The following is a 46,996-nucleotide window of genomic DNA, read 5'->3' on the forward strand; positions in this document are numbered from 1 at the left end:
TGGACGCCGTCGCCGACGAACTCAACGACCGGCCCCGGCAGACTCTCGGCTGGCTCAAACCCACCGAAGTCCTCAACAAACTGCTGCTAGAAGCTGGTGGTGCACCCACTACTTGACACCGCCCATCCACCACGGCTGCCACCGACGCCCCACCTGCAAGTTCCCCTGCGCCGCTCAAGCCCCACTCCAACCGCACGCAATAGCCGTCCTGCGCATATGGACTCGCGATCATCCAGCGATCCTGTCCTACCCCCGGCAGCAACCAACTCGCGGCTCCCTTCGCCGACGGACACGCCGCCCCGGGCGGTTTCCTTGTACTTGTCCTTCACGACGGTTCTGTAGGCCGCCGCAGCTCACATAACAGGAACGGCGCCGTGCACAAGACCAACAGACCGAACGCGATCAGCCGCTGAACCCCAGCGGCATCCGCCAGCCTGACGCCGCCAACGGTGGCCCGCATGCCACTGGTGAAGCTCGTATGCGCGGAACGTCGTCCGGCGATGCCGTGACGCCGCTTCGAGGCATCGCGCAGGATCGTAGCCGTGGACACCGCGTGACTCACTTGATTAATTGGCCCGCGGGGGCGGCCCATCGTCGGGATCGTTGCCGTCGCCCTGGTCCTCGCGCTTGGCGCGCTTTCTGGTGCTTGTCGGCCAGTGCGCTCAGCCGGTCTGCGATGCGTTGATCCGCCGCGCAGGTGCTCATTCAAGTCGCGCGGCGCAATCGGCCCGACTTGACCGGGAACCGCGAGTGGAGATCAGCGGCGGTGGACGGCGAAGAAGAAGCAGCCGAACTCGACGGCCCGGACGTGCACCATGGCGACCTCCGGGTCGGCGAACAGGTCGGCGAGCACCGATTCGACGGCGTCGTCATCCGGCACCAGCCGGCCACCGAGAATCCGCCCGTCTCGGCTGTACGCCCGGAACACCCGGTGCGAGCTGCGCAGCTCGTACGGGTAGCCGCTGCCCCGCGGTCCGTCGCACGGCTGCGGGTGGATGAACACCGGCCCCACCTCGTTATACGGTCCCGGGTCCGCACCGGTCCGCTCGGCCCAGCGGCGCAGCGGCGCGTAGGACACCAGCGCCACCCGCTCGCCCGGACGGACCGGGCGCAGGCAGCACCGGAGCGGGCTGCCGCCGTCCTCGTGGACCAGTAGCCGCGGCGGGTTGCCGGCGTCATCACGCTCCCAAAGCTGGCGGAGCGCCTCCGGCTCGATGGCCCTGACCTCGTATGCCACGTCAACGGTTGTCATGGTGCCCATCCTGGGCGGCGGGTCGCCGACCCTCCGGCGGGAAACCGACGCCTACGTCACCGCCCGGGCGTATTCCGCGGTGAGCCAGGTGCCGAGGCCGTCGATGAGGTCCAGGACCACAGCGGGGTCGTCGCTGGGTGCCCGCGCGAGCTGGGTTGCCCGCTCCATGTCCGCCGCGCGGTCGGGGTAGTAGTGGGCGAACGCCTCGACCATCGCTGCCAGGTCGCTGGTCCAGCCCCGCCAGCGCGGCATGACCAGGGTGAACCCGGTGCGGACCAGCTTGCGCGCGACGCGGCGGCAGAGCGCGGCGGTGTCATCCGCGCCGACCCGTGCGCGGCACCGGGCGAGGACGGCACCGATGTCGCCGTTGGCGCCCCGGGCCAGTTCGACGGTCGGGCGGTACCGAGGCAGCCGGCGCGAGATGTCCTCGCCGAGCAGCAGCGTGCACAGGCACGCCAGCATGAAGCCGAGGTTGTACCGCTCGGCTGGGTCCAGCACCGTGGCCACCGACCACAGCAGCAGTCCGGCGCCGTCCACGACGTCGTGCCGCGCGTCGAGATCGCGGTTCAGCCGTCGGACCGTCGCCTGGTCGGCGTCGCCGGGCGTGTCGCGCAGCAGGATCACCGCGTCCAGGTCGGATCGGCCGGGCACGGCGGTGCCGCGCGGGATGCTGCCGTACAGGTAGACGCTGTGCAGGCGAGGCCCGAAGGCGGCGCTGACGGATTCCCGCAGGTCGGCGACGACCGGCGCGAACGGCGCGGGCACGCGGTCCAGCGAGCCCTCGCGACGCAGGTAGCCGTCGGCGTCGAGACCGTGGTCGGTCATGGCGCCCAGTCTGGCCGGTCGGTCACGGTGTGCCGTCCGGGATGACGTCGAGGGCGCGGCGATCAAGGTGCCGGGTCGAGGTACCGGTCACCGGGCCAGCACGGTACGCAGGGCTTTCTCCACCGCGGCCGGGTCGCCGGGGCCGCGGGACCGCCATGCGACGAAGCCGTCCGGCCGGACCAGGCTGGCGCCGCCAGGGCCGACGCCGTACGCGGCGCACCAGCCGGCGGCGTCGGCGGCGGCGATCCGGTGCGTGGCCACGTCGATGCCGAGCCGCCGCCCCGCCTCGGCGGCCGCGTCCGCCCACGCGGCGCCGGACGGGCCGGCGAGCAGCACGAAACCGCGCCCGAAGAGGTCGATCGTGGAGCCGGTGGCGAGCCCGACGTGCGGGGCGCGGGAGCCGGGCCGGCCGGTCGGGGCGGCCGGGTCCTCGAACGGCGCGCCGTCGTCGTCCGGTTCGCGGACCACCGCGCCGTGCGGGTAGCGGTAGCCGAACAGCGCGAACTCCGGGGGCAGTTCCTCGGCCACGTCGCCGTCCCGCGGGTGCGGCGCCACCCGCTCCACCATGCGCGCGTACTGCTGCTCGACCACCCAGTCCGCGTAGGGCCGGCGCTCCGCGTCGTGGCTGTCCAGCAGCGCGGGCCCGGCCTGGCCGCGCACCACCATGGCCAGCTTCCAGCCGAGCTGGTAGCCGTCCAGCACGGCGAGGTTGCCGCCGGCTCCGCCGGTGGGCGGCATGACGTGGGCGGCGTCGCCGGCCAGCAGCACCCGGCCGGCGCGGAACTGGTCGGCCACCAGCGCGGCGGTCTGCGTGGTACCCACGTCCAGCACCCGCACCGCCAGCCCCGGCATGCCGGCGGCGACGCGGACGAGGTCGACGATGTGCCGCTCCGAGAAGGCGGTTTCGGCGTCGCCGGGGCGGTAGCCGACGGCGAACGCGTACCGGCCGGGATGGTCGGTGCTGACCAGGGTGGCGGAGCCGGTGGGCAGTTCGGGGTTGTGAACGTGGATCAGGGCCAGCTCGGCGGGCAGCGCCGCGGCCAGGTCGGCCTCGACGAGTGCGCTCACCGCGTCGCCGAGGACTCCCCGGCCGTGCCGGCCGATGCCCAGCGCCGCACGAACCGGGCTGCGGTGGCCGTCCGCGGCGACCAGGTAGCCGGCCCGCACGGTTCGTTCCGTGCCGCCGGCGAGATCGCGGAGCACGGCGGTGACCCCGCCGGCGTCCTGGGTGAACGACACCAGCTCGGTACGGAAGGCGATCTCCGCGCCCAGCTCCACGGCCCGCTCGGCGAGCACTGTCTCGGCGCGTTCCTGGCTGGTGTTGCCCCAGCCGGCCGGGGTGAACGCGCTGAGGTCCGGCCCCTTCTCCGCCATGATCGTCTTGATGACCGGTCCGGTCAGGCTGCGCACGATGGAGATGGCGAAGTCCGCGTCGGGCGCGGGGCCGGCCTTGCGGACCCGCTCGGCCACGCCGGCCACGCGCAGTGCCTCCATGGTGTTCGGGAACTGGCCACGCGCCTTGGGCTGGGTGGATGTGCCGGGATGCCGCTCCACGACCAGGGACGGCACCCCGTGCAGACCGAGGAACATCGCGGTGGACAGGCCGGCGAGGCCGGCTCCCACGACGACAACGGGCGGACTGGACTCGGACATGGCTCACTCCCCCAGGTGGCGACTAGCCTCATACCAAGAACCGGAAGTTTCGACGCATCGAATCTCTCGACGTATCGAATTATTTGCCCGGCGGGAAGGCGATGTCAAGGACGAGCAAGCGGCGCGGCGAGTTGGTGGACGTTCTGGAGGGCCTGCTGCGGGACATGGCCGCCCGCGGCGTACTGGTGCACCAGGCGATCGCCGACCGGTTCGGGCTGAACTCCACCGACCTCAAGGCGCTGGACCTGGCCCGTGGCGAGCCGAACCTCACCGCCGGACGGCTGGCCGAGATCACCGGGCTGAGCACGTCCGCGGTCACCGCCCTGCTGGACCGGCTGGAGCGGGCCGGATTCGTGGAGCGGCGCCGTGATCCGGCCGATCGCCGCCGGGTGTTCGTCGTCTCCACCGGCCGGCACGAGGAGGAACTGACCCGGATCTTCGGCCTGATGTCGGAGCGGATGCGGGACGTGCTGCGCCGCTACGACGACGAACGGCTGGCGGTGGCGGTGGACTTCCTGGGCGCGGTGAACGACGCGGCCCGCGACGTGATGCCCGAGATCACCGGCCGCGAGCCGGCGGAGTGACCACGGCACCGACTACGCCACAAACCCGTCGCGGCGCGACGCGCGGCGGGTAAGACTGCCCGTGTGGACGTGGTTTCGCCGGCCTTCGTGGCCACCTGCGTGCTCGTGGTGATGAGCCCGGGGCCGTCGCTGGCGGTAATCATCGACCAGACCCTGCGCGCCGGACGGCCGGCCGGGCTGGTCGCGGTGACCGGGAACACGTCCGGCCTGGTGTTCTGGGCGTTCGCCTCGGTGCTCGGGCTGACCGCGCTGGTACGCACGTCCGAGTTGGCGTTCCTGGCGCTCAAGATCGCCGGCGCCGGCTACCTGTGCTGGCTGGGCGTGCAGTCGCTGCGGCGCTCCCGGCGGCACGGCACCGAGCGGGCCCGGCCGCACGCCGCGGACCAGACCCGGCGGCACGGCACCGCGCAGGTGTGGGCGCGGGAACGGGAACCGGAGCGCGGCCCGCGCCGAATTCTCGGTGCCTACCGCGCCGGGCTGCTGACCAACCTGTCCAACCCCAAGGCCGCGGTGCTCTACCTCGCGCTGTTCCCGCAGTTCCTGCCGGCGCACGGCGGCACGGTCGGTCAGACCGCGGCGCTGGCCGTGGTGCAGATGGCGATCAGCGCGACCTGGTACACGCTGGTGGTGCTCGCTGTTGGCGTGGTGCGCCGACTGCTGGCCCGGCCGGCGGTGCGGGCCCGGCTGGACCAGGTCACCGGCCTGGTGCTGGTCGGCCTCGGCATCCGGCTGGCCACGCTCACCCGCGCGGCCGTCTGATCGTTGCCCCGGCGGAAGGTCGCTGCACCGCGGCGGCCGTGGAACACGCTGCACGGCGTCACGTCGGACACACCGCCCGGCTTCTCCTTGCCCGAGGTTACTGGCAGGTAATACGCTGCATGTTACCGGCCAGTAGGGGGACGCATGCCCCGCCGGGTACCCGCGCACACACGGGAGCTAACGAGATGGGCCACTACAAGAGCAACGTCCGGGATCTGGAGTTCAACCTCTTCGAGGTCTTCAAGATCCAGGAACACCTCGGCAAGGGGCCGTTCGAGCAGGCCGACGAGGAAACCGCGCGCGGCGTGCTGAGCGAGCTGAACAGCCTCGCGGTGGGGCCGCTGGCGGAGTCCTTCGCTGACGCCGACCGCAACCCGCCGGTGTTCGACCCGAAGACACACTCGGCGACCCTGCCCGAGTCGATCAAGAAGTCCTACCAGGCGGTGTGGGACGGCGAGTGGTGGCGGCTCGGGCTGCCCAACGAGCTGGGCGGCTTCGGCATCCCGCCGACCGTGCAGTGGGCCGCCGCGGAGCTGATCCTCGGCGCCAACCCCGCGATCTTCATGTACATGGCCGGCCCCAGCTTCGCCTCGGTGGTGCACGCGAACGGCACCGAGGAGCAGCGGAAGTGGGCCCAGTTCATGATCGACCGCGGCTGGGGCGCCACCATGGTGCTCACCGAGCCGGACGCCGGCTCCGACGTGGGCGCCGGCCGCACCAAGGCGGTGCTGCAGGAGGACGGATCCTGGCACCTGGACGGCGTGAAGCGGTTCATCACATCCGGTGACCAGGACATCACCGAGAACATCATGCACCTGGTGCTGGCCCGGCCGGAGGGTCCGGGCATCGAGGCCAAGCCGGGCACCAAGGGCCTGAGCCTGTTCCTGGTGCCGAAGTTCCTGTTCGACCCGGAGACCGGCGAGCCGCGCGAGCGCAACGGCGCGTTCGTCACCAACGTCGAGCACAAGATGGGCCTGAAGGTCTCCACCACCTGCGAGCTGACCTTCGGCCAGCACGGCGTTCCGGCCAAGGGTTGGCTGCTCGGCGAGGTGCACGACGGCATCGCGCAGATGTTCCAGGTCATCGAGTACGCCCGGATGATGGTCGGCACCAAGGCCATCGCCACGCTCTCCACCGGCTACCTCAACGCGCTGGAGTACGCCAAGGAGCGCGTGCAGAGCGCCGACCTGACCCAGATGACCGACAAGACGGCGCCGCGGGTGACCATCACCCACCACCCGGATGTCCGCCGGCTGCTGATGACGCAGAAGGCGTACGCCGAGGGTCTGCGCGCGGTGTACCTGTACACGGCGACGTTCCAGGACCAGATCCGCAGCGGCGAGGGCGACGTCGACCTGGCCGAGCGGGTCAACGACCTGCTGCTGCCGATCGTCAAGGGTGTCGGCTCGGAGCGGGCGTACGAGCAGTTGGCCCAGGCGCTTCAGGTGCTCGGCGGCTCCGGCTTCCTGCAGGACTACCCGATCGAGCAGTACATCCGCGACTCGAAGATCGACTCGCTGTACGAGGGCACCACGGCCATCCAGTCGCTGGACTTCTTCTTCCGGAAGATCATCCGGGACAAGGGCAAGGCCGTCGGCTACCTCGCCGGAGAGATCGGCAAGTTCATCGAGGCGGAGAGCGGCAACGGCCGGCTCAAGGAGGAGCGCGCGCTGCTCAAGCAGGCCTCGGACGACGTGCAGGGCATGCTCGGCACGATGATCGAGTTCCTGACCTCGGCGCAGGAGGACGTGCACAACCTCTACAAGGTCGGCCAGAACACCGTGCGGCTGCTGATGAGCACCGGTGACCTGCTGATCGGCTGGCTGCTGCTGCGCCAGGCGGAGGTCGCGCTGGCCGCGCTGGACGGCGAGCCGTCCGAGCGGGACAAGGCCTTCTACACCGGCAAGGTGGCGGTGGCCTCGTACTTCGCCAAGACCGTGCTGCCGGAGCTGTCCGCCCGCCGCAAGGTCGTCGAGACCACCGACAACGCGCTGATGGAGGTGGACGAGGCGGCGTTCTGACGCCCACCGCACGAAAACGGCGGCGACCCCTGGCTCCGGGGTCGCCGCCGTTTTCGTGCCGGGCCGGGTCAGGGCCGGCCGCGCGGCGGTGGCGGCGCGCAGACGATCTTCGGCTGCGGGTCGTACTTCACCGTGTGCGTCTGCCGGCGCACCTCGCGGCCGCTGAGGTCGCGGATCACGCGGGTGTCGTCCGTGGTGAATCCTGGCGCCCCGTTGCCCTCGTGGCAGTTCGGGCCGGCCGGCTGGGTCACCGTGTTCGGCGGGGTGAAGTCCCGCCGCTGTCCCGGGATGGATTCGACGCTGTACCGCTTGGTGCCCCACAGCCGCACAGTGATCGACTGCGGCGTCCAGATGGTCTGGATGGCCACCCCGGTCGGGTCGTCGTTGCGGAACTTCAGGTCGATCACGCTGCTGCCGTCCGGGTTCTGGAACACGGTCGCCTCCCGGGCCGGCGGGTAGCGGCTGATGTAGTAGCTGTGTTCCTTGTGCCCGGCGTCGGTCATCGCGGCGAAGTAGGCGGCGTTGTACAGCGTGGTGGCGAACTGCGAGATGCCGCCGCCGATTTCCCGGGCGGGTGCGCCGTGCTCGATCACGCCGGCCTCGACGTAGCCCTGCGCGGCGGTGCGTGGGCCGGTGTAGCCGTTCAGGCTGAACGTCTCGCCCGGCTTGACGATCGCGCCATTGACCTGGTCGGCGACCCGGTGGATGTTCATGCCCGAGTCCTGGGCGAAACCACCGGTGGTGAACTCTCCGATCACGTCGGTGATGCCGAGCTTGTTCGCCGCGTCGGTGGTGAGCTTGGCCGGCTGGTCGACGTACTGCGCCGTGATGGCCCGGTTGTCGGTGCGCTTGACCACGTCGAGCAGCCCGGCGAGGCTCTTGCCCCAGTCCACGCCGTGCCCGTCCACCGAGGGCAGCACGGTCGGCCGGCCGGTGTCGAAGACGATCCTGGCGTCTTGGCCCGGCCGCTCGGTGGGCGCGAGCTGCGGTTTCAACGCGGCGATCAGCTTCTGCTGGTCGAGCTTGGCGGTGAGCCAACCACCGCTGGCCGCCGGCTCGAAGCTGAGCGCGCCGGCGATGGCGGTCGGGTCGATCACCGCGTCCCGGCCCTCGCCGTGCACCACCACCGGGCCGGACACCGCGGGGCGGGCCACCGAGTCCAGCGCCTGCCGCACGGCCTCCGGGCTGGTGCGGACCGGGGTGGTGCCGACCGGCACCTGCACCGGTTCGCCGTCGGCCCAGTGCGAGCGCAACGCGCTGGTGGCGCCGTCCACGTCGAGTTGCTGGCCGGCCTTCGGCTCCACCGGCACCGGCTCGGTGCCCTCGAAGCGGACCGTGCCCTCCACCGGGGCGCGGTCCACCTTGCCGCGCAGGCCCTGCACCGCGGCGGCCAGCTTGGCGCCGTCCACCCGGGGCACCACGTCCACCCGGCGTGCGGTGAACAGCGAGGTCAGCCGGGTCCACGGGTTGAGCGGCTGCTCGCCCGCGGCGGCCAGGGTGGCCGGCCAGTCCACGCCGAGCCCGGCGGCCACCGGGTCCACCGTGGTGTTCACGTCTCCGGCGCGCACCGGCACCGGCCTGGCCAGCCGGGGGTCGACGCGCTCGTGCAGCCGCTGCTCGGCGGTGGTGCGGTCCATGCCGCCCACGTCCACGCCGGCGACCACCACGCCGCGCGGCACGTCTCCCTGCGAGGTGACCAGGTCGAGCCCGTAGAGCAGCGCGAACGCCCCGACCACGCAGGCGGCCACCAGGCCGGGGCGCCGCCAGCGTCTCCAGCGCGTCGCGGGCGCGCCGACCGGGGCCGCCGGCATGGTCGGTGCGGTCGGCGCCCCGGGATTCGGTGCGCCAGCCGTCAGCCACCCGGCCCATGGCCAGGGTCCGCCGCCCCAGCCGGTGCCGACGACGGTGGGTGCCTCGGTGGTCAGCGGCCGGTCGCTGATCCGGTCGGTGCGCTCGCTGTCACCCTCCGGCGGCACCGGCGGGAGCACATCGGTCCGCTCCGCCTCGTTGTCCGAACGCTCGTGGTCGGCGGCCACGCTCTCTCCTCCTGGTCGTCGCGGAGCCTGGGTCGTCGAGCAACGGAGTCATCGCAGTGTGGACAAGCGCCGGGTCGGGGACAAGCGGCAGGTGCTCGGCCCGTGGCGGGTACCTCGCCCGGAGGCCCGCCGCGGGCTCGTCGTGTCGGGTCCGTCCGGTTCGGGGCGAACCGCACGGGCGGCGCTCACAGGTACAGGCCGGTACCGTGCTCGGTCCGCTCGGTGGCCACCGCGTGCAGGTCCCGCTCCCGCATCACCAGGTACGCCTGACCCTGCACCTCGACTTCGAGCGGGTCCTCGGGGTTGAACAGCACTCGGTCGCCGACCTTGACGTGCCGCACGCTGGTGCCGGCGCCGACCACGTCTCCCCATGCCAGCCGCCGGGCCACCTGGGCCGTGGCCGGAATGACGATCCCGCCGCTGCTGCGCCGCTCCCCCTCCTCGGGCGAGACCCTGAGCATGACGCGGTCATGCAGCATCTGGATCTCTAGCTTGACATCGGGCACTGGCCGAGTCTACGGCCCCGGTCACCGGGTTCAGTGACACGGGTGGGACAAACCGGACGTCACTCCGGCACGCCGTCGATACCGCCCATGACCAGCGGCAACCGTCGTACCCCTCGCTCGGTGACGCGCACCGGGACACCCCAGTCCTTGCGGACCACCCGGCACACCGGGTGCGCCACCGAGGGGTCGTCGTCGCAGCTCACGGCCTGGGCGACGACATGAAGCACGCCGCCCAGCACGGCGCCGGCGAGCACCCGGCCACGTCGCAGGGGCTGGTCAGGTCCACCTCCAGCGCCGTCCCGCCACTGCCGGTACCGGTCACGGTCCGCACCCGACCGTCCGCCAGCCGCACCCCGCGTAGCAGGTGGTTCGCCGTGTCCGCGACCACCGCGTCGTAGCCGACCGCGGCGGCCACCTCGGGCGGCAGCAGGGCCAGCCCACCGGGTTCGGCGAAGCTGGCCGACGCCGGCCCGCCGTCGGAGCGGCCGCGCTCACCGCTGACGATCCGGCGCAGCACGGTCTCCGCGTCGGCGGCCCGCTCGACCAGCGAGTGGTGCGCCGAGTCGGCGACCGGCCCGCGCACCCGGACGCGCCGCGTCGACATGGTCATACGCGGAAGCCAACACCATTCCACCCGCACGTGTTCCACATCCCCGCGTCACCGGGGGCGAACGGCCCGGAGTACCGCCGGACGGACCTCAGGACTACGCCGCGTGCAGGTCATTTGTGTCACGTGTGGCGGGGCTCACGGAAGCGCCGGGATCCATGCCAGGATGGCTTTGAGTGACTCGATGAACCGTCAGCGCCGACGGTCGACCGTCCGTCCCCAACCGGGGCGGCGGGGGACTGGCGGTGCTGCCGTGCTCGGCCGTCACAAGCGGCCGACCGGCGTTGACACAAGGAGAAGGCCCATGTCGTCCCCGGAGCAATGGACGCCTGAAAGGCCGGCCGGCACCCCAGCCGCGACCGCCGCCTCACCTACCGCGGAGCAGGTGATCGCTGGATTGCGCGCCACGAGCGAAGGCGGTGCCGACCTGGTACAGCTACTGACCCCCGAAGGCGAGCGGGTATCCCACCCCGACTTCGACATCGAGATCACCGCGGAGGAGCTGCGCGGGCTGTACCGGGACATGGTCCTGGTGCGCCGGGCGGACCGCGAGGGAAACGCGTTGCAGCGGCAGGGGCAGCTCGGCATCTGGGTGCCGCTGCTCGGCCAGGAGGCCGCGCAGATCGGCGCCGGACGGGCGATGCGGCCGCAGGACATGGCGTTCCCCAGCTACCGCGAGCACGGTGTGGCGTGGTGCAAGGGTGTGCAGCCAACCGAACTGCTCGGCATCTTCCGCGGCACCGACCACGGCAGCTGGGACCCACTGGAGAAACGGTTCCACCTCTACACCATCGTCATCGGCAACCAGTGCCTGAACGCGGCCGGCTACGCGATGGGGCAGAAGTTCGACGGCAAGGTCGGTGACGACGACGGCGAGGCCACCATCGTCTTCTTCGGCGACGGCGCGACCAGCCAGGGCGACGTGCACGAGTCGATGGTGTGGTCCGCGGTGTACGACGCGCCGCTGGTGCTGTTCTGCCAGAACAACCAGTGGGCCATCTCCGAGCCGACCGAGCGGCAGAGCCGGCTTCCGCTGTACCACCGGGCCCGCGGCTACGGCTTCCCCGGCATCCGGGTGGACGGCAACGACGTGCTGGCCTGCCTGGCGGTCACCCGCTGGGCGCTGGACGAGTGCCGGCACGGCAACGGTCCGGTGCTGATCGAGGCGTTCACGTACCGGATGGACGCGCACACCACCTCCGACGACCCGACCCGGTACCGGCTCTCCGACGAGCTGGAGGCGTGGAAGCTCAAGGACCCGATCGAGCGGGTGCGGGTGCACCTGGTCCGGCAGCAGTGGGCGGATACCGCCTTCTTCGACGAGGTGCAGGCCGAGGCCGACCAGCTTGCCGCCGAGCTGCGGGACTTCTGCCTGAACATGCCGGATCCACCGGCGAAGCGGATCTTCTCCGAGGTGTACGCGGAACCCAGCCCGGTGCTGGACGCCCAGCGGGACGAGTTCCTCGAGTACCTCAGCGGGTTCGAGACCACGGTGGGGGGTGGGCACTGATGGCCGCCCCGACCATGCACCGGCCGACCACGGCGACGTCGTCCACCCAGACGATCACGCTGGCCAAGGGCCTGAACATGGGCCTGCGCGCGGCGATGGAACGCGACCCGCGGGTCATCGTGATGGGGGAGGACGTCGGCCGGCTCGGCGGCGTCTTCCGGATCACCGACGGGCTGCAGAAGGACTTCGGCGAGCAGCGGGTGCTGGACACCCCGCTGGCCGAGTCCGGGATCATCGGCACCGCGATCGGCCTGGCCATCCGCGGGTACCGCCCGGTGTGCGAGATCCAGTTCGACGGGTTCGTCTTCCCCGGCTTCGACCAGCTGGTCAGCCAGCTCGCCAAGCTGCACTACCGCAGCCAGGGCAAGGTGAAGGTGCCGGTGGTGGTGCGCATCCCGTTCGGAGGCGGGATCGGCGCGGTGGAGCACCACTCGGAGTCGCCCGAGTCCTACTTCGCGCACACCGCCGGGTTGAAGGTGGTGGCCTGCTCGAACCCGGTGGACGCGTACTGGATGATCCAGCAGGCCATCGCCACCGACGACCCGGTGATCTTCTTCGAGCCCAAGCGGCGGTACTGGGAGAAGGCGGAGCTGGACCCGACCGCCAGGCCGGAACCCCTGCACACCTCCCGGGTACTGCGGCGGGGCAGCGCGGCGACGGTGGCCTGCTACGGGCCGATGGTGCGGACCTGCCTGGACGCGGCGGCGGCGGGCGCCGAGGATGGGATCGACCTGGAGGTCATCGACCTGCGCACGCTGTCCCCGCTGGACCTGGGGCCGGTGTTCGAGTCGGTGCGGCACACCGGCCGGCTGGTCATGGTGAGTGAGGCGCCGAGCGAGTCCTCGATCGCCGCCGAGGTGGCCGCCCGGGTGCAGCAGGAGTGCTTCTACTCGCTAGAGGCCCCGGTGCTCCGGGTCACCGGCTTCGACACCCCCTACCCGCCGTCGAAGCTGGAGGAGGAGTTCCTCCCCGACCTCGACCGGGTGCTGCACGCCGTCGACCGCGCGCTGGCCTGGTGAGGGGGAGGTCCGAGGATGCCGCAGTTCAAGCACTTCCCCCTGCCCGACGTCGGTGAGGGGCTGACCGAGGCCGAGGTGCTGGCCTGGCACGTCAAGCCGGGCGACACGGTCAGCGTGAACCAGGTGATCATCGAGATCGAGACCGCCAAGGCCGCGGTGGAGCTGCCCTGCCCGTACGCGGGTGTGGTCAGCGAACTGCTGGTCGAGCCGGGGCAGACGGTGGAGGTCGGTACGCCGATCATCAGCATCGACGTCGACCCCGGCGGTGCCGCACCGGCCACACCGGACACGTCGGGCGCGGCGGCGGAACCGGCGCGGAACAACGGCACGGCCGGCAAGATCGGCGAGGAGACCGAGGGCGGCCGGATCGCCACCCTGGTCGGCTACGGGCCGCGCTCCGGCGCGGCGAAGCGTCGCCCGCGCAAGCCGGCCGCGGTGGCGACCGCCCCGGCCGGGCAGGCACCCGCCGAGCCGCCGCAACCCAGGCAGCCCGCGGCTGCCGAGCCGAGGGCGCTGGTGCCGCTGGCCAAGCCCCCGGTGCGCAAGCTGGCCCGGGATCTCGGCGTGGACCTGCGCGCGCTGCACGGGTCCGGGCCGCACGGCGTGATCACCCGCGAGGACGTCAGCCAGGCGGCCAGCCAACCCGCGGTCGCCGAGCCGGCCGGCGACGACACGGCCAGCCGGGAGCGGCGGGTGCCGATCCGCGGGGTGCGCCGGGCCACCGCGCAGGCCATGGTGGACAGCGCCTTCACCGCGCCGCACGTCACCGAGTTCCTCACCGTGGACGTGACCCCGATGATGGAGCTGCGGGAGCGGCTGAAGGTCAGGTCCGAGTTCGCCGGCGTCAAGCTGACCCCGCTGGCGTTCGCGGCCAAGGCGGTGTGCCTGGCCGTCCGGCGCACCCCGGACGTCAACGCCACCTGGGACGAGGACGCGGGCGAGATCGTCTACAAGGATTACGTGCACCTGGGCATCGCGGCCGCCACGCCACGCGGGTTGGTGGTACCCAAGGTCCGGGACGCCGACCGCATGTCGCTGCGGGAGCTGGCCGTGGCGCTGGACGAGCTGACCACGACGGCCCGGGACGGCAAGACGCCGCCCGCGGACATGGTCGGCGGCACGTTCACCATCACCAACGTCGGGGTGTTCGGCGTGGACACCGGCACGCCGATCATCAATCCCGGCGAGTCGGCGATCCTGGCGCTCGGCGCGATCCGGGACATGCCGTGGGTGGTGGACGGCCAGATCGTGCCGCGCAAGGTCTGCCAGCTCGCGCTGAGCTTCGACCACCGGGTGGTGGACGGGCAGCAGGGCTCGCAGTTCCTCGCCGACGTCGGTGCGCTGCTCGCCGACCCGGCGGTGGCGCTGACCTACTGAGTCGGACGGCCGCCCGGGGCCTCGGCGCCCCGGGCGGCCGAATCCACCAGCAGCCCGGAGACCAGGGTCTGCACCGACCGCTCGGCCGCGGCCCTGGCCGCCTGCCGGTCCTCCGCCGCGGCGATCAGCAGGGCGGCCTCGATCAGCGCGCCGAGCACGATCTGCGCGAGCACCGGGACCGGCTGCGGCGCGATCACCCCCTCGTTGATCGCGCGCTCCAGCAGCGCGATGATCAGCCCGAGGCCGTGCTCCGCCTCGATCTCCCGCCAGGTCTGCCAGCCGAGCACGGCCGGCGCGTCGGTGAGCCCTATGCGCACCACCTCGGGGCGCTCGCAGGCGTCCAGGAACGCGGCCAGCCCGCGCAGCATGACCTGCCAGAGGTCGTCCTCGCCGACGATCGCCTCGGCGACCTGCTCGGTGACCTCCCGCTCGATCTCCTCGAAGACCGCGCGGAACAGCCCCTGCTTGTCCCCGTAGTGGTGGTACAGCGCGCCCCGGGTGACGCCGGCGGCGGCGACCACCTCATCCGCGGGGACGGCCGCGTAGCCGCGCTCGGCGAACAGCCGGCGGGCGTGGCCGACCAGCGCGGCCCGGGTGGCCTGGGAGCGTTCTTCCTGTCGACGTCGCATCGCGGGATCAGTGTCCCGCGCGCGTTCCCTCCCGGGCGAAGTCCACCACCAATTCGGCCAGCCGCTCGGGCTGGTCCTCGGGGACGAAGGTGCGAGAGCCCGGCACCAGCGCGGTGCGCGCGGCGGGCAGCCGCTCGGCCAGCCGGTGCGCCAGCGACACCGGGAACAGCCGGTCCTCGGTGGCCCAGGCGAGCAGCACCGGCCGGCGGAAGGCCGGCAGCGCCTCCGCGGCGGCCAGCGTGTACCTCCGGTGCACCGCGCGCACGAAGCGGCGCAGGTCGTCCCGCACGGCGGCGGAACGGCGGCTCGGCAGGACGAACGAGTCCAGGATCTCCGGCGGGAGGGGCCGCATGGTCAGCCAGCCGTAGGCGATCGGCAGGCGCTGGACCCACCGGCTGCGCAGCGCCTGGACCAGCAGCCACGCCGAGCCGGGTAGCGCGGCCAGCGGCGGCAGGTAGCGCAGCACCGGCGGCGGGAAGAAGTACTCGAAGCTGTCGCAGGACGTGAGCACCACCCGGGCCAGCCGCTCCGGCCGCCGGGCCAGCACGATCTGGGTGAGCGCGCCGCCGGTGTCGTTGGCCACCAGGGTGACCCCGCGCAGGTCCAGCGCGTTGAGCAGGTCGGCGATCAGGTCGGCCACGCCGGGCGGGGACAGGTCCGCGCCCGGCACCGGCAGCTCGTGCGCGCCGAGCGGCCAGTCCGGGGCGATGCACCGGTACCCGGCCTCGGCGACCCGGGGGACGACGTTGCGCCACAGGTCGGCGTTGGCCATCAGGCCGTGCACGAACACCACCGGGGGACCCTCGCCCCGGTCCCGGTACCGCAGCCGACCCCGCGGGAGGTCGATCTCCTGCTGGGCACCCAACGATTCGCTGATGGCCATGGCGACCTCCTCGGTCGGAGACCACCTCACAGAAACATACATGCGGTACGTATGTCAATGCCGAAGTCCTTACCGGGGAGTAGGTTGGGGAAGCCGGGCACGGACCGCCCGGGCTCTCCTTCTCGCCAGGGGGTGACATGCACGCTGAGGAGCCGCCGAGAGCGGCACGGGCCAAGCGGCTGCCGCGCGCGGTGCGCGAGCGGCAGATCCTGGACGCGGCGGTCGCGGTGTTCGCTCGGCACGGCTTCCACACCGCCTCGATGGACGAGATCTCCGAGGTGGCCGGCATCTCCAAGCCGATGCTCTACGCGTACCTGGGGTCCAAGGAGGACCTGTACGTGGCGTGCCTGCGGCGCGAGGGCGAGCGGCTGATGGCCGCGATCGAGGCCGGGGCCGATCCGGCGGCCCCGCCGGACGTTCAGCTCTGGCGCGGCCTGCGGGCGTTCTTCGGCTTCGTCGCCGAGCACGCGGACGGCTGGCGGGTGCTGCACCAGCCGGCCAGCGCGGCGGGTGGCCAGTTCGCCGGCGAGTTGGCCGCGCTGCGTGGCCGGATGATCGGCCTGGTCGGTAGGTTGCTGGTGCGCGCGGTGAGCAACGGGAACGTGGCGGCGGGCATCGGCGCGGCGACCCGCCGCGACACGGACGGCTTGGCCGCGGCACTGGTGGGCGCCGGGGAGTCGATGGCCGACTGGTGGCTGGCGCACCCCGACGAGCCGGTGGGCGTGGTGGCCAGCCGGCTGATGAACCTGGCCTGGATGGGCTTCGGCGACCTGGTGGAGGGCCGCATGTGGGTGCCGCCGCACAAGCGCTGAGCCGCACGCCTCGTCGAGGTTTTCTCGCGCCGTCTAGCCGATGATCTAGACCGGCGAATAAACCCGCATCCGTGGTCCGCACCAGCCGGTGCCCCGTCCGGAGTAGTGATCCGCGACACGCCATCGCGCCTTCTCGCTCAATATCGGGTTCACGCTAGAGAGCCGGATACGGTGCGATCGTGGACCCGGTGCGCAACCCGTTCGCCCCCGGTGCCGGCCAGCGACCACCCGAGCTGGCCGGTCGGGACCGCGAGGTGGCCGCCTTCGAGGTGGTGCTGGAGCGGGTCGCGCGCGGGCGCCCGGAACGCAGCCTGGTGCTCACCGGACTGCGCGGGGTCGGCAAGACGGTGCTGCTCGGCGAGCTACGGGCGATGGCGGTGCGCCGGGGCTGGGGCGCGGGCAAGGTGGAGGCGCGTCCGGACGCCGGGCTGCGCCGGCCGCTGGCCGCGGCACTGCACCGGGCCATCCGCGACCTCGCGGTGCGGCACCGCGCCCCGGACCGGGTCGAGTCGGTGCTCGGTGTGCTCAAGGCGTTCGCACTGCGGGCCAACCCGGCGGGCGCCAAGCTGCGCGACCGGTGGCAGCCCGGCATCGACGTGCCCGCCGCGACCGGAAGGGCCGACTCGGGCGACATCGAGATCGACCTGGTGGAGCTGTTCACCGACGTCGCCGAACTGGCGCAGGACGTGGGCACCGGCGTGGCGCTGCTCATCGACGAGATGCAGGACGTGCAGCCGGACGACGTGTCGGCGCTGTGCGCGGCCTGCCACGAGCTGTCCCAGTCCGGCGCCCCGCTGGTGGTGGTCGGTGCCGGGCTGCCGCACGTCCCGACCGTGCTGTCGGCCAGCAAGTCCTACTCCGAGCGGCTGTTCCGGTACGTCCGGATCGACCGGCTGGAACGGGCGGACGCCGAGCGGGCGATGCTCGCGCCGATCAAGCGGGAGGACGCCAGCATCACGGAGGACGCGCTGGAGGCGCTGTACGAGACCTCCGGCGGCTACCCGTACTTCGTGCAGGCGTACGGCAAGGCGGCCTGGGACGCGGCGCCCGGCGATCCGATCACGGTGGAGGACGTCCGGGTCGCCGCGCCCGAGGCGGAGGCGGAACTCGCCGTCGGCTTCTTCGGCTCCCGTTACGAGCGCGCCACCCCGGCCGAACGCGAGTACCTGCGCGCCATGGCGGACCTGAGCGAAGGGCGGGACGAGGCGGTGCCGACCGCCGCGGTCGCCGACCGGCTGGGGCGCAAGCCGTCCTCGCTCTCCCCGGCCAGGGACAGCCTGATCAAGAAGGGCCTGGTCTACTCCGCGGAACGCGGTCGGATCGCGTTCACCGTGCCGCACTTCGGCCGCTTCCTGCTTGGCCGCGACGACTGACCTCTCGGGTTTTCTATCCGTCTCTAGGCCTGGCCGTAGACGTCGGCAGACAGTCCGATGGTGCCCCGCCGGACCGAACAATGACTCCTTAAACGGCTGATTCGCCGATGATTCATCGACATATGGCGCTTATCACCGGAACATCGGGTGCGATCGCGCTGTCAGGCGGCGCATAATGGAGTCACCGACCAAGGGCAGCAACGAGGGGAAGCGACAGCGATGAACATCGCCGCGAAGATCCGTGCTCGCCGTGACCAGGCCCGCACCCGCAGGGCCGTGATGCGCGCGATCGACGCCGCGGCCACGCCCGCGCTGCGGCACGAACTGATCGTGATCGCCCAGGCCCGGTCCAACGGCCTCCGCTGACCGCGGAGGTCCGTTCTGGACCACACCGCGCCCCGGCACCCCTCCCGCGTGCCGGGGCGCGCTTCTTTGGGCACGGCCGCCGACCGCCTCGTCCCAGTGAAGCCCCCGCCTACTAGGTCGGACGGGTGACCGTTCCACCGATCGAGGAGCCCGCCAATCACCCTCGGCCACGCCTTAAACGTGACACACGTCACACTGATGGGGGTGTTGTAACGCAGTGGTCCTGACGAGCGATGTCCCGGGTGACCCCGCGGTGCTGGCGGACCCCCGACCTGGCAGCACCGCGGGGTTTCCCAATGCCGCCCGTTCCCCACTGCGTGGGTCGCCCGGCTGAGGTAGACCGGAAGCGTGACGACCAACGCGCGACAGGACGCAGGCAAGGCAACCGTAGCGGTGCTCGGCACCGGGATCATGGGCTTTCCCATGGCGCGGAACATCGCCCGCGGCGGCTTCCCGGTCCGGGCGTGGAACCGCACGCGCAGCAAGGCGGAGCCGCTCGCCGAGGACGGCGCCACGGTGGTGAACACTCCGGCCGAGGCGGTGGACGGCGCCGACGTGCTGGTCACCATGCTCAGTGACGGTGCCGCGGTGGCCGACGCGATCACCGCCGCCGCGCCCGGCCTGGGCGAGACCACGCTGTGGCTGCAGACCAGCACCGTCGGCCTCGCGGGGCTCGGGTCCCTGGTGAAGGTGGCCGGGCAGCACAACCTGAACATGGTGGACGCTCCCGTGCTGGGCACCAGGGCGCCGGCCGAGCAGGGCAAGCTCGTGGTGCTCGCGGCCGGGCCGGAGGACGCCAGGGACCGCGCCCAGCCGGTGTTCGACGCGATCGCCCAGCGCACCATGTGGGTCGGCGACTCGGCGGAGGCCGGCGCCGCCAGCCGGCTGAAGCTGGCGCTGAACAGTTGGGTGCTGGCGATCACGAACGCGGTCGGCGAGGCGGTCGGCCTCGCCGAGGCCCTCGGCGTCGACCCCGGCCTGATCACCGAGGCGCTCGGTGGCGGCACCCTCGACACCCCGTACCTGCACATGAAGGCCGGCGCGATCATCAAGGGCGACTACACGCCGAGCTTCACCGTGCGCAACGCGGAGAAGGACGCCCGGCTGATCGAGGAGGCCGCGCGGCATGCCGGGGTGCGGCTGGACGTGTCCGAGGCTGCGGCGGCCCGGTTGCGCAGGGCCATCGACCTCGGGCACGGGGACGATGACATGGCCGCCGCCTACTTCGCCAACTGGGAGGGCGGCAGGCGCTGACAGCCTCTTCCGCCTCGCGCCCCGGCGAGGCGATCGCTGCGCGCGTTCGGCAGAACGGGCGCTGAGGGGACTGGCACCGGGAGATCGGTGTGACGTACGTCCGGTAGCCCGGACGGGTGATCATGCGCTGTTATGATCTTGTCAAACCAGCGCGCCGATCCTCTTGCCGGGCGCGCGCATCGACCAGGCGGGCAGCCGGCTCGACCGTCCCCCGCCTCCCCGGATGTGCCCTGGAGGGTCCCGATGCCCGTGGCTATTCCCTTCGTTCGACCGCTCCTCCGGCGTGACTACCCCTTCCTGCGGCGTGACTTCCCCACCACGACAATCAGCAAAGTGACCGACTGCGCCTGCGAGAGCGGTGAGCACACGTTCACCACGGTGTCGGTGGACGACGAGAAACAGATGACCCTGGAACGCCGCAAGTGCGTGTGCACCGGATGCTTCGACTGCGAGGCACGCGAGGTGCGGATCATTCCGCACGAGGCCACCGAGGGGCACCACCACGCCGACCCGCTGGCCACCGGCTGACCGCCACACGCCGGCGACCTGCCCCGCCGCCGCACCCGTGCGGCATTTCCCGCGGTGGCCCGCGGCCGTGACAGGATCGGCGCCGTGGACCGAGCAACGCTGACCCGTACCGTCCGCGAGCGCTGGGACGACTCCGTGCTGCCGAGCCTGTCCGAACTCGTCGCCATCCCCGCCGTCTCCTCCGGGTTCGACCCGGACTGGCAGGCGGCGGGCCACCTGACCGCCGCCGTGGAGCACGTGCAGAAGTGGCTGGGCGGCCGCGCGATCCCCGGGGCGAAGACCGAGGTGGTGCAGCTACCCGGCCGGACCCCGGTGCTGCTGGTCGACGTGCCGGCCACCGAGGGCGCCGAGCGGGCCGGCACCGTGCTGCTCTACGGCCACCTGGACAAGCAGCCGCCGGTGGGCGGCTGGTCCGAGGGGCTGGGACCGTGGACGCCGGTGATCCGGGGCGGCCGGCTGTACGGCCGGGGTTCGGCCGACGACGGCTACGCCGGCTACGCGGCCACCACGGCGATCGAGGCGGTGCGCGCCGCCGGCGGCCGGCACGCCCGGTGCGTGATCCTGCTGGAGACCGGCGAGGAGTCCGGCAGCCCCGACCTGCCCGCCTACCTGGACCACCTGCGCGACCGGCTGGGCGAGGTGTCCCTGGTGGTCTGCCTGGACTCCGGCGGCAACGACTACCGCAGCCTGTGGCTGACCACCTCGCTGCGCGGCCTGGTCCAGGTGGACGTGACCGTCCGGGTGCTCGAATCCGGGTACCACTCCGGCCTGGCCAGCGGCATCGTGCCCAGCTCGTTCCGGGTGCTGCGGCGGTTGCTGGACCGGCTGGAGGACTCGGCCACCGGGGAGATCCGGCTGCCCGAGTTGACCGTGGACATCCCCGAGGACCGGCTCGCCGAGGTGCGCGACGCGGTCGCCGCCGCGCCCGGCGCGCTGGACGGCACCTTCCCGACCCTGCCCGGAACCCGGCTGGTCACCGACGACGAGGTGGAACTCACGCTGAACGCCACCTGGCGGCCGACGCTGTCGGTGACCGGCGCGGACGGCCTGCCCGCGCCGTCCGAGGCGGGCAACGTGCTGCGCCCGTTCACCACGCTGTGCCTGAGCTTCCGGCTGCCGCCCACCGTGGACTCCGCCCGCGCGCTGCACGCGGTGCGGGCGGCGCTGACCACCGACGTGCCGTACGGGGCCCACGTCGAACTGGGCCGCATCGAGGCGGCGGACGGGTGGAACGCGCCCGCGCTGGCGCCGTGGCTGCGCGGCGCGCTGGACGAGGCCAGCGAGCGGGTCTTCGGCGCGCCGTGGCGGGCGCTGGGCCTGGGCGGCTCGATCCCGTTCATGGGGCTGCTGCAGCGGGCCTACCCGGCGGCGCAGTTCCTGGTCACCGGCGCGCTCGGGCCCGGAAGCAACGCCCACGTTCCGGACGAGTCGCTGGACCTCGGCTACGCCACCAAGGTCACCGAGGCGGTGGCCGTGGTACTCGACGCGCACGCGCGAGCCTGAAAAAGCCTCCGCGATACTCATCACACCGCCGATGACCTGCGTGGACATCGGCGCCGCCCAGCGTTCGCGCGGACCGGCAACGGAGATGCCGCAGACTGGTCGGCTGTGAGCGGAGCGGAGCACGCCAGGCTGGCCGCGTCGGAGGACCCCGGCGCGGCATGGCGGCTGTGGGGCCCGTACCTGTCGGCCCGGCAGTGGGGCACGGTGCGCGAGGACTACTCGGCCGGTGGCGACGCGTGGACCTCGTTCCCGTTCGACCACGCCCGCGCCCGCGCCTACCGGTGGGGCGAGGACGGCATCGCCGGGGTGTGCGACCGGTTCGGCTTCCTCAACCTCGCGCTGGCGCTGTGGAACGGCCGCGACCCGATCCTCAAGGAGCGCTACTTCGGCCTGGCCAACCACGAGGGCAACCACGGCGAGGACGTCAAGGAGCACTGGTGGGTGCTCGACGGCACGCCCACCCACTCCTGGATGCGGGTGCTCTACCGCTACCCGCAGGCCGAGTTCCCGTACGCCCGGCTGCGCGAGTTGGCCGCCGCGGCCGGCCGGGACGGCCGGGAGCCGAAGCTGGCCGACACCGGTGTGCTCGACGGCGACCGGTTCTTCGACGTGGTGGTGAGTTACGCCAAGGCGGCCCCGGACGACCTGTGCGTGGAGATCACCGCGACCAACCACGGGTCGGAGCCGGCGCCGCTGCACCTGCTGCCCCAGTTGTGGTTCCGCAACACCTGGTCCTGGGGCCGGGACCCGCGCAGGCCGTCGCTGGTGGCGTCCACCGTGGACGGTCGCAGCCGGGTGGTGACCGAGCACGCCGCGCTGGGCCGGTACGTGCTACACGCGGACGGCGAGCCAACGCTGCTGGTCACCGACAACGAGACCAACGAGGTCGAACTGTTCGGCGCCGCGGCCAACCCGAGCCGCTACACCAAGGACGGCATCGACGCGCATGTGGTGCGCGGCCGGGCGCACGCCTGCCAGGTGGTCGCGCCGGGAGCGGCGTCGCTGCCGGGCAGCAAGGCCGCCGCCTGGTACCGCTTCGACACGGTACCGCCCGGCGAGTCGGTCACCGTGCGGCTGCGACTGTCCGCGAGCGACGGTCACGGCGACCCGTTCGGCCCGACCTTCGAATCCACAATGGACGATCGCCGGCGGGAGGCGGACGAGTTCCACGCCGGCATCGCCCCGCATGCCAGCCCCGCCGAACGGCACGTGCTGCGTCGCGCGCTGGCCGGTCTGCTGTGGACGAAGCAGCACTACCGGCTCCGGGTGCGGGACTGGCTGGACGGCGACCCGGCACAGCCACCCGCCCCGCACACCCGCCGGGCGCCGGGCGCGCGCAACGCGCACTGGCAGCACCTCGACGTGGCCGACGTGATCTCCATGCCGGACGAGTGGGAGTACCCCTGGTTCGCCGCGTGGGACCTGGCCTTCCACACCGTGCCACTGGCCCTGGTCGACCCGGCGTTCGCCAAGGAGCAACTGCTGCTGCTCTGCCGCGAGTGGCTGATGCACCCCAACGGCCAGCTGCCGGCGTACGAGTGGGAGTTCGGCGACGCCAACCCGCCGGTGCACGCCTGGGCGGCGCTGCAGGTGTACCGGACGGAGATCGCGAACGGCGGCAAGGGTGACCGGAAGTTCCTCGCCCGGATCTTCCACAAGTTGCTGCTCAACTTCTCGTGGTGGGTCAACCGCAAGGACGCCGACGGCAACTACCTGTTCGAGGGCGGCTTCCTCGGTATGGACAACATCGGCCCGGTGAACCGGTCCGAACCGCTGGCCGGCGAGTGGCGGCTGGAGCAGTCCGACGCCACGTCCTGGATGGCCACCTACTCGCTGCACCTGCTGCGGATCGCGTTGGAACTGGCCCGGCACGACGACGCCTACGAGGACGTGGCCACCAAGTTCGTCGAGCACTTCCTCGGCATCGCGCAGACGTCGACCACGTTCGGCTCGGCCCGTCGCGGCATCTGGGACGACGAGGACGGCTTCTGCTACGACTTGGTGTCCCGCACGCTGCCGGACGGCACCGTGGAGTCGCATCCGGTGCGGGTGCGTTCCATGGTCGGGTTGATCCCGCTGCTGGCCGCCGCCGTGCTGCCGCCGTGGGTGTTCACCGAGTTGCCGCACTTCACCGCCCGGCTGCAGTACCTGCTGGACCGGCGGCCCGAGCTGCGCAGGTTCGTCACCTGGCGGAGCACCGGGGACGGTGAGCGGCGGGCCCTGCTGTGCCTGCTGGACGAACCCAAGCTGCGCCGGGTGCTGGACCGGATGCTCGACGAGCGCGAGTTCCTTTCCGGCCACGGTGTCCGCTCGCTGTCCGCGGCGCACCGGGACGGGTTGGCCGTGGAGATCGCCGGGCAGCGGCACCGGATCGGCTACGAGCCCGGCGCGTCGCGCACGCCGATGTTCGGCGGCAACTCGAACTGGCGTGGCCCGGTGTGGTTCCCGACCAACGCGCTGCTGGTCGAGGCGCTGCGCACGATCGGAACCTTCCACGGCGAGGACTTCACCGTCGCGTTGCCCAGCGGCTCCGGGCGGGCGGTGGACGCGACCGAGGCCGCCGACGAGTTGGCCCGCCGCCTGGTCCGGCTGTTCCTGCCCGGCGAGGGCGGGCGGCGACCCGCGGACGGCCGACGGATCGAGGCGACCGGCTCACCGCTGTGGCGGGAGCAGGTGACCTTCCACGAGTACTTCGACGGGGACACCGGGGAGGGGCTGGGCGCGGCGCACCAGACCGGCTGGACCGCGCTGGTCGCCTGCCTCATCGCCCGCTGAGCCGGCCGCCGCCGGGCGTCGCGGGGGACCGGCGAGCCGCTGGGCGCGGCGCACCGTCGCCCGGGAAAACTGGCAAACACCACGTTTCGAATCGGAAACTCCGACGGCATGGCACGGAGCTTTCGGTATCGATTCGTGCAGGTGGGTTAACATTCTGAGGCTCAAGGACTCGTCTGGCGCATGGTTCCTGCTTTTGCTGCCGGTCGTGACGGCGCTGTGCTGTGCACCCAGCGGAGTGAATGGCAGGATGCGCGCACCAGCTAACCCCATAGGAGGCTCCCTCATGCGCCGGTCCAGCCGAGACACCCAGCGCGGGCACAGCGCGCGTCCGGGCTGTCGGGCCCCGCGATCGGGGCGGCAGGGCACCGCGCTGGGGAATGCGACCCGAGTGTCCCAGGAGCGCCCTGGCGGCACGATCGCGGTCGCGCGCACACTTGCGGAAAGGAAGGCCGCCGTGACCCGGTTTCGCGTCAGGACGCTCGTTCTTCTCCCCGCGCTCGCCGCGACCTCGCTGCTCGCGGTCGGCTGCGGCGCGACAACGGAGAAGCCCAACGCCGGTGGGCAGCCCTGTACCCCCGGTACGGCCACCGAACTGCCCGACCCCAAGCCGTTGACCGTCAACGAGCCCGTCGCCCAGGCGGCCGCGGCCAAGCTGCCGGACGCCGTCAAAGCCAAGGGCAAGCTGACCATCGCGGCCGACGCCTCGTACGCGCCGAACGAGTTCACCACCGAGGGCTCGAACCAGATCATCGGCATGGACGTCGACCTGGGCAACGCGATCGGCAAGGCGCTCGGCATCCAGGTCGAGTTCGTCAACGCCAGCTTCGACGGCATCCTGGCCGGCATCCAGGCCGGTCGCTACGACGCCGGCATGTCCTCGTTCACCGACACCAAGGAGCGGGAGCAGAGCGTCGACTTCGTCACCTACTTCAAGGCCGGCACGTCCACCATGGTCCGCAAGTGCAACCCCAAGGGCATCAAGACCGACCTGGACCTGTGCGGCAAGAACGTCGGTGCGGAGAACGGCACCATCCAGCTCGACCAGATCACCAAGGAGGACGCGGACGGTTCGCTGATCAAGAAGTGCAAGGACGCCGGGAAGAACCCGCCGAACGGGCAGGGCTTCCCCAAGCAGACCGACGTGAACGCGGCGCTGCAGGCCGACCGGATCGACGCCTACCTGGCGGACAGCCCGGTGGTGGACTACGCACTGAAGAAGACCGGTGACGCGTTCGAGAAGGTGGGCGAGGCGCAGGGCGTCGCGCCGTACGGCATCGCCGTCGGCAAGAACAGCGGCACCCTCAAGGACGCCCTGCAGGCGGCGGTGCAGCAGCTGATGGCCGACGGGACCTACCAGAAGGTGCTGGACAACTGGGGCGTCAAGGACGGCGCGATCAACCAGTCCACCATCAACGGCGCCCAGTGAATGAGCACACGGCTGAATCGAGTATGACGAACCAAGCTGACACGTCCACCGTGGACGATCGGGGCGGCGCGCCCGCCCCACCGGAGAAGATCTCCGCTGTTCCGGTGCGCCACCCGGGGCGCTGGGTGGCCGCCGCGGTGCTGCTGGTGCTGGCGGCCATGCTGGTGCACAGCCTGCTCACCAACCCGAACTGGAAGTGGGCGGTGGTCGGGCAGTACCTGTTCGCGCCCCGGGTGCTGCACGGCATGCTGCTCACCATCGAGTTGACCGCGCTGGCCATGGCCATCGGCATCGTGGGCGGCGTGATCGTCGCGGTGATGCGGCTGTCGCCGAACCCCATCGTGTCCGGCATAGCCTGGCTGTACGCCTGGTTCTTCCGCGGCACCCCGGTGCTGGTCCAGGTGATCTTCTGGTCGTTCATCGCGGCGCTGTACCCGTACCTGTCCCTGGGCATCCCGTTCGGGACGGAGTTCGTCTACTTCGACTCGAACAAGCTGGTGCCGATCTTCGTCGGGGTGGTGCTCGGCTTCGGGCTGAACGAGGTCGCCTACATGTCGGAGATCGTCCGGGCCGGCATCCTGTCCGTGGACCGGGGGCAGACCGAGGCGGCCGAGGCGCTGGGCATGACCCGCACCAAGATCATGCGACGGATCATCCTGCCGCAGGCCATGCGGGTGATCATCCCACCGACCGGCAACGAGACCATCTCGATGCTGAAGACCACCTCGCTGGCCGCGGTGGTCGCGGTCGGCGAGCTGTTCACCACGGTGCAGCTCATCTACGGCAGCAACTACCAGCAGATCCCGCTGCTGGTGGTGGCCAGCCTGTGGTACCTGGTGCTGACCTCGGTGCTCTCGGTGTTCCAGTACTACATCGAGCGGCACTACGCCCGCGGCACGGTGCCGCTGCGCGCCCGCGGGTTCCGGTTCGGCCGCGCCCAGGGAGGTCTGTCGTGAACCCCATGGTCAAGGCCGAGGGTGTGCACAAGAACTTCGGCCGGTTGGAGGTGCTCAAGGGCATCGACCTGGAGGTGCAGCCCGGCGAGGTGATGTGCGTGATCGGGCCGTCCGGTTCGGGCAAGTCCACCTTCCTGCGCTGCATCAACCACCTGGAGAAGATCGACGCCGGCCGGTTGTGGGTGGACGGTGAGCTGGTCGGCTACCGGCAGAAGGGCGACAAGCTCTACGAGCTGCGCGACCACGAGGTGGCCCGCAAGCGCCGGGAGATCGGCATGGTCTTCCAGCGGTTCAACCTGTTCCCGCACATGACCGCGGTGGAGAACGTCATGGAGGCGCCGGTGCAGGTCAAGCGGGAGTCCAGGGCCGAGGTGCGGGAACGCGCGCTGGCGCTGCTGGACCAGGTGGGGCTGGCGGACAAGGCGAACGCCTACCCCAACCAGCTCTCCGGCGGGCAACAGCAGCGGGTGGCCATCGCCAGGGCGCTGGCCATGCGGCCCAAGCTGATGCTCTTCGACGAGCCGACCTCGGCGCTGGACCCGGAACTGGTCGGGGACGTGCTCGCGGTGATGCGCAAGCTCGCCGAGGACGGGATGACCATGGTCGTGGTGACCCACGAGATGGGCTTCGCCCGCGAGGTCGGCGACTCGCTGGTGTTCATGGACGGCGGGGTGGTCGTGGAGAAGGGCCACCCGCGGGACGTGATCACCAGCCCGCGGCACGAGCGCACCCAGTCCTTCCTGGCGAAGGTGCTCTGACCCGCTGGGCGGGGCGCACCGGGGGTCACCCGGTGCGCCCCGCATCTCGGGGTTACCAGCGGCCGGGGTTCCCGGCGTCACCCTGCGGCCGGCAGCTTCGCCGGCTTCGGGACCTTGACCAGGCACACCACGCAGGGCATGCCCGAGCTGCGTGGCTCGATCACCTCGAGCGTGGCCACGTGCCCGCACAGCGCGGTGAACGACTCCGGCACCCGGCTCGGGTCCACCGCGGACACGTCGAAGCCGTGCACCTGCCGATCCAGCCGGCTACGCCACCAGACCGTCAGCGGCACCTCCTCGGCGACCTCCTTGGCCGGGCTTTCCTCATGCGACACGGGGACCACCTCCCCGGCGCCGGCGCCGCCGGGTGGGACGGAACCGTCCCGGCTCGCCGCCCGAGCCGCCGTTCGCGCCGGTCGACGCATCGACCGGGGCGGATCGGGCGGCCGTGATCGCGGTGCACCGGGCGCACCGGCGGCCGGGCGGCGCCCACAGCGGCGCCGGCCAGACGACGTGGCCGCACAGCCCCGCGTAGTCGATGCCACGCGCCCTGGCCTCGGCGAACGCCACGTCCAGCACCGCGTGGTCCTGCCCGTCGGTCTGACTGCTGAACCAGGTGAAGTCGTTCACGTGTGCCCCATCTCCGCACCCTGCCGTGCCTCGACATGTTGTTTGCCGCAAGTAGTCGATTCGTTCCGCTGTGTGTTGGCACGTGAGACGATCGGGCCTGCCGCGCTGACGTCGGAAGGTCGTCGGGACTGACTTCTGCTGACCTCTTGCGACTTCTGCCGCCAGGCACGCCGCGCCATTCGTACGGTTGGCGCCGGGTCAGGTGGCCCGAGGGGAGCCGAGACATGGTCCAACCGGAGTTACCCCGCACGCGGCTGGAGCAGGTGCTGCGGGAACGGCATCTCTCCGTGGAGCGCTTCGTCGCCCGGTTCAACGAGTTGTCCGAGGTTCCGCTCAGTGATCGCCAGGCGTACCGGTGGGTCGCCGGGCGGCTCAAGGGGCTGCCCTACCCGGGGGCCCAGCAGACGCTGGAGCGGATGTTCGGGGAGTCCGCCGCACGCCTGTTCGGCCCGCCGTACCGGCTTCCGGGCGTGGTCCCGCACGGTCCGGTGGACCACCCGACCCCCCTCCGGGACCGGCACAACTGGGAAGGCCAGGTGATCACGATGTCCGCCCAGCGGGCACGCGACTTTCTCTCCCGCGCCGAGGCGTCCAACGTCGGCCCGGAGACGCTGGAGCAGCTCGCGGACGACGTGCGCCGGGTGGCCACCACCTACCCGCGACTGCCGCTGCCCGAACTGCTCGGCGACCTGGTCGACGTGCAGGAACGCACCTTCACCCTGCTGGAGGGCCGGCAGAAGCCGAAGCACACCCGCGAGCTGTACCTGCTCGCCGGGATCAGCTGCGGCCTGCTGGCCAAGGCCAGCCACGACGTCGGCGCATCCACCGACGCCATGACCCAGGCCAGGACGGCGTACGCGTGCGCGGAGAACGCCGGGCACAACGGGCTGCGGGCCTGGGTGCGCGGGCTGCAGTCCGGCGTCGCCTACTGGACCGGCCGGCCCCGGGACGCGGTGCGCTACGCCCAACTCGGCCACGACGCGGTGCGGGCCGGGGCGGGTACCGCGGCGCTGTACCTGCTCGCCGCTGAGGCCCGCGCCTGGGGCCTGCTCGGCAACCCGGAGCGGGCGCGGGACGCGATCCGGCGGGCCGCCGACGTTCGCGACCGGGTCGCCCCGGACGAGCTGGACGAGTTCGGCGGGCTGTGCACGTTCCCGCACCGCAGGCAGCTCTACTTCGCCGCGGACGCGCTGTCCTGGGTGGCCGAGGAGGACGCCGAGCACGCCGAGGCGGCGGCGCTCGAAGCGGTGTCCGCGTACGAGGCCACCGACCGCACGGAACGCGGCTGGGGCGAGGAGGCCGGAGCGCGGGCCGGGCTGGCGGTGGCCAGGATCGTCCAGGGGGACGTGGAGGGCGCGGCCAGCGCGCTGCGACCGGTGCTCGCGCTGCCCCCGACACAGCGCATCCACGGCGTGGTGCTCTCCGTGCAGCGCGCCTACACCGCGCTGCGGCAGGCGCGGCTGGACGGTCCGGTCGCGCAGGAGGTGCAGGACGCCATCGAGCACTTCGCCCGCCGACCGCTGGCCAGCCTGCCCCGGTGAGGGTCACGATGGCGGCGCCGCACCATCCCGTCGAGCTGACCGGCGAGCACGTCTTCCTGCGCGAGTTCCGGCACGACGACGTCGCCGACTGCATGCCCGTGTTCGGCGACGAGCGGGTGACCCGCTGGCTGTCCTTCGACAGCAAGACCCGCGCAGAGCAGGAGGAACTGGTCGCCGGCATCATCCGGCGAGCCCAGACCGATCCGCGCGACGAGTACTACCTCACCGTCTGCCGACGGGACGACAAGCAGCTCATCGGCGTGGTCCGGCTCGCCCTGACCGGGGTGTGCGCCGGCCGGCTCGGCGGGGCCATCCGGGCCGACCACTGGGGCCGCGGGCTGGCCATGGACGCCGCCGCGACGATCGTCCACTTCGGCTTCGGAGAGCTGGGGCTGCACCGGATCAGCGCCGCCGTCGGCCCGGACAACCTGGCCTCCCGCCGCCTGGTGTGCCGGCTCGGCATGAGCTACGAGGGCCGCATCCGGCACCACGTGTTCACCGGCGGCGCCTGGCGGGACAGCCTGCTCTACGCGCTGCTCGCCGACGAGTGGCCGGCTCGGCGCCTGCCGTGACGGCCGGCGCGGGGTGACGGCGAGGGTCAGGAGGCCCGCCCCGGCCAGCGGTCGCCGTCGGGCACGCTGGAAAGGTCGCCGTCCTCCACCAGCCCGGGAAGCTCGCTTCCGTGCACGGCTTCCTCCAGCTCGTACACCCGGCGCTGGAGACCCTGGTTCTGCTGGCCCAGCCACAGCAGCTCGCGGTAGATGGAGGCGTTCTCGTGCCACAGGTCGTCCAGGTTCTCCCGCATCGACCGGTCCGTGCGCAACCAGCCCCACTGCACCAGCACCAACACCGCGGCGACGGCCAACAGCGCCAGCATGGCGACGATGATCAGCACAACGTTCAACTCATGCACCTGATTCGCCAGATTCGGAGCGTCACGCAGACCAGGGGCCGGGGCCTGCCACGTTGCCGCGAGTCAACCGTGGCGGGCCCGCCGGGTACACGGCTCGTTGGCCCGTGCCGGGCGGGGCGAAAGTCCTGCGAACGGCCCACACCGGCTCCCGCCGAGGTCGCCGGACGTGATGGTGCGACCGACCGGGGGATACCCGTAACGCCCGAGTGCGGCAAAGATCCAGCGGAACTGTTCACCCAGGGTGCCTATCGGGCTACCGTTGCGGTGAAAAGGCGTGCGCGGTCGGCCGCATGATCCGTGTGGATCTTGCCGGCGCCGGTGGCGTCGTCCCGAGGGCACGCCGCCGTGCGGCTGCGGCGCGGAGAGCCGGCACGCGAGGGGGTGGTGGCGGTGGCGAACATGCCGTGGGAGGGCCGGACCACGACGGAATCGATGTCGGCCGAGGCACGCCTGGAGGCGTTCCTCTCTGGTGCCGCGACGTCCGGGGACGGACCGCGGCTGGACGTGACGGACCGCTCGCCGGGCCGGTCGTTCGAGCTTCCCGCCGAGCAGTTGACCCGGCGGTTGATGGCCTGGACCGACCCCGGCCTCGGCCGGCTGACGTTCTGGCGGCGGACCAGCCGCCCGCCGGTGATCCGGATCCGGGACACCTTCGTCACCGGCACGTTCGCGCTGCGCGCCGTGGAGTTCGGCTACCTGCTGGAGTTCCTCCGCTGCCGCTTCGAGGACGCCCCCGACCTGCGGCAGACACGGGTGGCCGGGCTGGAGTTCAAGGAGTGCTGGCTCCCCGGACTGCACGCCCGCAACCTGCGCAGCGACAGCGACGTGCTGCTGATGAGCAGCACGGTGGAGGGCCGGTCGGCGGACCTCACCGACGCGGACATCCGCGGATCGCTGCTGTTACGCAACAGCACGCTGATCAACCCGAACCACTGGGCGCTGCACGCGGACCGCCTGGTGCTGGCCGGCGCCCTGATGGCGACCAACCTGCACACCCACGGCGAGGTTCGGATGATCGACCTGCGGGCGCACGGCGACGTCGACTTCCGCGGCGCCCGGTTGATCAACCCGAACGGGTTCGCCATCCACGCCAACGGCATGCAGGTGGGCGGCAACCTGCTGTGCACCGACCAGCTCGCACCGGGCCAGGCCACCTCGACCGGGCCGGCGGCGCGCGCGGCGACCGCGGGTGGCTCGGGCGAACGACGGCCCTTCCTGGCCAGGGGCACGATCTCGCTGGCCAACGCGCGGATCAGCTCCGGGGTGACGATGCGAGGCGCCTCGCTGACCCCGACCCGGCCCGGTGCGCTGCCGCTGCGCGGGAGCGACGCGGCCGACCCGCACGTGGACCGGCGTACCGCGTTGAACATGGACCGGATCGAGGTGGACGGCAGCGTCCGGCTGGACGACGGCTTCCGCAGCACCGGCACGCTGCGCATGGTCAACGGCCGGATCGGCGGCTCGCTGTGGCTGGCCCGCGCGGACGTGGACGCCTCGGGCGGGGCGCCCACCCCGTCCGAACACCGCTCGCTGCACGTCGACGGCACCACGATCGACGGCGACATCTACGGCCAGGGTGTCCGGCTGACCGGCGAGGCCCGGCTGGTCAACACGCGGGTCAAGGGGAACGTGGTGCTGGACGAGTCGGTGCTGCGCAACGGCGGCGGGAACGCGTTGCTGGCGAACTGGTGCCACATCGGCAGCAACCTGAGCTGCCGGCAACTGGACGCCGAGGGCACCGTGGAGCTGCGCACCTCCGACATCGGGGCGAACCTCAACCTGCGCGCCGCCCGGCTGGCCCGGCCCGGCAGCTACCGCTACACCACCGGAGTCAAGCCGGTGCTGGACGTGGGCGGCGCGCGGATCGGCCGGGACCTGATCTGCGCGGCCGGCGAGGTGGTCGATGCGGCCACCGGGCGCGCCGAGACCAGGGACTTCCACGCGCACGGCGGGGTGCGGGTGCGGCACGCCACGGTGGGCCGCGAGGTGAACCTCCGGGGCGCCCGGCTCGGCGACGACAGCCCGAACTACGCGCTCAACGCGCTCGGCCTGGCCACGCAGGAGCTGCGGCTGAACCTCCGTGCCGCGCCGCGCGGTCCGGTCACGCTACGCCAGGCGCGGTGCACCGTGCTGGACGACAACGCGGCGTTCTGGGACGTGCGCTCCGGGCTGGAGCTGGACGACTTCCGGTACGAGGCGCTCGCCGAACCGGTCGGGCTGGACGACGACGACCGGATCAGGCAGCGGCTGGACTGGTTGCGCTCGGCCATGCGGAAGAGCTACCGGCCGGGGCCGTACGACCAGTTCGCCGTGGTGCTGCGGGCCACGGGTAACGACGAGCACGCGTCCACGGTGCTGATCGAGAAGCAGCGGCTGCGGCACGCCGCGCTGGCCGACGGCTCGCACGGCCTGGTCAAGCCGCTGGTGCTGCTGTGGAGCTGGCTGCAGCGCTGGATGGTCGGCTACGGCTACCGCCCGGCCCGCGCGCTGGCCTGGCTGGTGGTGCTGCTCCTGCTCGGCGGGCTGTGGTTCACCTTCCACCCGCTGCAGGTGATCAACGAGCAGGACCACCTGGAGTGGAATCCCTGGCTCTACACCATCGACCTGCTGGTTCCCATCATCGACCTGGGCAACAAGAACCGCTGGCACGTCACGGACGCCTCGCAGTGGATCTCCTCCGGCCTGATCGCGATGGGTTGGGTGCTGGCCACCACGGTGGCCGCCGGCGTCACCCGCACGCTCAAGCGCACCTGACGGGCCGGCCACGGACCAGAAGCGGCACGGGGGAGGGCGGCCGGAACCGCCCTCCCCACGCGGTCCGGGTCACGGCACCGCGGCCACCGGCCGGAGGTTCGGCGTGCTCTCGTCCACGTGGTAGTCGCCGGGGTCGGTGTCGTCGGTGCCGTTGAACACCTTCGAGCGGCGCGCGAGCGCGCTCACCACCACGGTCACCACGAGGTTCGCCACCAGCGCGAGGATGCCCACGTAGACCTGCATCTGCGAGGAACCGAACGGGTGCCAGCCGAAGAGGGACAGCTTGCCCAAGGCCAGCGCCGACCCACCGAAGTGCGCGTGGTTCGTCGCCGGGTTGGGGATCAGGTAGAGCAGGTAGATGCCCCACGCCATGCCGACCACCCAGCCGGCGATCAGCCCCCAGCGGTGCAGCCACCGGGTATAGAGCGGGATCACCACCGCGGGCAGCGTCTGCAGGATGACCACACCACCGATGAGCTGCAGGTCGATGGAGTACTGCGGGTCGATGGCCACGATGAACAGCACCGCGCCGAACTTGACCACCAGTGAGGCCAGCTTGGCCTGCCTGGCCTCCTGCGCCGGTGTCGCCGCCCGGCGCAGGTACTCCTTGTAGATGTTGCGGGTCCACAGGTTCGCCGCGGCGATCGACATGATCGCGGCCGGCACCAGGGCACCGATGCCGATCGCGGCGAACGCGATCCCGGCGAACCACGCGGGGAACTGGGTGCCGAACAGCGCCGGGATGATCGTGTTCGAGTCGCCCCGCCCGGTCGCCTGGTTGACGATCGGCTTGGTGCCCGCGGCCAGCGCCACGTAGCCCAGCAGTGCGAGCAGGCCGAGCAGCAGCGAGTACGCCGGTAGCGCGACCATGTTCTTCTTGATCACGTTACGGCCCCGGGAGGCCAGGATGCCGGTGACCGAGTGCGGGTAGAGGAACAGCGCGAGCGCCGAGCCCAGCGCCAGGGTGGCGTACTGAAGCTGGTTGTTCTGGGTGAGCAGGATCGAGCCCTTCGCCGAACCGGTCGGTCCCGGCTTGGCCAGTGCGGCGGCCGACGTATCGAAGATGTGGCCCCAGCCACCGAACCTGACCGGCAGGTAGATCACCGCGACCAGGATCACCAGGTAGATCAGCGAGTCCTTGACGAACGCGATGAGCGCGGGCGCGCGCAACCCGGACTGGTAGGTGTAGACGGCGAGGATCAGGAACGCTACGAACAGCGGCAGGTGCCCGAGCAGCCCGGTGCCGTTCAGCCCGATCGTGCGCAGCACCGCCTCCAGGCCGGCGAGTTGCAGCGCGATGTACGGCATGGTGGCGACGATGCCGGTGATCGCGATCAGCAGCGCCAGGGTGGGCGAGCCGTACCGGCCGCGGACGAAGTCCGCCGGGGTCACGTAGCCGCGCATCCGGGACACCGACCACAGCCGCAGCAGCGGCAGGAAGGCCAGCGGATACAGGATCACCGTGTACGGCAGCGCGAAGAACCCGGTGGCGCCGGCGCCGAAGATCAGCGCGGGCACCGCGACGAAGGTGTACGCGGTGTAGAGGTCGCCGCCGACCAGGAACCAGGTGACCCAGGAGCCGAACTTGCGGCCGCCGAGGCCCCACTCGTCGAGGTGGTCGAGGGTGGTGCCGGCAAGCCACCGCGACGCGATGAACCCGAGCACGGTGACCGCCAGGAAGAGCACCACGAAGACGCCAAGCTCAGTCCACTGCCCGGTGTTCATGGCTGGCTCCCCTCGTCGCGGTCCTCACCCTCGGTGGCCACGTCCAGGTCGGACACGGGCAACCGGTCCGGCTCGCCCGTGCGCGCCGGCTCGGTCCTGGTCTTCAGGTAGACGATGGCGACGCAGATGACCCCGATCGGTACGTACAGGAACTGGTACCAGTAGAAGAACGGCAACCCGGCCAGCCGTGGCTGGTCATGGTTGAACCACGGCGTGACCAGCATCAGCAGTGGAACGAGCAGCAGCAGGTTCCACCAGTTCCAGCGCAGCCGAGGCGCCCGGTCGGAGCGCCGCGCCACGCGCGGTGGAGCGGACGGCATTGTTCCCTCCTCTTGTGCGCGACTGTGCGCGCCCCGCGATCTCCGTCGGCAGGGCTGCACCCCACCACCGGAGCGGGCTTGGCGGCCCGGCGCGCCGTGGTCCCTCCCGGTGCCACGGCTTGCTCCGCACGGCCCTGGCCGTCCCGGTGACCCGAGACGTGAGCGGATGTTAAGCCGGACGACCGACGCAGTCACCCGCTCGACCAGAGTCGATCCGTCCGTGGTGGCTGAATTGTGACCCTCCGGAGGCGGACGGAATCCGAGGGCGGTATGTGTACTCACACCTTCGGCCGGAAGGTCGGAGATCAGATCGGGCAGGCGGTACCGTGCCGGCGGGGAGCGGGGTTGGAGGTTCCGATGACGGTGCCAGGTCGCGGCGCCCCCGGTGACCCCGGCACGCGTCCGGGCCGGCCGCGGGCTCGCAGCGGGGGCCGAGCGATGCGGGTTCCGCGCCGGCATCGGTTGACCCCGCTGGCCCGGTTGGTGGTGGCGGCGCTCGCCAGCGTCGCCACGCTGGCCGCGTGCGGGCAGCGGGTGCCCGGTACCCCGATCGCCGCGGAGCCGCCGGCCGGGGATGAGGCCGGCCCGCCGCCCGAGCGGGCCACCGCCCCGCCCGGCCCGCTGGGTGGCACGGCCGCCCCTGGCCCCGGCAGTTGCCTGGACTCCCAGCGGTCCACGTTCGCGCCGTGCGAGGCACCGCACGACATCGAGATCACCCGGGCCGGCCAGTTGCCGCCCGGCCTGCCCACCGACTACCCCGACGAGCAGACCATGCTCCGTGCCGCGCTGCCGCCCTGCCGGGCCGCTCTGGCGGGTTACCTGGACAGCCCGGACGGCGACGCCACCCGGCTGCAGGCCTGGGCGTTCTGGCCGAACCGGGATCGCTGGGCGCGGGGCGACCGCTGGCTGCTCTGCGCGGCCACCGAACTCGGGCCGGACGGCCGGCCGGTGTCCCGGACCGGCAGCGTGCGCGGCGCACTGGCCGGCGACGGGTTCGACGCCTTTCAACTCTGCACCGCCGGGTCGCCGTCCCGGGAGCAGCAGCTCCGCACGGTGAGCTGCGACCAGCCGCATCTCGGCGAGGCGCTGCCCGGCGTGCTCAACCTCGGCGCGGCCACCGACCCGATGCCTGACCAGCGGGCGATGAACACCGCCGCGCGGGAGCACTGCACCCGCGCGCTGGCCGACTACCTCGGCACGGCGTCCCGCGGCGATGTCTTCCCGGCCTGGCGCATGCCTGGCGTCCAGGACTGGGCACAGGGCTACACGGATGTGACCTGCTACGCGGAGATCGCCCGGCCGGTCACCGCGCGCCTGCGCGGCATCGGCTCTGCTCCGCTGCCGGGTTGACCCGACGGGCCGGAGCCCGCCGGAGGTTCGTCGTCGTGCGAGTGCGTTCCACCATCCCGCTGGACAGTCACGAGAACCATCACGATGGCGGCGAGGGCAAGCCCGAGCATCGCCAACCCCGCGTACACCATGGCCCACCTCCCTCGGGCCAATGACCGGCCAATCGGGTGATGGGCCGGTACATGTTTGGAACTGTACGCGCACAGTCCCCGAATCGCCCGGTCGGTGCAACCGATTTGCCTCTGGCCGCTCTCCGGTTGCCAACAGCCTGTGCACAGTTGGATCCACAGGCTGTGGACAACCGCACCGCCACCGCTCCGAACAGCGCATGCGTGGTTGACCTTCGTCCACACCGGGTGCGGACGGCGGCCAGGCCGGGGTGCGCCGAGCCGACGAAAAGAGGGCCCGGCGGTCGTCGTTGACCGCCGGGCCCCGTCCGGGTGCCGGTCTCGCCGCGGCACGCGGCCTTCGGTGCCTGTTCCGGAACAGGCTGTCAGCCGAGACGCTGCTTGAGCGCCTCCAACTCGTCACGCAGCGAGGTCGGCAGCTTGTCGCCGATCTTCTCGAACCACTCCTCGATCAGCGGAATCTCGGCGCGCCACTCGTCCAGGTTGACCTCCAGCGCCGCCCGGATGTCCGCCATCGACCCGTCCACGCCGTCCAGGTCCAGCTCCTCGGCGGTGGGCACGTGGCCGATCGGCGTCTCGGTGGCCGCCGCCTTGCCCTCGATCCGCTCGATGGCCCACTTCAGCACCCGGGAGTTCTCCCCGAAGCCGGGCCACAGGAACCGGCCGTCTTCGCCGCGCCGGAACCAGTTGACGTAGAAGATCTTGGGCAGCTTCGTCGCGTCGGCACTCTTGCCCACGTCGATCCAGTGCTGGAAGTAGTCACCGGCGTGGTAGCCGATGAACGGCAGCATCGCCATCGGGTCGCGCCGGACCACGCCGACCTTGCCGGCGGCCGCGGCGGTCTTCTCGCTGGACAGCGTGGCACCCATGAAGACGCCGTGCTGCCAGTCACGGGACTCGGTCACCAGCGGAATCGTGGTGGCCCGGCGGCCACCGAAGAAGATGGCCGAGATGGGCACGCCCTTCGGGTCGTCCCATTCCGGGGCGAGCACCGGGCACTGCGCCATCGGCGTGCAGTACCGGGAGTTCGGGTGGGAACTGGGCTCGCCGGCCTCGCCGTCCTCGGGCGTCCAGTCCCGCTTCTTCCAGGACGTCAGGTGCTCCGGCCGGCCCTCCATGCCTTCCCACCAGATGTCGCCGTCGTCGGTGAGGGCGACGTTGGTGAAGACGGAGTTGCCCCGCTCGATGGTGCGCATCGCGTTCGGGTTGGTCTTCCAGTTGGTGCCAGGCGCCACGCCGAAAAAGCCGTTCTCCGGGTTCACCGCGTACAGCCGACCGTCCTCGCCGAAGCGCAGCCAGGCGATGTCGTCGCCGAGCGTCTCCACCTTCCAGCCCGGAATGGTCGGCTCCAGCATCGCCAGGTTGGTCTTGCCGCAGGCAGAGGGGAACGCGGCGGCGATGTAGTAGACCTTGTTCTCCGGGGAGATGAGCTTGAGGATCAGCATGTGCTCGGCGAGCCAGCCCTCGTCACGGGCCATCACCGAGGCGATGCGCAGCGAGTAGCACTTCTTCCCGAGCAGCGCGTTACCGCCGTATCCGGAACCGAAGGACCAGATCAACCTCTCCTCGGGGAAATGGGTGATGTACTTCGTCTCGTTGCACGGCCAGGGAACGTCCTGCTGGCCAGGCTCGAGCGGCATTCCCACCGAGTGGAGGCAGGGCACGAAATCGGCGTCCTCACCGAGTTTATCCAGCACCGGTGTGCCCATCCGGGTCATCACCTTCATGGAGACGACCACATACTCGGAATCCGTGATTTCCACACCGAGCTTCGGATTCGGATCGTCCAGCGGCCCCATGCAGAACGGAATCACATACATGGTCCGACCACGCATGCAGCCCCGGTAGAGCTCGGTCATGATCGCCTTCATCTCGTCCGGGTGCATCCAGTTGTTCGTCGGACCGGCGTCATCCGGCTTCTGCGAGCAGATGAACGTCCGCTCCTCGACGCGCGCCACGTCGCTGGGGTCGGAGGCGCACCAGAACGAGTTGGGCTTCTGCTTGAGCGGGACGAAGGTGCCCGCCTCGACGAGTTTCGCCGTCAGCCGGGCCCACTCCTCCTCCGAGCCGTCCGCCCAGACCACCTGGTCCGGCGTGGTCAGTTCGGCCACCTCCCGCACCCAGGACAGGAGGCGCTGGTGGGTGGTGGGTGCCTGGTCGAGACCGGGAATGGTCACTGCCGTCATCTCGTCTCGTCTCCTGACTGGGCGCCGATGGCTCCGCACCGGACGCCGTTGTCCGGAGTGGAACCAAACGTCCTCGAGAAAAGGCTCCGCCCCGCCCGCCGTTGGACGGGCGTTGCCATTGGGTGCTGAAAGGGATGCACCAAGGCTAGCTGCGTTAACCCCTGGTAGCCGAGCCCTGTCCTGTCGCTTGCCTCACAGGAACGATCAGGGAATCGATTCAGCACACTTTCTTCGGAACGCCGGGAGAAGACGCAAACGTTCGCGCCGGGCCGCCATCGTTACCGAAAAGAATCCGGAGCAACCGCTCCCCGAGACCCACCACCGCGAGCGGGTCGATCTGCTTACCCAGAGCGACAACCAGGCGGCGTTTTGACGACCCGTGGTGACCGGCGTCACGGCGGGAAACGCGATGGGGTGAGTTGCCGCTCCGGCGGACTCTAACCCGGCACGCGGGAGGAAATAACCGGCCGAATCGGACTCTTCGGTCAGCCATGAGGCTATGTACCTGTCCCGGACGCGCACGCTCGCGGGGGCGGGACCGGTTGCCGACCAGGCGGTCAGTTCAGGCTGATCCACTGGCCGGTGCTGGAGTCGATCCGCACCACGCCCTCGATGTACCGGCCGGTCTCACCGGACGCCGCGCCCTCGTCCCAGATGCTGTCGTCGGCCGGGTCGGCGGGGGCGGCACCGCCGCCGACGCCGTCCTGGTTGTAGTGCCCGTCGGCGTCCAGGTGCCCGTGCTCGGACTCCATCCACTGGTGGTCGCCGGAGTGCTGGAACACGGTGACCTCGCCGGTACCGGTGATCTCCACCGCCACCTCGGCGTGGCCGTCGCCGTTGGTGTCGGTGTAGAGCCAGGTGTCGCCCTTGTCGTCCTGGCCGACCGCGGTGTCCGGCCGGCCGTCCCCGTCGGTGTCCTCGGTGGCCGGGCCGGCGCTCTTCCCGCCCTCCGGGGTGTCCACCACGATGTCCCCGGCGTGGCGGGCGGAGTCGCCGGGCGCGTCGGTGCCGTGCGGGCCGGCCGCCTCCACCCACTGGCCGGTGTGCGGGTCGAACCGGGCCTGCTCGACGACGTGCCCGTCGTCGGCGATCCTGGTGAGCAGGTCGGCTTGGCCGTCGTGGTCGGTGTCGGTGTAGACGATGTGCTCGCCGGCGCCGGCGTCCGCGACCGCGCTGTCCAGTTGGCCGTCGTGGTCGTAGTCGTAGTCCTCGCCGGCGGTGTACTCCTGGCCGTCCATCTCGACCCGGATCTCGTGGTCGCCGCCGCTCTCGTCGATGTACACCGGTCCCCCTCGGGTCCGCCAACCAAGCTCCTGCTCGCTTGTTCGACTAACCGTATGCCCGCGCGGTTCCCTGGCCAAGCCGCTGCCTTGCGCACCCCCTGCCCCGGCGAGGCCCGCGACCTGCGATCATGCCCGCGGGAACGGTCGGCGCGGGCCGTCACGGCGGGGCGGTGCCGTCCCGCAGCGCGCGGATCGCGTCGAGCAGCCGCGCCACCCGGTCCCGGCCCGCGGTGACCCGTGCCAGCCGCTCGCTCACCTCGCGGAGTTCCCGGCCGCGCTCCGCCGCGCCCATCCGCAGCGCCCGTTCCACCTCGCGCAGCTCCGCGTCGATCGCCTCGATCCGCCGGGCCAGCGCGTCGTCCAGGGCTAGCGACAGCTGCTGCTCGGCGTCGATCAACTGCTCGGCGACCAGCGCCTCCAGCGTGGACCTCGCGTCCGCGAGCGCCTCGGACAGCCACTGCCGCACGTGCTGCTTGTCCGCGGCGTGCCGGCGGGTGCGGGCCATCCACGCGCCGGCGGCCAGTCCGACCACGATGCTGGCCGGCAGCACGAACGGGTTGACCGCGGCGAGGCCCAGCCCGGCCAGCGGCATGGCGATCCGGCCGAGGCCGAGACCGCCGGAGAAACCCATCAGCACCAGCAGCCTGTCCTCCGCGGTCGGTGGCCGGCGCTCCGGCGCGCGGAGCACCACCGGCGGCCGCGGCTGCCGGGCGAGTTGCGCCCGGATCACCGCCAGCTCGGCCGGGGAGAACAGCTCGGCGAGCACGCTCTGCGCGACCCGGTCCAGCCGCTCCGCCAGCGCGGCGCCGACCCGGCCGGAGACCGCCCGCAACGCGGCGTCCACCTGCTGCGGGAGCCCGGCCAGCGTCTCCCGGTCGGCCCCGTCGATCGCCTGCCGGAACCACGCCTGCAGCTCCCGCACCTGCCGGCCGACCTCGTGGGTGGTCTCCACCCGGGCGCGCTGGGTCTCGCCGCGCAGCCGGACCTGCCAGCCGCGGCCGGAGGCGCGGCGCTGGGCGGTCAGCTCGTCGCGCCGTTCCCGCAGCGCGTCCACCTCGCGCTCGCCGGTGGTCAATGCCCTGCCCCGCGCGTCCAGCGTGGCTGACAGGCCGTCCAGCGCGGTGGCCAGCGCGCGCAGTGTGTTGGCCTCGCCCAGCATGGCCGCGCGGTTGGCCACCGTCCGCTGCACCGCCGCCTGCAACTCGCCGATGCCGGAGTTCTCCCGCAACACCTCGGCGGCCCGCTGGTTCGGCGCGGTCGTGGCCAGCTCGAACATCCGCGCGGACACCGGGTGGAACACCGCCTCGGCGAACCGGGGCGCGTGCTCGGCGAGCAGCGCGCGGTCGGCCTCGGCGATCTGCCGCCAGCCGCGGAACTGGTCGGTCTTGGTCAGCGCGAACAGCACGGTCTCCACCCGCTCCCCGGCGCGGTGCAGGAACGCCAGCTCGCCGCGGGTCAGCGGGGCGGAGGCGTCGGCGACGAAGAGCAGCGCGGTGGCGCCGGCGGCGGCCTCGAGGGCCAGCTCGCCGTGCATCGAGTCCAGCCCACCGACGCCCGGAGTGTCCACAAGGGACAGCCTTTCGAGGAGCGGGACGGGCGCCGCCACCTCGACGTGGTGCGGCGGCGGCCCGTCGGCCGTCCCGGACACCACCGCGGCCAACTCGGCGGGCTCCACCGGCACCGGGTCGCGGCCGGGGTACCACGCGCGGGCCGACCACTGCGCGCCGTGCCGGATCACTAGGTAGCAGGCGGTGGCCACGTCGGCGTCCACAGGGGACAGTCCCGCCGTCGCCAGCAGGGCGTTGACCAGCGAACTCTTGCCCCGCTTGGTCTCGCCGACCAGGACGACGGTGGGCGTGCCTTCCCGCCGCTCGCGCACCTCGGCCACCCACCGGGCGGCCGCCGGATCGGCGTCGGCGAGCAGCGCGGACAGCTGCGTCCTGGTCTCCCGGACCACCCGGGGCAGGTCGTGCGCGGCGGAGGTCATGCGCTTGTGTAGACGGTGACCACCGGGGCGCGCAGCAGGCGACCCCGGTCGGTGAACCCGACCACCTCGGTCTCCGCCACCACGCCGTCCAGCGCGGGATCATCCACCGGCACGGTGCCCCCGGCCTCGTGCCGGCTCGGGTCGAAGGCCTCCCCGTCCGGGCGAAGAGCGGTCACGCCGACCTGGGCGAGGCCCCGCTCGATGCGTTCCGCCACTCCGGCGCTGCGGGCCCGGTCCAGCGCGTAGAGGCAGAGCCGGATCAGCATGTCCCGGTCGGCCAGGGCGGCCTCCAGGTTTCCCTGCTCGGGCACGGTGGGCCGGGCGGGGCCCTGCGCGGACACCGGCCGGCTCGGAGGAATCACGGCCACGTCCGGAAACGACGCTGGGCGGCCGCACCCGGTTCCCGTCACAAGGGCCTCCCTCTTCGCGGCTCCGCACGCCGCCGCGGTAAGCCGCGCGCCGTGGTCATCGCGCGCATCATGGCGACTGCTCGTTCAACCGTTGCCAGATCAGGAAGTAGGCCCGGTGCACCACGTGCGCCACCCGGCTCTGCGCCGGGGTGGCGCCGAAGGACGCGAACGAGCGCCACCACCCGGCCCGTTCCAGCGCGTACCCGGCGAGGTCGTGGACCGGGCGGCCGGGCAGGCCGAGTTGCTCGGCCACGTCCGCCGCGGTGCCCACCCGCAGCACCTCCTCGGCCAGGTCGTCCGGCATGGTCACGGCGCCGGAGGACACCAGGGTCAGCGCCTCCAGCAGCCGCAACTGGTGCGCCTCCGGTTTGGCCAGCAGGGCTTCGATCGCGTCGTGCACCCGGCCGCGCTCGCCGGGGTCCCCCGAGTCCTGCGCGAGCGCGGTGATCGACGCGAGCGCGGCGGCCGCCTTGATCCCGTCCGCCCGCGCCCGGAACACCCGCTCCAGCAGGGCCCGCAACTCGGCCAGCCCGGACGCGGCCAGCAGCCGCCGGTGCAGCGCTCCCGCGGTGAGATCGGGTTCGCCGTCCAGCGCCGCCAGCGCGCAGCGGATGCCGTGCAGGTCCAACCGTTCCAGCAGCCGGTTCCGGGTGGCCGGCGGCACCGGCGCGTCCCAGGCGGTGAACAGGTCGGCGGAGACCAGCATGGTGTCCCGCACGGTGGGTTCCAGCGCGGCAAGTTCGCGCAGCGCCTCGGCGTCGGCCGCGGTGAACGTGCCGGTCTCGGTGGTCTCCGCGAGCAGGCCGACCACCGGCAGCACCGCGGCCACCCTCGGCTTCAGCACCCGGAACTGTTTCTCCGCGAGCAGCTCGGCGGCCCGCCACACGTCGCCGCCCGCGCCCTCCACCGACTCCGGCGCGACGGTGTCGGCCTTGTTCAGCACCGCGATGGCGTTGACCGGCCCGGCCTCACGGCCCGCGGTGGCGGCGCTGAACGCGGCCAGCACCTGCCGGTCGTCGGCGCGGACCGCCTGGGTGACCACGTACAGCACGGCCTCGGCACCGGCCACCGCGCTGGCCGACACCGCGTCCAGTTCCTCTGCGGCGCCGCCGGCGTCCGGTTTGCGGTGCCTTCCGGCGCCGAGCACCGACTCGGCCCTGGCCACCGAGGCGTCGTCCAGCGAGCCCAGGCCCGGGGTGTCGATCACGGTGAGGTCCCGCAGCACCGCGTTGGTCAGGTAGGCCTCCAGGTGGGACACCTCGGCGGGGTCCACGCCCAGCGAGGCGGGGATCATGCCGTCCGCATCGAACGGCAGCGCCTGCCGGCGGCCGTCGCGGCAGACCACCTCGACGCGGTCCACGGTGCCGTACTGGAACCGGGTCACCAGCCGGGTGCACTCGCCGACGCCGGTGGGCGCCACCCGCCGTCCGATCAGCGCGTTGACCAGCGTCGACTTGCCGGAGGACAGCCGCCCGGCGACCACGACCTGGAGCGGCGCGGACAGCCGCCGCAACACCTCGCGCAGCCCGGCCGCGGTCGCCTCGCCGACCTGGGGCCGCAGCGTGGCACAGAGGTCGGCCACCGCCGCGGACAGCGGGCCGGCCAGCTGTTGTTCGGTCGCCGACGTCACGCTCACCCCTCGCTTGCGCCCGGCTGCCCGCCCCTGCCTCGCGGGCAGGGGAATCGTGCCACGCCAGCCGGCCGTCGGATGCCGCCGCCGCGACCAACCCGGCGGTTCGGCCGTGCCGGGCCGCAGGTTCGGCGCAGCGAGTAGCCGGGTAACCACCTGACGAGATTCGGACGGCGACGCTCGTGGAAGGATGAGGACCCTGCTGCTCGTGGTGGCCGCCGCGCACGGGGCGACCATGCTGATCCTGTTCCGGATCAAGCACCAGCAGCGCGAGGAGGACCTGGCCGAGGAGATCACCGAGCAGGTCGAGGAGCGCATGCACGGCGAGCCGTCGGTGCGCCGGGCCCGGGAGCACACCGGCCACCGGCCGGAGCCGGCCAACACCACGGTGGAGGTGCGCACTCCGAACGACCCCGGGGTACTGACAGTCCTGTTCCGGAACGGGACTGGCCCACGATGACGAGGACGGGAACGCGCCAGGCGAAGCCCCGCGATCGTGCGCCCGTCGGGCACGACCGGAGTGCCATGTCCCGCCTCGCGCCCCGGCGACACGATCAACGAACCGGCAGGGACCTGCGCCGGCGAGCCGTCGTTCCGCGGTCGCATGATCCGGTGCGACCGCAGGCTGACGTGGTCCGGGCGATCCGCTGCCTACGCTGGCTCCGTGCGGCGGCTCAGCCTGTGGATGCGCGCGCACCCGGTGTTCGGGGACTCCCTGATCGCCGGGTGTGTCGGGCTGCCCGACCTGGTGTTGGTCGCCGGCAAGACGGGCGCCGGTTACCTGCTGGCCTGGCTGCTACTGGCCGGGCCGCTGGTCTTCCGCAGGAAGCGGCCGACCCTGGCGGCGTACCTGGTGCTGGCCGGCGGGCTGGTGCAGTTGGTCGCGGACCGCGTGCCGGTGCGTCCCGCCGACCTCGCGCTGGGTGTGATGCTCTACACGCTGGTGGCGGACGTCGGCCGGCGGCAGGCCATGCTGTACGCGGCCAGCCTGGCCGGTGGCGCGGTGCTGTGGTCGCTGTCGATGATCCGGGCCGACGCCGAGAACGCCGTCGTGCTCTTCGCCGGCATCGTCACCCTGGCGCTGTGCTGGGCGCTCGGCGAGTTCGTCGGTGCCAGGCGGGCGTACCACGTCGAGGTGGAGCGCCGGCTGCGGCTGCTCGAGCTGGAGCGGGACAACCAGGCCCGGATCGCGGTGGCCGAGGAGCGCGCGCGGATCGCCCGGGAGCTGCACGACGTGGTGGCGCACGCGGTGAGCGTCATCGTGGTGCAGGCGGACGGCGCCGGCTACGCCCTGCGCAGCAGCCCGGACATGGCCGCCCGCGCCCTGCAGACGATCTCCGAGACGGGCCGGCAGGCGCTGGTCGAGCTGCGCCGGCTGCTCGGCGTGCTGCGCAGCTCGGGCGACCCCGACGGCGCGGACCGCGCACCACAGCCGGACGTGGGCGGGCTCTCCGAACTCGCGGGCACGGTCCGGGCGATCGGCCTGCCGGTGCGGCTGTCCACCAGCGGTGATCTCGACGGCCTTCCCACCGGGATCAGCCTCGGCGTCTACCGGATCGTGCAGGAGTCGCTGACCAACACGCTCAAGCACGCCGGGCCCGGCGCGGCCGCGGAGGTCCGGGTGACCAGGCTTGACGATCGGGTCGAGGTGGAGGTGGAGGACAACGGTTCCGGGTCACTGGCCGGCCTGCAGCACCGCTCCGAGCTGGCCACGCTGTCCAGCGGCAACGGGTTGATCGGCATGCGGGAACGGGCCAGTGTCCTCGGCGGCACCCTGGAGGCCGGCCCCAAGATCGGCGGCGGCTGGCGGGTACGGGCGGTGCTGCCGCTGGGTGCGTCCGGAGAGGTCGCCTGACCAGCCCTGCGGGCTGTGGTCCGCAAGTACGGCGAGCCACACCGGCGGTGGTCTTGCGGAGCGACGTACGCCGCGGCGGCGCCGGTCGGCGGGAAGCCTCTACGCTCAGCGCCGTGATCCGGGTGCTGCTGGTGGATGACCAGGAACTCATGCGGATGGGATTCCGCATGGTGCTCGACGCGCAGGAGGACGTGGAGGTCGTCGGGGAGGCGGGCGACGGCCAGGCCGCGGTCGAACTCGCCGACCGGCTGCGGCCGGACATCGTGCTGATGGACGTGCGGATGCCGGTGCTGGACGGGGTGGCCGCGACCCAGCGGATCACCGAGGCCGGCACCGCCAAGGTGCTCGTGATGACCACCTTCGACCTCGACGAGTACGCGCTGGCCGCGCTGCGCAACGGGGCCAGCGGGTTCCTGCTCAAGGACACCCCGCCGGCCGACCTGGTCTCCGCGATCCGGGCGGTGGCCAGCGGCGACGCGGTGGTGTCGCCGAGCGTCACCCGCCGGCTGCTGGACCGGTTCCTCGGCGCGGGCGGCGGCGAGCTGCGCGACGCCGCGGTACTGGACGTGCTCACCGACCGGGAGCGAGAGGTGCTCACGCTGGTCGCCAAGGGCCTGTCCAACACCGAGATCGCGGAGAAGCTGTTCCTGTCCGAGGCGACGGTGAAGACGCACGTCGGCCGGATTCTGTCCAAGTTGGACTTACGGGACCGGGTGCAGGCGGTGGTGCTGGCCTACGAGACCGGGCTGGTGCGGCCGGGCGACGGCGGCTGACCGGTCGAGGCTTCCGGTGGGGTGGCGTGCCGGCGATGACGCCGTACCCCTGCCCGGCGCCGCGGTCGCGGGCGCCGTCCGCGCTCTCCACGATCAGCA

Annotated in this window: 42 protein-coding genes; 23 read left to right on the forward strand and 19 right to left on the reverse strand. The window is 72.0% G+C overall.

Features of this window, described 5'->3' with window-relative positions; translation table 11 throughout:
* Nucleotides 1-757: 757 nt before the first annotated feature.
* The 3 genes from FFT21_RS12150 to FFT21_RS12160 all read right to left on the reverse strand — a co-directional run bounded on the left by FFT21_RS12150 (nucleotide 758) and on the right by FFT21_RS12160 (nucleotide 3,730).
* The gene (locus FFT21_RS12150; RefSeq protein WP_137813946.1) at nucleotides 758-1,252 is read right to left on the reverse strand and encodes a DUF1203 domain-containing protein; all 495 of its coding nucleotides are present in this window, start codon (nucleotides 1,250-1,252) and stop codon (nucleotides 758-760) included.
* 51 nt (nucleotides 1,253-1,303) lie between these two features.
* Nucleotides 1,304-2,077: a nucleotidyltransferase domain-containing protein gene (locus FFT21_RS12155; RefSeq protein ID WP_137813947.1), complete on the reverse strand. Its 774-nt coding sequence runs from the start codon at nucleotides 2,075-2,077 to the stop codon at nucleotides 1,304-1,306.
* 87 nt (nucleotides 2,078-2,164) lie between these two features.
* Nucleotides 2,165-3,730: an FAD-dependent monooxygenase gene (locus FFT21_RS12160; RefSeq protein WP_137813948.1), complete on the reverse strand. Its 1,566-nt coding sequence runs from the start codon at nucleotides 3,728-3,730 to the stop codon at nucleotides 2,165-2,167.
* Between the two features lie 101 nt (nucleotides 3,731-3,831).
* Between FFT21_RS12160 and FFT21_RS12165 the strand changes: the two genes are divergently transcribed.
* The 3 genes from FFT21_RS12165 (at nucleotide 3,832) to FFT21_RS12175 (ending at nucleotide 7,094) form a co-directional block, all read left to right on the forward strand.
* Entirely contained in the window at nucleotides 3,832-4,314 is a 483-nt protein-coding gene (locus FFT21_RS12165) for a MarR family winged helix-turn-helix transcriptional regulator (protein ID WP_137813949.1), read from the forward strand.
* A gap of 63 nt (nucleotides 4,315-4,377) precedes the next feature.
* A complete protein-coding gene (locus tag FFT21_RS12170) occupies nucleotides 4,378-5,073 on the forward strand; it encodes a LysE family translocator (RefSeq protein ID WP_137813950.1) in 696 nt (231 codons plus the stop codon).
* Nucleotides 5,074-5,258: 185 nt separating this feature from the next.
* Complete coding sequence (locus tag FFT21_RS12175) at nucleotides 5,259-7,094, forward strand: acyl-CoA dehydrogenase (RefSeq protein ID WP_137813951.1); 1,836 nt, start codon at nucleotides 5,259-5,261, stop codon at nucleotides 7,092-7,094.
* 68 nt (nucleotides 7,095-7,162) lie between these two features.
* Here FFT21_RS12175 and FFT21_RS12180 read toward each other — a convergent pair whose 3' ends face one another.
* The 4 genes from FFT21_RS12180 to FFT21_RS12195 all read right to left on the reverse strand — a co-directional run bounded on the left by FFT21_RS12180 (nucleotide 7,163) and on the right by FFT21_RS12195 (nucleotide 10,246).
* Nucleotides 7,163-8,905: a VanW family protein gene (locus FFT21_RS12180; RefSeq protein ID WP_137814057.1), complete on the reverse strand. Its 1,743-nt coding sequence runs from the start codon at nucleotides 8,903-8,905 to the stop codon at nucleotides 7,163-7,165.
* Nucleotides 8,906-9,315: 410 nt separating this feature from the next.
* The gene (locus FFT21_RS12185; RefSeq protein WP_137814058.1) at nucleotides 9,316-9,609 is read right to left on the reverse strand and encodes a GroES family chaperonin; all 294 of its coding nucleotides are present in this window, start codon (nucleotides 9,607-9,609) and stop codon (nucleotides 9,316-9,318) included.
* An 86-nt stretch (nucleotides 9,610-9,695) separates the two neighbouring features.
* Nucleotides 9,696-9,839, reverse strand: coding sequence for a hypothetical protein (locus tag FFT21_RS12190; RefSeq protein ID WP_192909503.1), 144 nt, complete (start codon nucleotides 9,837-9,839; stop codon nucleotides 9,696-9,698).
* Nucleotides 9,836-10,246, reverse strand: coding sequence for an NHL repeat-containing protein (locus tag FFT21_RS12195; RefSeq protein WP_371856777.1), 411 nt, complete (start codon nucleotides 10,244-10,246; stop codon nucleotides 9,836-9,838). Before FFT21_RS12195 ends, FFT21_RS12190 begins: the two co-directional genes overlap by 4 nt.
* Nucleotides 10,247-10,547: 301 nt before the next feature.
* On the opposite strand from FFT21_RS12195, the gene pdhA reads away from it, so the two are divergent.
* The 3 genes from pdhA to FFT21_RS12210 are packed head-to-tail and all read left to right on the forward strand — an operon-like array spanning nucleotide 10,548 to nucleotide 14,149.
* Nucleotides 10,548-11,753 carry a pyruvate dehydrogenase (acetyl-transferring) E1 component subunit alpha gene (gene pdhA / locus FFT21_RS12200; protein ID WP_137813953.1) on the forward strand — a complete coding sequence of 402 codons (1,206 nt, stop codon included), beginning with the start codon at nucleotides 10,548-10,550 and terminating at the stop codon, nucleotides 11,751-11,753.
* A complete protein-coding gene (locus FFT21_RS12205) occupies nucleotides 11,753-12,772 on the forward strand; it encodes an alpha-ketoacid dehydrogenase subunit beta (protein WP_137813954.1) in 1,020 nt (339 codons plus the stop codon). The genes pdhA and FFT21_RS12205 overlap by 1 nt, the downstream gene beginning before the upstream one ends.
* Before the next feature lie 15 nt (nucleotides 12,773-12,787).
* The gene (locus FFT21_RS12210) at nucleotides 12,788-14,149 is read left to right on the forward strand and encodes a dihydrolipoamide acetyltransferase family protein (protein ID WP_137813955.1); all 1,362 of its coding nucleotides are present in this window, start codon (nucleotides 12,788-12,790) and stop codon (nucleotides 14,147-14,149) included.
* Here the strand turns inward: FFT21_RS12210 and FFT21_RS12215 are convergent.
* Together FFT21_RS12215 and FFT21_RS12220 are read right to left on the reverse strand one after the other, a co-directional pair.
* Nucleotides 14,143-14,778: a TetR/AcrR family transcriptional regulator gene (locus FFT21_RS12215; protein ID WP_137813956.1), complete on the reverse strand. Its 636-nt coding sequence runs from the start codon at nucleotides 14,776-14,778 to the stop codon at nucleotides 14,143-14,145. The two genes, FFT21_RS12210 and FFT21_RS12215, sit on opposite strands and share 7 nt — an antisense overlap.
* A gap of 7 nt (nucleotides 14,779-14,785) precedes the next feature.
* Nucleotides 14,786-15,661, reverse strand: a complete 876-nt coding sequence (locus tag FFT21_RS12220) for an alpha/beta fold hydrolase (protein WP_137813957.1) — start codon at nucleotides 15,659-15,661, stop codon at nucleotides 14,786-14,788.
* Nucleotides 15,662-15,798: 137 nt separating this feature from the next.
* On the opposite strand from FFT21_RS12220, the gene FFT21_RS12225 reads away from it, so the two are divergent.
* From FFT21_RS12225 to FFT21_RS12265, 10 genes are all read left to right on the forward strand, one after another.
* The gene (locus FFT21_RS12225) at nucleotides 15,799-16,473 is read left to right on the forward strand and encodes a TetR/AcrR family transcriptional regulator (protein ID WP_137813958.1); all 675 of its coding nucleotides are present in this window, start codon (nucleotides 15,799-15,801) and stop codon (nucleotides 16,471-16,473) included.
* 179 nt (nucleotides 16,474-16,652) lie between these two features.
* Nucleotides 16,653-17,846: a DUF8462 domain-containing protein gene (locus FFT21_RS12230; RefSeq protein ID WP_137813959.1), complete on the forward strand. Its 1,194-nt coding sequence runs from the start codon at nucleotides 16,653-16,655 to the stop codon at nucleotides 17,844-17,846.
* Between the two features lie 219 nt (nucleotides 17,847-18,065).
* Complete coding sequence (locus tag FFT21_RS29135) at nucleotides 18,066-18,212, forward strand: hypothetical protein (protein ID WP_192909504.1); 147 nt, start codon at nucleotides 18,066-18,068, stop codon at nucleotides 18,210-18,212.
* A gap of 348 nt (nucleotides 18,213-18,560) precedes the next feature.
* A complete protein-coding gene (locus FFT21_RS12235) occupies nucleotides 18,561-19,466 on the forward strand; it encodes an NAD(P)-dependent oxidoreductase (RefSeq protein ID WP_225978335.1) in 906 nt (301 codons plus the stop codon).
* Nucleotides 19,467-19,799: 333 nt separating this feature from the next.
* Nucleotides 19,800-19,994 (forward strand): hypothetical protein, encoded by a 195-nt coding sequence (locus tag FFT21_RS12240; protein ID WP_137813960.1) that lies wholly within the window; start codon nucleotides 19,800-19,802, stop codon nucleotides 19,992-19,994.
* Between the two features lie 84 nt (nucleotides 19,995-20,078).
* Nucleotides 20,079-21,497 (forward strand): M20/M25/M40 family metallo-hydrolase, encoded by a 1,419-nt coding sequence (locus tag FFT21_RS12245; protein ID WP_371856778.1) that lies wholly within the window; start codon nucleotides 20,079-20,081, stop codon nucleotides 21,495-21,497.
* Between the two features lie 105 nt (nucleotides 21,498-21,602).
* Nucleotides 21,603-24,272 carry an MGH1-like glycoside hydrolase domain-containing protein gene (locus FFT21_RS12250; protein ID WP_137813961.1) on the forward strand — a complete coding sequence of 890 codons (2,670 nt, stop codon included), beginning with the start codon at nucleotides 21,603-21,605 and terminating at the stop codon, nucleotides 24,270-24,272.
* 454 nt (nucleotides 24,273-24,726) lie between these two features.
* Nucleotides 24,727-25,698, forward strand: coding sequence for an ABC transporter substrate-binding protein (locus FFT21_RS12255; protein ID WP_225978336.1), 972 nt, complete (start codon nucleotides 24,727-24,729; stop codon nucleotides 25,696-25,698).
* 23 nt (nucleotides 25,699-25,721) lie between these two features.
* Nucleotides 25,722-26,654 carry an amino acid ABC transporter permease gene (locus FFT21_RS12260; RefSeq protein WP_137813963.1) on the forward strand — a complete coding sequence of 311 codons (933 nt, stop codon included), beginning with the start codon at nucleotides 25,722-25,724 and terminating at the stop codon, nucleotides 26,652-26,654.
* 5 nt (nucleotides 26,655-26,659) lie between these two features.
* A complete protein-coding gene (locus FFT21_RS12265; protein WP_137814061.1) occupies nucleotides 26,660-27,412 on the forward strand; it encodes an amino acid ABC transporter ATP-binding protein in 753 nt (250 codons plus the stop codon).
* A gap of 77 nt (nucleotides 27,413-27,489) precedes the next feature.
* On the opposite strand, the gene FFT21_RS12270 is transcribed toward FFT21_RS12265, so the two are convergent.
* Entirely contained in the window at nucleotides 27,490-27,747 is a 258-nt protein-coding gene (locus FFT21_RS12270; protein WP_137813964.1) for a hypothetical protein, read from the reverse strand.
* A complete protein-coding gene (locus FFT21_RS12275; RefSeq protein ID WP_137813965.1) occupies nucleotides 27,737-28,042 on the reverse strand; it encodes a hypothetical protein in 306 nt (101 codons plus the stop codon). The genes FFT21_RS12270 and FFT21_RS12275 overlap by 11 nt, the downstream gene beginning before the upstream one ends.
* A 224-nt stretch (nucleotides 28,043-28,266) precedes the next feature.
* Here FFT21_RS12275 and FFT21_RS12280 point away from each other — a divergent pair, with 224 nt between their 5' ends.
* Together FFT21_RS12280 and FFT21_RS12285 are read left to right on the forward strand one after the other, a co-directional pair.
* Nucleotides 28,267-29,583, forward strand: coding sequence for an NsdA family TPR-like regulatory protein (locus tag FFT21_RS12280; protein WP_137813966.1), 1,317 nt, complete (start codon nucleotides 28,267-28,269; stop codon nucleotides 29,581-29,583).
* The gene (locus FFT21_RS12285) at nucleotides 29,580-30,155 is read left to right on the forward strand and encodes a GNAT family N-acetyltransferase (RefSeq protein WP_225978337.1); all 576 of its coding nucleotides are present in this window, start codon (nucleotides 29,580-29,582) and stop codon (nucleotides 30,153-30,155) included. The genes FFT21_RS12280 and FFT21_RS12285 overlap by 4 nt, the downstream gene beginning before the upstream one ends.
* A gap of 26 nt (nucleotides 30,156-30,181) precedes the next feature.
* Here FFT21_RS12285 and FFT21_RS12290 read toward each other — a convergent pair whose 3' ends face one another.
* Nucleotides 30,182-30,487, reverse strand: a complete 306-nt coding sequence (locus tag FFT21_RS12290) for a hypothetical protein (protein WP_137813967.1) — start codon at nucleotides 30,485-30,487, stop codon at nucleotides 30,182-30,184.
* A 327-nt stretch (nucleotides 30,488-30,814) separates the two neighbouring features.
* Here FFT21_RS12290 and FFT21_RS12295 point away from each other — a divergent pair, with 327 nt between their 5' ends.
* The gene (locus FFT21_RS12295; protein WP_225978338.1) at nucleotides 30,815-33,250 is read left to right on the forward strand and encodes a hypothetical protein; all 2,436 of its coding nucleotides are present in this window, start codon (nucleotides 30,815-30,817) and stop codon (nucleotides 33,248-33,250) included.
* Nucleotides 33,251-33,319: 69 nt separating this feature from the next.
* On the opposite strand, the gene mctP is transcribed toward FFT21_RS12295, so the two are convergent.
* Both mctP and FFT21_RS12305 read right to left on the reverse strand, forming a co-directional pair.
* Nucleotides 33,320-34,975 (reverse strand): monocarboxylate uptake permease MctP, encoded by a 1,656-nt coding sequence (gene mctP / locus FFT21_RS12300; protein ID WP_137813968.1) that lies wholly within the window; start codon nucleotides 34,973-34,975, stop codon nucleotides 33,320-33,322.
* Nucleotides 34,972-35,295 (reverse strand): DUF3311 domain-containing protein, encoded by a 324-nt coding sequence (locus FFT21_RS12305; RefSeq protein ID WP_137813969.1) that lies wholly within the window; start codon nucleotides 35,293-35,295, stop codon nucleotides 34,972-34,974. The genes mctP and FFT21_RS12305 overlap by 4 nt, the downstream gene beginning before the upstream one ends.
* A 438-nt stretch (nucleotides 35,296-35,733) precedes the next feature.
* Here FFT21_RS12305 and FFT21_RS12310 point away from each other — a divergent pair, with 438 nt between their 5' ends.
* On the forward strand, nucleotides 35,734-36,645 hold the full coding sequence (locus FFT21_RS12310; protein ID WP_137813970.1) for a septum formation family protein: 912 nt from the start codon (nucleotides 35,734-35,736) through the stop codon (nucleotides 36,643-36,645).
* 493 nt (nucleotides 36,646-37,138) lie between these two features.
* On the opposite strand, the gene FFT21_RS12315 is transcribed toward FFT21_RS12310, so the two are convergent.
* The 5 genes from FFT21_RS12315 to FFT21_RS12335 form a co-directional block, all read right to left on the reverse strand.
* Complete coding sequence (locus FFT21_RS12315; RefSeq protein WP_137813971.1) at nucleotides 37,139-38,959, reverse strand: phosphoenolpyruvate carboxykinase (GTP); 1,821 nt, start codon at nucleotides 38,957-38,959, stop codon at nucleotides 37,139-37,141.
* A gap of 557 nt (nucleotides 38,960-39,516) precedes the next feature.
* On the reverse strand, nucleotides 39,517-40,242 hold the full coding sequence (locus FFT21_RS12320; RefSeq protein ID WP_137813972.1) for a hypothetical protein: 726 nt from the start codon (nucleotides 40,240-40,242) through the stop codon (nucleotides 39,517-39,519).
* A gap of 157 nt (nucleotides 40,243-40,399) precedes the next feature.
* The gene (locus tag FFT21_RS12325) at nucleotides 40,400-42,229 is read right to left on the reverse strand and encodes a dynamin family protein (protein WP_137813973.1); all 1,830 of its coding nucleotides are present in this window, start codon (nucleotides 42,227-42,229) and stop codon (nucleotides 40,400-40,402) included.
* Nucleotides 42,226-42,570, reverse strand: a complete 345-nt coding sequence (locus FFT21_RS12330; protein WP_225978354.1) for a nucleotide exchange factor GrpE — start codon at nucleotides 42,568-42,570, stop codon at nucleotides 42,226-42,228. Before FFT21_RS12330 ends, FFT21_RS12325 begins: the two co-directional genes overlap by 4 nt.
* 136 nt (nucleotides 42,571-42,706) lie before the next feature.
* Nucleotides 42,707-44,269, reverse strand: coding sequence for a dynamin family protein (locus tag FFT21_RS12335; RefSeq protein WP_225978339.1), 1,563 nt, complete (start codon nucleotides 44,267-44,269; stop codon nucleotides 42,707-42,709).
* 190 nt (nucleotides 44,270-44,459) lie between these two features.
* Here FFT21_RS12335 and FFT21_RS12340 point away from each other — a divergent pair, with 190 nt between their 5' ends.
* The 3 genes from FFT21_RS12340 to FFT21_RS12350 all read left to right on the forward strand — a co-directional run bounded on the left by FFT21_RS12340 (nucleotide 44,460) and on the right by FFT21_RS12350 (nucleotide 46,897).
* Nucleotides 44,460-44,729, forward strand: a complete 270-nt coding sequence (locus FFT21_RS12340; RefSeq protein WP_192909511.1) for a hypothetical protein — start codon at nucleotides 44,460-44,462, stop codon at nucleotides 44,727-44,729.
* 225 nt (nucleotides 44,730-44,954) lie between these two features.
* Nucleotides 44,955-46,124 (forward strand): sensor histidine kinase, encoded by a 1,170-nt coding sequence (locus tag FFT21_RS12345; protein ID WP_137814065.1) that lies wholly within the window; start codon nucleotides 44,955-44,957, stop codon nucleotides 46,122-46,124.
* Between the two features lie 113 nt (nucleotides 46,125-46,237).
* Nucleotides 46,238-46,897, forward strand: coding sequence for a response regulator (locus tag FFT21_RS12350; RefSeq protein WP_137813976.1), 660 nt, complete (start codon nucleotides 46,238-46,240; stop codon nucleotides 46,895-46,897).
* The last annotated feature ends 99 nt before the right edge of the window (nucleotides 46,898-46,996 follow it).

Source organism: Gandjariella thermophila (assembly GCF_005405885.1).
GTDB lineage: Bacteria > Actinomycetota > Actinomycetes > Mycobacteriales > Pseudonocardiaceae > Gandjariella > Gandjariella thermophila.

Coding starts and splice junctions, on each gene's coding strand:
- FFT21_RS12205 (WP_137813954.1), top strand. CDS start 11,753: ATGGCCGCCCCGACCATGCACCGGCCGACCACGGCGACGTCGTCCACC.
- FFT21_RS12155 (WP_137813947.1), bottom strand. CDS start 2,077: ATGACCGACCACGGTCTCGACGCCGACGGCTACCTGCGTCGCGAGGGC.
- pdhA (WP_137813953.1), top strand. CDS start 10,548: ATGTCGTCCCCGGAGCAATGGACGCCTGAAAGGCCGGCCGGCACCCCA.
- FFT21_RS12265 (WP_137814061.1), top strand. CDS start 26,660: ATGGTCAAGGCCGAGGGTGTGCACAAGAACTTCGGCCGGTTGGAGGTG.
- FFT21_RS12185 (WP_137814058.1), bottom strand. CDS start 9,609: ATGCTGCATGACCGCGTCATGCTCAGGGTCTCGCCCGAGGAGGGGGAG.
- FFT21_RS29135 (WP_192909504.1), top strand. CDS start 18,066: ATGAACATCGCCGCGAAGATCCGTGCTCGCCGTGACCAGGCCCGCACC.
- FFT21_RS12315 (WP_137813971.1), bottom strand. CDS start 38,959: ATGACGGCAGTGACCATTCCCGGTCTCGACCAGGCACCCACCACCCAC.
- FFT21_RS12220 (WP_137813957.1), bottom strand. CDS start 15,661: ATGGCCATCAGCGAATCGTTGGGTGCCCAGCAGGAGATCGACCTCCCG.
- FFT21_RS12280 (WP_137813966.1), top strand. CDS start 28,267: ATGGTCCAACCGGAGTTACCCCGCACGCGGCTGGAGCAGGTGCTGCGG.
- FFT21_RS12160 (WP_137813948.1), bottom strand. CDS start 3,730: ATGTCCGAGTCCAGTCCGCCCGTTGTCGTCGTGGGAGCCGGCCTCGCC.
- FFT21_RS12175 (WP_137813951.1), top strand. CDS start 5,259: ATGGGCCACTACAAGAGCAACGTCCGGGATCTGGAGTTCAACCTCTTC.
- FFT21_RS12225 (WP_137813958.1), top strand. CDS start 15,799: ATGCACGCTGAGGAGCCGCCGAGAGCGGCACGGGCCAAGCGGCTGCCG.
- FFT21_RS12165 (WP_137813949.1), top strand. CDS start 3,832: ATGTCAAGGACGAGCAAGCGGCGCGGCGAGTTGGTGGACGTTCTGGAG.
- mctP (WP_137813968.1), bottom strand. CDS start 34,975: ATGAACACCGGGCAGTGGACTGAGCTTGGCGTCTTCGTGGTGCTCTTC.
- FFT21_RS12310 (WP_137813970.1), top strand. CDS start 35,734: ATGCGGGTTCCGCGCCGGCATCGGTTGACCCCGCTGGCCCGGTTGGTG.
- FFT21_RS12340 (WP_192909511.1), top strand. CDS start 44,460: ATGAGGACCCTGCTGCTCGTGGTGGCCGCCGCGCACGGGGCGACCATG.
- FFT21_RS12325 (WP_137813973.1), bottom strand. CDS start 42,229: ATGACCTCCGCCGCGCACGACCTGCCCCGGGTGGTCCGGGAGACCAGG.
- FFT21_RS12210 (WP_137813955.1), top strand. CDS start 12,788: ATGCCGCAGTTCAAGCACTTCCCCCTGCCCGACGTCGGTGAGGGGCTG.
- FFT21_RS12150 (WP_137813946.1), bottom strand. CDS start 1,252: ATGACAACCGTTGACGTGGCATACGAGGTCAGGGCCATCGAGCCGGAG.
- FFT21_RS12215 (WP_137813956.1), bottom strand. CDS start 14,778: ATGCGACGTCGACAGGAAGAACGCTCCCAGGCCACCCGGGCCGCGCTG.
- FFT21_RS12195 (WP_371856777.1), bottom strand. CDS start 10,246: ATGACCATGTCGACGCGGCGCGTCCGGGTGCGCGGGCCGGTCGCCGAC.
- FFT21_RS12260 (WP_137813963.1), top strand. CDS start 25,722: ATGACGAACCAAGCTGACACGTCCACCGTGGACGATCGGGGCGGCGCG.
- FFT21_RS12180 (WP_137814057.1), bottom strand. CDS start 8,905: ATGCCGGCGGCCCCGGTCGGCGCGCCCGCGACGCGCTGGAGACGCTGG.
- FFT21_RS12305 (WP_137813969.1), bottom strand. CDS start 35,295: ATGCCGTCCGCTCCACCGCGCGTGGCGCGGCGCTCCGACCGGGCGCCT.
- FFT21_RS12345 (WP_137814065.1), top strand. CDS start 44,955: ATGCGCGCGCACCCGGTGTTCGGGGACTCCCTGATCGCCGGGTGTGTC.